Origin of the sequence: Parabacteroides faecis (assembly GCF_014647375.1) — a bacterium.
Classification (GTDB): domain Bacteria; phylum Bacteroidota; class Bacteroidia; order Bacteroidales; family Tannerellaceae; genus Parabacteroides; species Parabacteroides faecis.
Genome location: NZ_BMPB01000011.1, coordinates 1 through 57671 on the forward strand (window position 1 = coordinate 1; position 57671 = coordinate 57671).

45 protein-coding genes, 1 rRNA gene and 1 pseudogene (1 of these 47 running past the window's edge) are annotated in these 57671 nt (G+C 38.0%); 26 read left to right on the forward strand and 21 right to left on the reverse strand.

Annotation, left to right across the window (positions count from 1 at the left end; genetic code table 11):
• The first annotated feature begins 105 nt into the window (after positions 1–105).
• Positions 106–216, forward strand: a 5S ribosomal RNA gene (rrf, locus tag IEY67_RS16225).
• A 131-nt stretch (positions 217–347) separates the two neighbouring features.
• A complete protein-coding gene (locus IEY67_RS16230) occupies positions 348–1271 on the forward strand; it encodes an AraC family transcriptional regulator (RefSeq protein WP_122356665.1) in 924 nt (307 codons plus the stop codon).
• A 66-nt stretch (positions 1272–1337) separates the two neighbouring features.
• On the opposite strand, the gene IEY67_RS16235 is transcribed toward IEY67_RS16230, so the two are convergent.
• Complete coding sequence (locus IEY67_RS16235) at positions 1338–3506, reverse strand: tetratricopeptide repeat protein (RefSeq protein ID WP_183671883.1); 2169 nt, start codon at positions 3504–3506, stop codon at positions 1338–1340.
• An 84-nt stretch (positions 3507–3590) separates the two neighbouring features.
• Between IEY67_RS16235 and lepA the strand changes: the two genes are divergently transcribed.
• On the forward strand, positions 3591–5378 hold the full coding sequence (gene lepA / locus IEY67_RS16240) for a translation elongation factor 4 (RefSeq protein WP_122376035.1): 1788 nt from the start codon (positions 3591–3593) through the stop codon (positions 5376–5378).
• 382 nt (positions 5379–5760) lie between these two features.
• On the opposite strand, the gene IEY67_RS16245 is transcribed toward lepA, so the two are convergent.
• The gene (locus IEY67_RS16245) at positions 5761–6615 is read right to left on the reverse strand and encodes a CvfB family protein (RefSeq protein ID WP_183671882.1); all 855 of its coding nucleotides are present in this window, start codon (positions 6613–6615) and stop codon (positions 5761–5763) included.
• Between the two features lie 200 nt (positions 6616–6815).
• Between IEY67_RS16245 and IEY67_RS16250 the strand changes: the two genes are divergently transcribed.
• Genes IEY67_RS16250 through IEY67_RS16280 form a run of 7 tightly spaced genes read left to right on the forward strand, consistent with a single transcriptional unit; the run spans position 6816 to position 14174 of the window.
• Positions 6816–7658: a polysaccharide biosynthesis/export family protein gene (locus tag IEY67_RS16250; protein ID WP_122376033.1), complete on the forward strand. Its 843-nt coding sequence runs from the start codon at positions 6816–6818 to the stop codon at positions 7656–7658.
• Positions 7659–7672: 14 nt separating this feature from the next.
• Complete coding sequence (locus tag IEY67_RS16255) at positions 7673–9262, forward strand: GumC family protein (protein WP_122376032.1); 1590 nt, start codon at positions 7673–7675, stop codon at positions 9260–9262.
• A 22-nt stretch (positions 9263–9284) separates the two neighbouring features.
• On the forward strand, positions 9285–10538 hold the full coding sequence (locus IEY67_RS16260) for a hypothetical protein (RefSeq protein WP_183671881.1): 1254 nt from the start codon (positions 9285–9287) through the stop codon (positions 10536–10538).
• Positions 10535–11287: a glycosyltransferase family 2 protein gene (locus tag IEY67_RS16265; protein ID WP_122376030.1), complete on the forward strand. Its 753-nt coding sequence runs from the start codon at positions 10535–10537 to the stop codon at positions 11285–11287. Before IEY67_RS16260 ends, IEY67_RS16265 begins: the two co-directional genes overlap by 4 nt.
• 1 nt (position 11288) lies before the next feature.
• Positions 11289–11984 carry an acyltransferase gene (locus IEY67_RS16270; protein ID WP_183671880.1) on the forward strand — a complete coding sequence of 232 codons (696 nt, stop codon included), beginning with the start codon at positions 11289–11291 and terminating at the stop codon, positions 11982–11984.
• Between the two features lie 8 nt (positions 11985–11992).
• A complete protein-coding gene (locus IEY67_RS16275; RefSeq protein WP_122376028.1) occupies positions 11993–13060 on the forward strand; it encodes a glycosyltransferase family 4 protein in 1068 nt (355 codons plus the stop codon).
• Between the two features lies 1 nt (position 13061).
• The gene (locus IEY67_RS16280; RefSeq protein WP_122376027.1) at positions 13062–14174 is read left to right on the forward strand and encodes a DUF1972 domain-containing protein; all 1113 of its coding nucleotides are present in this window, start codon (positions 13062–13064) and stop codon (positions 14172–14174) included.
• Here the strand turns inward: IEY67_RS16280 and IEY67_RS16285 are convergent.
• The 9 genes from IEY67_RS16285 to feoB form a co-directional block, all read right to left on the reverse strand.
• Positions 14171–15298 carry a hypothetical protein gene (locus tag IEY67_RS16285; RefSeq protein WP_122376026.1) on the reverse strand — a complete coding sequence of 376 codons (1128 nt, stop codon included), beginning with the start codon at positions 15296–15298 and terminating at the stop codon, positions 14171–14173. The genes IEY67_RS16280 and IEY67_RS16285 overlap by 4 nt on opposite strands.
• 1 nt (position 15299) lies before the next feature.
• Positions 15300–16568 carry a lipopolysaccharide biosynthesis protein gene (locus IEY67_RS25445; RefSeq protein WP_122376025.1) on the reverse strand — a complete coding sequence of 423 codons (1269 nt, stop codon included), beginning with the start codon at positions 16566–16568 and terminating at the stop codon, positions 15300–15302.
• 21 nt (positions 16569–16589) lie between these two features.
• Positions 16590–17654 (reverse strand): sialidase family protein, encoded by a 1065-nt coding sequence (locus tag IEY67_RS16295; protein WP_122376024.1) that lies wholly within the window; start codon positions 17652–17654, stop codon positions 16590–16592.
• A 13-nt stretch (positions 17655–17667) separates the two neighbouring features.
• Positions 17668–18168, reverse strand: a complete 501-nt coding sequence (locus IEY67_RS16300; protein ID WP_122376023.1) for a 3-deoxy-D-glycero-D-galacto-nonulopyranosonate 9-phosphatase — start codon at positions 18166–18168, stop codon at positions 17668–17670.
• The gene (locus IEY67_RS16305) at positions 18165–19217 is read right to left on the reverse strand and encodes an N-acetylneuraminate synthase family protein (protein ID WP_122376022.1); all 1053 of its coding nucleotides are present in this window, start codon (positions 19215–19217) and stop codon (positions 18165–18167) included. Before IEY67_RS16305 ends, IEY67_RS16300 begins: the two co-directional genes overlap by 4 nt.
• Positions 19217–19960, reverse strand: a complete 744-nt coding sequence (locus IEY67_RS16310; protein WP_122376021.1) for a cytidylyltransferase domain-containing protein — start codon at positions 19958–19960, stop codon at positions 19217–19219. The genes IEY67_RS16305 and IEY67_RS16310 overlap by 1 nt, the downstream gene beginning before the upstream one ends.
• Positions 19961–20028: 68 nt before the next feature.
• A complete protein-coding gene (locus IEY67_RS16315) occupies positions 20029–21174 on the reverse strand; it encodes a glycosyltransferase family 4 protein (RefSeq protein WP_183671879.1) in 1146 nt (381 codons plus the stop codon).
• Positions 21175–21353: 179 nt separating this feature from the next.
• Entirely contained in the window at positions 21354–21539 is a 186-nt protein-coding gene (locus tag IEY67_RS16320; protein WP_183671878.1) for a FeoB-associated Cys-rich membrane protein, read from the reverse strand.
• A 13-nt stretch (positions 21540–21552) separates the two neighbouring features.
• On the reverse strand, positions 21553–24036 hold the full coding sequence (gene feoB / locus IEY67_RS16325; protein WP_183671877.1) for a ferrous iron transport protein B: 2484 nt from the start codon (positions 24034–24036) through the stop codon (positions 21553–21555).
• Positions 24037–24141: 105 nt separating this feature from the next.
• On the opposite strand from feoB, the gene IEY67_RS16330 reads away from it, so the two are divergent.
• Together IEY67_RS16330 and IEY67_RS16335 are read left to right on the forward strand one after the other, a co-directional pair.
• Positions 24142–24546 (forward strand): 2-amino-4-hydroxy-6-hydroxymethyldihydropteridine diphosphokinase, encoded by a 405-nt coding sequence (locus tag IEY67_RS16330; RefSeq protein WP_183671876.1) that lies wholly within the window; start codon positions 24142–24144, stop codon positions 24544–24546.
• A gap of 13 nt (positions 24547–24559) precedes the next feature.
• On the forward strand, positions 24560–25945 hold the full coding sequence (locus IEY67_RS16335) for an ArnT family glycosyltransferase (RefSeq protein WP_122356633.1): 1386 nt from the start codon (positions 24560–24562) through the stop codon (positions 25943–25945).
• Positions 25946–25981: 36 nt separating this feature from the next.
• On the opposite strand, the gene IEY67_RS16340 is transcribed toward IEY67_RS16335, so the two are convergent.
• The 8 genes and pseudogenes from IEY67_RS16340 to IEY67_RS16375 all read right to left on the reverse strand — a co-directional run bounded on the left by IEY67_RS16340 (position 25982) and on the right by IEY67_RS16375 (position 34282).
• Positions 25982–26869, reverse strand: a complete 888-nt coding sequence (locus IEY67_RS16340; protein WP_183671875.1) for a glycosyltransferase family 2 protein — start codon at positions 26867–26869, stop codon at positions 25982–25984.
• 1 nt (position 26870) lies between these two features.
• Positions 26871–28115: a glycosyltransferase gene (locus IEY67_RS16345; protein WP_183671874.1), complete on the reverse strand. Its 1245-nt coding sequence runs from the start codon at positions 28113–28115 to the stop codon at positions 26871–26873.
• The gene (wecB, locus tag IEY67_RS16350) at positions 28112–29197 is read right to left on the reverse strand and encodes a non-hydrolyzing UDP-N-acetylglucosamine 2-epimerase (protein WP_183671873.1); all 1086 of its coding nucleotides are present in this window, start codon (positions 29195–29197) and stop codon (positions 28112–28114) included. Before wecB ends, IEY67_RS16345 begins: the two co-directional genes overlap by 4 nt.
• Entirely contained in the window at positions 29194–30495 is a 1302-nt protein-coding gene (vimE, locus tag IEY67_RS16355) for a UDP-2,3-diacetamido-2,3-dideoxy-alpha-D-glucuronate deacetylase VimE (protein ID WP_122376013.1), read from the reverse strand. The genes wecB and vimE overlap by 4 nt, the downstream gene beginning before the upstream one ends.
• Positions 30492–31445, reverse strand: coding sequence for a GNAT family N-acetyltransferase (locus tag IEY67_RS16360; RefSeq protein WP_183671872.1), 954 nt, complete (start codon positions 31443–31445; stop codon positions 30492–30494). The genes vimE and IEY67_RS16360 overlap by 4 nt, the downstream gene beginning before the upstream one ends.
• A 169-nt stretch (positions 31446–31614) precedes the next feature.
• Positions 31615–32623 (reverse strand): annotated as a pseudogene (gene recA, locus IEY67_RS16365) (recombinase RecA).
• A 5-nt stretch (positions 32624–32628) separates the two neighbouring features.
• Complete coding sequence (gene bcp / locus IEY67_RS16370) at positions 32629–33087, reverse strand: thioredoxin-dependent thiol peroxidase (protein ID WP_122356619.1); 459 nt, start codon at positions 33085–33087, stop codon at positions 32629–32631.
• A 1-nt stretch (position 33088) separates the two neighbouring features.
• Entirely contained in the window at positions 33089–34282 is a 1194-nt protein-coding gene (locus IEY67_RS16375; RefSeq protein WP_183671871.1) for a saccharopine dehydrogenase family protein, read from the reverse strand.
• Between the two features lie 699 nt (positions 34283–34981).
• On the opposite strand from IEY67_RS16375, the gene IEY67_RS16380 reads away from it, so the two are divergent.
• The 13 genes from IEY67_RS16380 (at position 34982) to IEY67_RS16440 (ending at position 54795) form a co-directional block, all read left to right on the forward strand.
• Positions 34982–36361, forward strand: coding sequence for a hypothetical protein (locus IEY67_RS16380; protein ID WP_183671870.1), 1380 nt, complete (start codon positions 34982–34984; stop codon positions 36359–36361).
• Positions 36362–36443: 82 nt separating this feature from the next.
• A complete protein-coding gene (locus IEY67_RS16385; RefSeq protein ID WP_183671869.1) occupies positions 36444–38078 on the forward strand; it encodes an OmpP1/FadL family transporter in 1635 nt (544 codons plus the stop codon).
• 202 nt (positions 38079–38280) lie between these two features.
• On the forward strand, positions 38281–38874 hold the full coding sequence (locus tag IEY67_RS16390; protein WP_122356611.1) for an RNA polymerase sigma factor: 594 nt from the start codon (positions 38281–38283) through the stop codon (positions 38872–38874).
• 117 nt (positions 38875–38991) lie between these two features.
• Entirely contained in the window at positions 38992–39168 is a 177-nt protein-coding gene (locus IEY67_RS16395; protein ID WP_183671868.1) for a hypothetical protein, read from the forward strand.
• 75 nt (positions 39169–39243) lie between these two features.
• On the forward strand, positions 39244–39894 hold the full coding sequence (gene rpe, locus IEY67_RS16400; protein ID WP_122356609.1) for a ribulose-phosphate 3-epimerase: 651 nt from the start codon (positions 39244–39246) through the stop codon (positions 39892–39894).
• A 40-nt stretch (positions 39895–39934) separates the two neighbouring features.
• Entirely contained in the window at positions 39935–41209 is a 1275-nt protein-coding gene (locus tag IEY67_RS16405) for a ComEC/Rec2 family competence protein (RefSeq protein ID WP_183671898.1), read from the forward strand.
• Positions 41210–41253: 44 nt separating this feature from the next.
• On the forward strand, positions 41254–42303 hold the full coding sequence (locus tag IEY67_RS16410) for a DHH family phosphoesterase (RefSeq protein ID WP_183671867.1): 1050 nt from the start codon (positions 41254–41256) through the stop codon (positions 42301–42303).
• A gap of 55 nt (positions 42304–42358) precedes the next feature.
• Complete coding sequence (bamK, locus tag IEY67_RS16415) at positions 42359–42943, forward strand: BamK family beta-barrel-assembly machinery protein (protein WP_122376040.1); 585 nt, start codon at positions 42359–42361, stop codon at positions 42941–42943.
• Between the two features lie 12 nt (positions 42944–42955).
• Positions 42956–44344 (forward strand): phosphoglucosamine mutase, encoded by a 1389-nt coding sequence (glmM, locus tag IEY67_RS16420; protein WP_183671866.1) that lies wholly within the window; start codon positions 42956–42958, stop codon positions 44342–44344.
• A gap of 199 nt (positions 44345–44543) precedes the next feature.
• On the forward strand, positions 44544–46592 hold the full coding sequence (locus IEY67_RS16425) for a tetratricopeptide repeat-containing sensor histidine kinase (RefSeq protein ID WP_183671865.1): 2049 nt from the start codon (positions 44544–44546) through the stop codon (positions 46590–46592).
• The gene (locus IEY67_RS16430; protein ID WP_122376004.1) at positions 46589–47359 is read left to right on the forward strand and encodes a LytR/AlgR family response regulator transcription factor; all 771 of its coding nucleotides are present in this window, start codon (positions 46589–46591) and stop codon (positions 47357–47359) included. The genes IEY67_RS16425 and IEY67_RS16430 overlap by 4 nt, the downstream gene beginning before the upstream one ends.
• A 184-nt stretch (positions 47360–47543) precedes the next feature.
• Positions 47544–52124 (forward strand): hypothetical protein, encoded by a 4581-nt coding sequence (locus tag IEY67_RS16435; protein WP_183671864.1) that lies wholly within the window; start codon positions 47544–47546, stop codon positions 52122–52124.
• A gap of 193 nt (positions 52125–52317) precedes the next feature.
• Complete coding sequence (locus tag IEY67_RS16440; protein ID WP_183671863.1) at positions 52318–54795, forward strand: C10 family peptidase; 2478 nt, start codon at positions 52318–52320, stop codon at positions 54793–54795.
• Positions 54796–54907: 112 nt separating this feature from the next.
• On the opposite strand, the gene IEY67_RS16445 is transcribed toward IEY67_RS16440, so the two are convergent.
• Entirely contained in the window at positions 54908–55399 is a 492-nt protein-coding gene (locus IEY67_RS16445) for an NUDIX hydrolase (protein WP_183671862.1), read from the reverse strand.
• A gap of 13 nt (positions 55400–55412) precedes the next feature.
• Positions 55413–57476, reverse strand: coding sequence for a DNA topoisomerase 3 (locus tag IEY67_RS16450; RefSeq protein ID WP_122376000.1), 2064 nt, complete (start codon positions 57474–57476; stop codon positions 55413–55415).
• A 156-nt stretch (positions 57477–57632) separates the two neighbouring features.
• Here IEY67_RS16450 and IEY67_RS16455 point away from each other — a divergent pair, with 156 nt between their 5' ends.
• A protein-coding gene (locus tag IEY67_RS16455) for an RNA polymerase sigma-70 factor (RefSeq protein ID WP_122375999.1) crosses the window boundary here: on the forward strand, positions 57633–57671 show its 5' end (the start). The gene runs 558 nt beyond the window's last position; 39 of the gene's 597 nt are visible here — the first part of the coding sequence; the start codon lies at positions 57633–57635; its stop codon lies off the right edge, out of view.

A 57671-nucleotide genomic window follows, 5' to 3' on the forward strand; every position in this document is an offset into this window, starting at 1 on the left:
GGTTGATATATCAGCAGGTGGTGGGTAGTAATACCTGTCATAAGCTCAAAGAAAATGAGTTACATTAAAGTAACGTTGTCCAAAGTCAAACATCTTAAAAGGTATTAAGGTGGTTATAGCGTTGGGGATCCACCTCTTCCCATTCCGAACAGAGAAGTTAAGCCCAACCACGTCGATGGTACTGCGTAAAAGTGGGAGAGTAGATAGCCGCCGTTTTAGTAAGCGAGAGCTGAAAGGTAGAAGGAGTTCATTCGAAAGAGTGGACTCCTTTTTTGTTTATATGAATCCTTAATATGTAAATGCGTATTCTTATATTTGTATTTAATCTAATTAAACAGGAGACAAACGTGGCGAATACAATAGAACAGGACCATACCAAACAGATCAATCGGGTTATTGATTATATAAACTCTAATTTGAACAGACAGATTTCAATAGAAGAACTTTCATCTCTTATTGATATTTCTACTTACCATTTTCATCGGATATTTACATCTTCTATGAGTGAACCGGTCGGAAAGTATATCCTTCGGAGAAGATTGGAGCGTGCTGCTAATGTATTGCTGAGCGATCCTGTAGCTATCAAAGATGTAGCTTATGATTGGGGATTTTCTTCCGCATCTTCTTTTTGTCGTAGTTTCAAGCGTCATTTCGGTGTATCGGCTGAAGAGTACCGTCGCAAAAATGGACAGCAGAATAGCAAGAAATGTCAATTCAAAAGCATAAACGAGCAACATACCTCACTTTATTCACGGTATTTTTGTCGTGATAAAACAATTAAAGTAAATGGTATGAATATGAATTGCACTTTTGAAATTAAACAGATGCCAGAGAGAATCGTTATTTATTGTCGCCATCAAGGAGCTTTGGATCAGATGCAGGAGGCTTTTGCTAATCTTATGAAATGGGCTTTACCCAGGGGATTTATCTCTCAACCGGATATGCGATTATTGTCTGTCTATCATGATGATCCCCGTGTAACTCCGGTCGATAAATTAACGGCTGATGCAGCTATGTTTGTATCTGAAGAGGTGAAACCGGAGGGTATGATCGGCTGTTATAGATTATCAGGTGGTTTATATGCGGTTGGACGTTTTGAATTATCGATGTCTGAGTTTCCCTCTGCCTGGAATGCGATGTTCGATCTGTTAGAAGAGAATGGTTGTAAATGTGGTTATGGATATCATTATGAGATTTATCAAAACAATCATGATGAGCATCCGGAAAAGAAGTTTATTGTGGATATTTGTATACCGGTTGAACCCGTGTAAACTGTATTTAATAGAAAAGCCCTATTCATTAGAGCTTGAATAGGGCTTTTCTAAATATGATTGATTTTATAAAGAATCACTTAATACATATCTTAACTGATCCATCATCAGGGATATTTCAGTATCTTCTATTCCGGCCACGATCAAATCCGGGATATCCTGATTGAACTCTTCCTGAAATTTATAGAAATCTCTGTTTTCTTTCTCTACAGCTTGCCTATAGAACTCTATGGCTCCTTTTATGTTTTGTAATGCCCATTCCGTATGGCCTGCGTTTAGCAGATCCTGTGTATTAGGTTGATTGGATAGTATCTTTTTATAGTAGTTTCGTGCCTGGTCATATTTACCGGTCAGGAATGAACACCATGCTATTGGGCGCCATGCCTTATTGTTACCATCCAGGTAATCGACTTTATAGAAACATTTTAAGGCTTCACTGTAGTTCCTGAGTTCCAGATAACAATGTCCTATACTAATTGTAATTGACAAATTGTCGGGATTCAGTTTCTCGTATCTGCGATAATACTTTAATGCTTCTTCCGGTTCTTTCAACGAACGGTAACAGCCTGCTATGCGGCGGATAACCCATTTGCTTCCCGGATTTAAAAGATCCGCCCGCAGATAAGCATCCAAAGCTCCCTGTAAATCGTCATTCATTTGTTTACAGTAACCTATTTTCTGGAAAAGAATATCACTGTCCTGATTTGTTTCGGCAAGCTGGTTGAATATGGTCAGCGCATCACTGAAGTAATTTTTACGCAGATAAAATTCAGCAATGCTACTTAGACTTTCTTCATCAGAAATATAAGGACGCAGAATGCTCAAATTATGGAAGTCAAGCGGCATAGTAAAAATGTCGTTGAAATCCAGATGTCCCGGATATATTTTAAAGAAGCGGTATAAATCTTGTATATATTGTCCTGTGATAGCTTCCAGTTTTCCCCGTTTGCTGATCAATTCTTCTTTATTCTGTTGGATCATCTCTGTAGCCTGGCTATCGAATTGATTCATCATCATTTTCTTGGCCTCTTCTGGTAATTGCATCATACTGAAGTATAACGAATATTTATCGGAATTGCACATAAATGCAGCAAGCGTCATGGAGTCCAACATCAGCTTTTCACCGTTGTTCTGATTGAAACGATCGCCGAATGATGAATGTTCGGTTGTGAACGGCAATAGCCAGTTACTCAATTCGCGGAAAAAGGGGAAACTTTTCAAATGAACGAATGTAGAATGCATCACATCGGCCCCTTCCTGTTGTAATTCGCTGAATTCTTCCATTTTTTTGCCTAAAGAGCTGTCTGCAAATATATTTTCCCATTCCGGATTCATTTCTTCTCCCAACTGTTCCGGCGTAATATCCTTCAGATTGATTTTATTGCTGATCTTCGGGCTTAATTTCATCATCTCGGGGATAATCTCATTTTGTAGTTTCCGGGTGATCTTCTCTGTTTCACGAGCCAGGATAAAACGTAATGTGATAGTCCGTATCGCTTTAGTGAAGCCCGGAGTCTCGGAAAGAGCATCCAGCCTGTTTGTTATTTGCGGATAAAGAGCTGTTCTTTTTCTGTAAACATATAATGTCAGCAGGATTGAAATCAATGCACGCACTTTTATCTCTTCATTTTCATGATTGGCTGCATCAAACAGTAGCATTAGTTTTTCCGGATCGAAAGCAGCTTGTAGTCCTAGCATCAGTGCTGAAACAATCTGGCAACCGGCGGTGAACGGCAGTTCGTTATCGAAAAGTATATTTTTGATTACTACAGCCTCTTCAATAGTAAAAGGATCGGACACCCATATCTTATTGAACAGGACGATCAGCATAGCGTCGTATTCAGCTCTGTTGCCTGTAGCATAATGCTTGCTTAACTGAAGGTGCAGATTCTCAAACGTCACATTCGGCTGAACCTGCAAACTTCTGCGTCGGCTATAGAAAGCCAGTGGCGACTCGATCGCCAACGCCTTGTTTCTGATACGGTCCGCCAGTTCGTATGAAGACGTCTGTATCCTGTTGTATATCTGTTCCTGCATCGGGTCTTTTGCCCCTTCGATGCGGTAGCGTAACATATATTTATATGTGTCCTGCAGCTCATTCAACTTATCCTGAAACGATATTTCACGACTTCCGGATATGAGCGACTGGATAGAATCAAAGGCATTCTTTAATTCTTTACTGTCCAATGAACCGATTATGCGGTTATATGCTTTATTTATTTCTTGTAGTGTCATATAATATTAACAACAAATGGTATGCCAAAAGTATAGTTTTTGACCTAAAATTCCTATCTTTGCACACCTAAAATAAATTAGCACATGAAGAATATCCGCAATTTCTGTATTATTGCTCATATTGACCATGGTAAGAGTACTTTGGCTGACCGTTTGCTTGAATATACCAAGACAGTCGAAGGCAAAGACTTACAAGCGCAGGTCCTCGATGATATGGATCTGGAACGTGAACGAGGCATTACGATCAAGAGTCATGCCATCCAGATGAAATATAATTATAAAGGTGAAGAATATATCCTGAATTTGATCGATACTCCGGGACACGTAGACTTTTCATATGAAGTTTCCCGCTCTATTGCAGCATGTGAAGGTGCTCTCCTCATTATCGATGCCGCTCAGGGAATCCAGGCGCAGACTATATCCAATCTGTATATGGCGATCGAGAACGATCTGGAGATTATACCGGTAATGAATAAGATCGACCTTCCCAGCGCCATGCCGGATGAAGTGGAAGATCAGATCGTCGAACTGCTGGGCTGCCCTCGTGAAGATATTATCCGGGCAAGCGGTAAGACGGGTGAAGGAGTTTTTGAAATACTTGATGCAATCATTGAAAAGGTCCCTGCTCCGAAGGGAGATCCTGAGGCACCGCTTCAGTGCCTTATCTTTGACTCTGTATTTAATTCGTTCCGTGGTATCATTGCCTATTTTAAAGTAGTGAACGGTGTGATCCGCAAAGGAGACCATGTGAAATTCATTGCGACAGGAAAAGAATATGATGCAGATGAAGTCGGTATATTAAAACTGGATATGTCTCCACGTAGTGAGATCCGCACCGGCGATGTCGGTTATATCATTTCCGGGATCAAGACTTCCCGTGAAGTTCGGGTAGGGGATACGATCACTCATGTAGCTCGTCCGGCAAAAGAAGCTATCGCTGGTTTTGAAGAGGTGAAACCGATGGTATTTGCCGGTGTTTATCCAATAGACAGTGAAGATTTTGAGAATTTGCGTGCTTCGTTGGAGAAGCTGCAGTTGAACGATGCTTCCCTGACATTCCAGCCGGAAAGTTCGGCCGCTTTGGGATTTGGTTTCCGTTGTGGTTTCCTTGGTTTGTTGCATATGGAGATCGTGCAGGAACGTTTGGATCGTGAATTCAATATGGATGTGATCACGACGGTGCCTAACGTATCGTATAAAGTATATGATAAAAAGGGAAATTGCATGGAAGTGCACAATCCGAGCGGTTTGCCGGAACCAACCTTGATCGATCATATTGACGAACCGTATATCCGTGCATCTGTCATAACCAATACGACTTTTATTGGTCCGATCATGACACTTTGTCTGGGTAAGCGTGGTATTTTGCTGAAACAGGAATATATTTCAGGTGATCGTGTAGAGATCCATTACGATATGCCTTTAGGTGAGATTGTGATCGACTTTTATGATAAATTGAAAAGTATCTCTAAAGGATATGCTTCTTTCGATTATCATATCCATGATTTCCGTCCGAGTAAACTGGTGAAGCTGGATATCCTGTTGAACGGTGAGCCTGTGGATGCTTTGTCGACTTTGACACATGTGGATAACAGTGTGACATTCGGCCGTCGTATGTGCGAGAAACTGAAAGAACTAATACCGCGTCAGCAATTTGATATTGCTATTCAGGCAGCTATCGGTGCGAAGATCATTGCCCGTGAAACAATCAAGGCTGTGCGTAAGGATGTAACGGCTAAATGTTATGGTGGTGATATTTCACGTAAGCGTAAATTGCTGGAAAAACAGAAGGAAGGTAAGAAACGAATGAAACAGATCGGAACAGTGGAAGTTCCTCAGAAAGCTTTCCTGGCCGTATTAAAGTTAGACTAAATATTCCTTCATAAGCGGTTTGCATAAACGAAGCGATTAATAATCAAAGTATACAAGGTGATGTCGTCTGTTTAGGACGGCATCACCTTTTTATATGATATGACTCTCTTACCTTTTAGAGGAAACACTGCATATTTTAACTTGTCAGATTATATGTAATTAATGATAAGGCTTGTACAATCTGACTGTTCGACCTGGGTGAAGCGTAAAGTCGACCTGGGTCGAACTTGTATTTGACCTTGGTTGAATATGAGTTTCACCAAGGTCAAACGTTTAAAATATTATGACTGATGATATAAGAGGTAGTGTCTTTTTACATAAGAAACTACATATAACAAACTAAATATCTTTAGGCGGAGATATCTTTTTATAGAATGTTGTACTATTCAGGTAACTGCTCCTGATTTTTTACCAGGCTTATACCACCATCTTCCAATGTGATAAGATGTTGTTTGTATAGAGCACCGACGGCCTGTTTAAAACTCTTTTTACTACATTGAAAAAGTGACTGAATGACTTCCGGATCACTTTTGTCATGGACAGCAATAAACCCTCCCTGACTTTTTAAGGATTCGAGAATGGTTCCTGCCAACCCTTCTATTTTCTGATATCCCTGCGGCGTGAGGCTTACATCGATCTTTTCATCTTCCCTGACTTCTTTGATATAGCCTTTGATTTCTTCGCCTTTTTCCAGACGGCGGAAGACTTCATTATAATATAGCAATCCCCAGTGTAGGTTGTTTATAATGACTTTGTAACCGATCTCTGTTTCATCGGCCACTAACAGATCGACTTCCTGATTGGGTGTATATTCGGGCATGACATTGTCCAGGTACTTGTCGATACGCGCAGAAGCAACGATCCGTCCTGTGATATGATCGAGATGGACATACACCAGATACCACTTACCTTCGCGCATCGGCATTTTTTGTTCCTTGAAAGGAACCAGCAGATCTTTCATTAATCCCCATTCCAGAAATGCTCCCGTGTTATTTACCGATTTGACTTCCATAAACTTAAACTCACCGACAATAGCCAACGGATGAGCTGTAGTAGCTATGAGCCTGCCTTCATTATCATGATAAATAAAAACTTCCACCTCATCTCCCGGTTTCACATTTTTAGGAACATATCGGGCTGGAAGAAGTATCTCTTTCCCATTGCCCCCATCCAGGTAAACCCCGAAATCCAGGTCTTTTACTATTTTAAGTGTGTTGTATTTTCCTACTTCTAACATAACATTTTTGTTTTGAGACAAAAGTACATGATAATTCAAGATAGAGGGATAAAATCTCTTATATTTTTACTTTATCATGCAGCAATATATTAATAAATGCATCGTTATAAATGTAACTTGGACTAGAAGAACACATTTATGTGGTTTGGGGTTGAACTAAAAGTCGTATATTTGCAACTTATTTGAAGAAAAACAAAATTATGAGATTGAAATTAGCTTCGGCAGTGTTGTTTATTATCTTAATGGGAGCTTGTTCTGTTCCTAAAGATATTACTTATTTTCAAAAGGGGAATGATATAACAGTGGACGATATAACTCGTATGAAGAATTATATCGACCCAATGATTAAAGTAGGTGATGTTTTAACGATTGCAGTGTCATCGACAGATCCTTTAGCTGTTGCCCCCTTTAATTTGCCTTTGGTTTCTTTTGTGAAGGAAGGGGGAATTGTATCTAGTTCATCTAATGGAAGTAATTCTGCAGGAACAAAGGATATTGGAGCATCGCAAGCAATGCAAACATATACAGTTAATGCTTTAGGATATATAAATTTTCCGGTATTAGGCGAATTAAAAATATCGGAAATGCGTAAACAGGAAGTAATTCAGTTAATACAAGACAGAATACGTAAGTATGTGAAAGATCCGATTGTTAATTTGAATATTATAAACTATAAGGTAACGGTATTAGGAGAGGTCACCAGACCGGGTAGTTATTCCGTTGGAACTGATCGTGTATCTATTTTGGATGCATTAGGATTTGCTGGTGATTTGACAATTTTTGGTGATCGTAAGAATGTAAAGGTGATTCGGGATATAAATGGTGTTAAACAGATTATAGTATTTGATTTAACAGAAAGTGATTTTTTGATGGATCCTGATTTCTATTTACAACAAAATGATGTTGTGTATGTTGAACCTAATGATAAGAGGAAGAAGAACTCTCGATATAGCCAAACAGAACAATTTACTCTTTCAGTAGTGACCGCTATTGTTAGTGTTTGTTCTACTGTAACTAGTATTATCCTTGCAATAACTAAATAAAAACGAATCGATCTATGGAAAAAGCAGAAATGAAAGAGGCTCCATTGAGTTTGTTTAGAGGGTTGAAAGAAATTATGCAGTATTGGAAATGGTTTCTGATATCTGTAGTAGTTTGTTTATTTTTGTCAGTTTTATATGTTTATATGACTCAACCGGTTTATCAAGTCGATGCAAATGTGTTGATAAAAAATGAATCGGATAAAGGGGGAGGCGCTGGAATGGCTATGTCTTCAATGTTGCAAGGCTTTTCTTTCGGTAGTTCGTTGACTATGGGAGGTGGTTCTGTTGATGATGAGTTATTGCTAATTAATTCTTATACCTTGATTCGTAAATCTGTTGCTGATTTAAATTTGAATACGATTTATACTTCAGGTAGTTTTTTCTCAAAAAAAGATTATTTTGGAGATTCTCCGTTTTTAATAATGCCAAAGGATAGTCTTTTGCCTGAAACATTCTCCAGCGCTTTAGTTTTTAAATTGAATGTAGAACGTGATGGAACAGTGAAAGTTAAAGCAAAAGAAGGTTGGTCATCTGTCGGTGAAGTGTCAGGTAAAACTTTTCCTTTGACTTTATCCGTTGAAGATTATGGAGATTTCCTTATAACAAAGACGCCTTACTTTGAGAAAAATCCTGTGGAATCAATGAAAATAGTTTTTCTGGGATATAATTTGACAACTGAGTCGATTATGAAAAACTTAGTTGTTTCTATAAAGGAGAAAAAGGCTAATGGTATAAATTTGACGGTAGAAGAAACAAATATAAATAGAGGAAAAGCTCTTTTAAATACTATTATCAGAAAGTATAATGAAGAGGGTTTGCAAGATAAAAATACATCGGCATTACGCTCAGTTGATTTTTTTGATCAGCGTATAGCTCTTAATGAAAGAGAGTTAGAACAAATCGAGAAACGTTTGGAAGCTTTTAAGAAAGATAATAATTTGACAGATCTGGAAACAGAAGCTGAAATTATGTTGACAAAAAATGGTGATTTTAAAGAAAAATTGATTGATTCGGAAATTCAATATGCAACAGTAAGTTTAATAGAGGACTTTTTGAAGGATCCGGAAAATAAATTTGCTTTGGCTCCATTTAATTTGGGCATTACCGAAAAGACTGCTGCGGAAGGATTGCAACAATATAATGATTTTTTATTAGCTCGTAAAAGATTATTGAATACGACAACGGAAGATAATCCCAATGTTCAATTGTTAACTGAACAAATAGAGATTATGCGTAATAATGTATTGGAAACATTTAAGAGCATTAAGGCTGGTTTTAATTTTGCACGGCAGGATTTGACGAAACAGGAGCAGGATTTTATTTCCCGCATTAAGAAAATGCCTACCCAAGAAAGAGAATTCCTTGATATAAAACGTCAACAAATGATTAAGTCGGAGTTATATTTGTATTTGTTGCAGCAAAAAGAAGAAGCAGGTATGAAATTAGCAACTTCAATGGAAAAGGCTAAGGTTATAGATTCGGCTTATAGTCTTAGTAAGCCACTTAAACCCAATAAATTATTTGTTTTCTCGATAGCTTTGATTATGGCAATATTTGTTCCGACTGTTATATTGATAATGAAAAGTCTTATGAAAGATATTTAATTGTTTCAGAAGGAGTAGAGTGATGAATAATGAGAAAATACTTTTCTTACTTGGAAAAATCGATTATTTGATTCTTGTTTTGGGGTTATTTTTGATAGTCGTATTAGGATATAGGAATCAATTAATTTCATTCGGAGTTCCATTAGTAGTGTCTGCATACTTTATAGGAAAAAACTTATTAGTTTTGAAGGATTTAAAAGTCCTTATTCCTCTTAGTTTACTATTGGTAATAGGAACGCGAATAGGAAAAGGTTATTTTCTGATCAATATATTGCGTGATTATGCTTATTTTTTATCTCCAATTACAGCTTTTATTATGGGGTATTTCATGCAAAAATATATGTCTTTAAGTAAATTCATGTTATTGATTGTTTTTTTTGGAACATTATATTCCTTGATTTACTTTTTGCAAATTACATTTATTTTTGATACTCTGTTTGTCGCGGATGCTGAGGATACTAGATATTCAGTCGGTACAGGGCTTCCTGCTCCTATTTTGGCTTTGGTTTTTATTGTTTTGGGTAAAAAGTATTTGAAAGAATTTAAAATAAGTTCATTGTATTGGTTTCTTTTTGTTTTAGTCAATCTATTAGCTTTTTACTATTTTGCTTCACGTGTTTATTATTTGACATTGTTATTATATTTTATCCCGCTACTTTATAATTGGCTTATCCGAAAATATAAAAAGATTGGTGTTTATATGTTTGGAATGGTCATAATGATTATAGTCACAGTTATAGTAATATTGTTGAGTGGGGATAATTTCCTGGCTGAAAAAATGCGTAATTCTTTGACAGAAATGTTTATCCAGTCATTTGATGATTACGATTCTGTGATTCATAATTGGCGTGCATATGAACTGTTTGAAGCTATTAAAGCTTTTATGAATGGAGGTTTATTGGATAAGTTTTTGGGTTATGGTTTTGGTAAAACCATTTATTTGGAATTTGAACTGATTATGCCGTTATTAACGATAAGTGAAATCCCTATTTTTCATAATGGATTTGCTTATCTACTTATCAAAACAGGGCTATTGGGACTCGTATTAGAATTATTTTTTAGCGCGTTTTTATTTTATAAGGGATATATCTATTCAAAAGGTAGAGATGATCTGAAATTTCAATTTTATATCTTAGTTTCTTCTATATTATCTTTTAATTTTTCATTATTAGTAGTGAATGGCTTTTTCTCTGGAGAATCTTGTTGTTTATTGATATTGAGTGGCTTTATTTATTCTTTGTTAAAAGATGAAAATCAGAAGGAGATGTTGCTATGAAAAAAATCAGTATAATTATAGCTACTTTTAATGCAGCAGAGACCCTGAGTGATTGTCTTGATGGTATACGTGTACAAAAGAAACATGATATCGAATTGTTGATTATAGATGGAGGATCGTCCGATTCAACAGGAGAAATAGTATCTCGAAATAAGGATATTGTGGATTTTTATATTAGTGAACCTGATAAAGGACTTTACCACGCATGGAATAAAGGTATTTGTAAAGCACGTGGTGAATGGATTTTGTTCTTAGGTGCAGATGATTTTTTGTTGCCTTCTACGTTAGATAGATATAGATCTTTCCTTGATGAAAATGTATTTATATGTGAATATATATCAGCCCGAGCTTATTATGTGGATGAGAATGACAAGCTTATTAAAATAATAGGAGAAAAATGGAATTGGAATGCTTTTAAGAACCGCATGACAGTTTCTCATGTAGCTTCTTTACATAAAAGATCTTTATTTGATGAAATAGGACTTTTTAATCTGGATTTTAAAATATGTGCAGATTATGAATTTTTAATGAGAAAAGAAGATCAGTTGAAAGCTCTTTTTATAGATGAAGTTGTAGTTAAAATGAAATCAGGAGGGGTTAGTTTAAGTAAAAAAGCAGTGAGGGAGACTTGTATAATAGTAAATATGCATACTAAAAAGAAATACTTGAATAGATGTATTTTTGCTTTGGAAAAGTATATAAGTTATTATCTGTTTTTGTTAAGAATAAAAGTAAAAAGGTTTATTTGATATGCAGATTATTAGTTGGTTTGAGAAATTAATGAGAATGCGAAATCCTCATTTTTCGTTATCTAAGAACATAACGAACTATACGTTGATGCTGTTTATCTTGCATTTATTTTTCTGCAAAGTCAGAGGTTCTATTATCTCATTATTAGGAGGTAAGATAGTATGGAGTCTGTTTTTGGAAAAAAATGTTTCTTTATATTATTTGAGAAATATGAAAATCGGAAAAATGGTATTAATAGAAAAAGGTTCAATAATATCTGCAATGCATCCTGGTTCTCTTTGTATTGGTGACAGTGTTAAAATATCAGCTTATTCAACCATTCATGTGTCTAAAAATTTGCAGGATATTACAGGCCATATCAAAATTGGAAATGAAGTGGGGATTGGTGAATTTGCTAATTTAGGTGGAGCAGGAGGTTTGGAAATAGGTCATAATTGTATTATTGGAGCTTATTTCTCTTGTCATCCAGAGAATCATAACTTTGAAAATCATGATAAGTTGATTAAACATCAAGGTGTTTCGCGTAAAGGTATTGTAATTGGTGATAATTGTTGGATAGGTGCAAAAGTAACGATACTGGATGGTGTTAGAATTGGTAATTCTTGTGTAATAGCAGCTGGTGCTGTGGTAAAAGGTGAGTTTCCGGATCATTGTGTCATTGCTGGGGTTCCTGCTAGAGTAATTCGTAAATATTGAGTTGGAAAATGAAAAAAATAGTATGTTTCCATTTATATAATGACTATAGTGGTAGTCCTAAAGTTTTTTCTATGATCATTCGTGGACTACTTTCGAAAGGATATCAGATAGAACTTTATACCTCTAGGACAGAAGGCTTTCTTACCGATATAGACGGCGTTACTTACCATACTTTTAGTTATAAATGGACAAAAAGTAAGGTTATGACTCTCTTTAGAATGTTTTATGCTCAGTTGTATATTTTTATATCGTCGCTGAAATATAAACAGAAAAAAGATACATTGTTTTATATTAATACAATATGTCCTGTAGGAGCGGCATTTTCTGCTCTATTAAACCATATACCGGTCTTATACCATGTTCATGAAAAGTATGTTAATCCAAACGCTTTACATCTTTTTTATGAAAAGACTTGGAAGATATGTGCAACGAGAACAATTTTCGTATCTAAATATCTTCAAAAACAGTACGATAAAAAAAATATGGAGTCTGTGGTTGTGTATAACACTTTGTCAGAAGAATTTTTGAGTCATATAGAAATAAAAAATAAAAGGAGCAGACCCTATAATATTCTGATGATTTCTTCATTGAAAATATATAAAGGGGTGGATGTTTTAGTGGAATTAGCCAAGCGGTTACCGCAATATAATTTTTCTTTAGTTTTAAATAGTTCACAAAGCGAAATCACATCTTTTTTTTCTGGTATCTCCTCAAATTTGAAAATATACCCAGCGCAACCAACTGTATATAAATTTTTGCATGAAGCTGATTTGGTTTTAAATTTATCCAATCCTTCATTATGGGTTGAAACTTTCGGTTTAACGTTATTAGAAGCAATGGCTTACCAACTTCCGGTTATTTGTCCACCTGTTGGAGGACCTATTGAACTTGTAAAGAATGACGAAAATGGTTTTTGTATCGATTCTAGAAATATGGATGAATTGATAGAGAAAATTATTTATATTTTGGAATCAGGGAATTATGAAAGATTATCTAAAAACGCAAAAGCCCAATCCTTATTATTTGATTATGGGAATATGATTGATGAAATAGAAAATCAAATTAAAAGAGTCTAACATGAAAATTGCTATTTTAGGGACAAGAGGAATACCTAATAATTATGGAGGGTTTGAACAATTCGCGGAATATCTTTCTGTTTTATTAGTAAAAAAGAATCATAAAGTAACAGTCTATAGTCCTCATTTTCATCCGTATAAGAAAAAAGAATATAAGAGTGTGCATATTAAATATATCTATAGTCCTGAAAAGTATATAGGAGCATCTGCAAATTTTGTGTATGATTTCTTATGTCTGCGTGATGCTCTAAAAGAAGATTATGATATTATTCTGGAATGTGGATATCATAGTAATGCTCCTTCTTATTATTTAATGCGGGGAAGAAAAAGACCTGTTTTGATAACTAATATGGATGGTTTAGAATGGAAAAGGAGCAAATGGAATATTATCACTCGATGGCTAATAAAAAAATTAGAAAAATTAGCGGTCAAGAAATCACATTATTTAATATCTGATAATACTGGTATTCAACAGTACTATTTGAATGAATTTGGTGTTAATTCTTATTATATTGCTTATGGAGCGAATCCGGTTTATGCTTTTAACGAAAATATTTTATTGTCTTATTCTCTATCAAAAGAGAATTATTATGTACTGATAGCCCGTTTGGAACCGGAAAATAATATTGAAATGATATTGGATGGTTTTATATTGTCAAAATCAAGTTTACCTTTTGTCGTCATAGGAAATCATTTAACAAAATATGGTGTCTATCTTAAAAAGAAATATCAAGGATTTAATATTCATTTTATTGGGGGGATTTATAATAAAGATATTTTGGATAGTTTACGATATTATTCTAAAGCATATTTTCATGGGCATTCTGTAGGTGGGACTAATCCTTCCTTGTTAGAGGCTATGGCAAGCCAAGCATTGATTGTTGCTCATTCGAATGATTTTAACCGGGCTGTACTGAAAAATAATGCTTTTTTCTTTTCTTTAGATCGTGATGTGGCTCATGTTATTAATAGTTTAGATAATATGATGAATGATGAGATTGCTATGAAGAAAAAAAATAATTGCGAATTAATAATAAAGGAGTATTCATGGTCTGTAATAACAAATCAGTATGAAAAATTATTTGAAAACATTTTAAAAGATTCTTTATTCTAAGAGATTGATTGATAAAAAGATAATAGAATATCTATATTTCTTTTTTCTTCAGTTTCCTTGGATGTTAAGTAACTATATATATATTTATTCCTGTAGTTATTGTCTATTTTTGATATTTCGATTGATTGAAAATTGCAGGAATCAATATTATACACTTTTTTGCCAAGTATATTGGCTAATACTTTTATCCGTTTTGCTAAAATTGGGGCTGAATTATAGTCGTCAGTAGTGATAAATACCGGCGACTTGTCCCCTAAGACAACATATGAAATTGCATTGCTGGCATGAAGAATTACAATTTGTGATAAGTATATGAGTTCATTTGTCTTATATTTAATGATTGTTCTTCCATTAAATTCATCTCCTTTATATTCGGATTTTGGATGGGCTGCTATTACAACAGGAATCTGATATTTTTCTTCCAAGAATGAGAAGAATTTATTTATGCTTTTATGATATTCCTTGCCATCGTTTTCTTTTATTTTATAGACATGTTTTAGATCAGGATGATAAGGGAAATATGTATCAACGAATACTATATATTGTTTTTTTTGAATATCATTAGTGTTGTTTTTTTCTAGATTCTTGAAATCTTCATAATCTGGATGATTTATTTTGTCTGTGTGAGAAATGATTTCAGAAGATGTGAAAAGTCTCTGAAAAGATTGTATATTGTAATACTTCTTATATATTCTATAAAGAATCCTGTTAGTAAAATTAGATATGGATGTAAAGAAATTTTTAGTGAATAGTTTTCGTATTTTTTCTTGTAAAGGAATAGGTAAAACACTATTACCGTACATGTCTATACATATAGTGTAACAGTTATATCTGTTTAATAACCGGAAAAATTGTCTATTTTTCCAATATTCGTTGACTTCAATAATAAATATATATTGTGAGACATCAATACTTTTCAATTGATTCTCTATCATTTTCAATGTGTTAAATTTTTTAATATAAATCTCTTGTATTTCATCATTTAAATGCATGCCTGGATAAAATACTTGTGAAGCATCCCAGTATGAAGTTGATAATCCTTTTTCAAGATACTTGTCTATAAAAAAATTAGATTTATTTTTTTTTGTCAAAGGCTCATGTCCAATAATAATAATATTCTTCATATTATAATTTTATTTCTGAGTTAGATTTGTTTATTATTTTGCGACTACAAATGTATACAAAAAAAGTGGTACAAATAGAAATAAATAAAGATATATATGCAGTCCATATCATACCGTACCTTGTTAAACATAAAGACAATATACCCTGTATAAAAGACAGAGAAAATGTGATGTACATCAACAAACGAGTCTTCTTATAAAAGAATAAGTAATTTACGTACAATAAATAGATACATTGAAAAAAAGCAGATAAGCATAGGGGAGGTAATAAATAGATTGCATCTTTATATTTAGGTAAAAAAATCGGGATGAAAAGGCTTACAGTAATGAACGTAACAATGGATAGGCCCAGGAAGAATAAAAACATAAGATGTTCTTGTTTACGAAGCGTTATTTGAACTTTTTCATTATTGTTTGATAGCTGCTTATATATAAAAACAGAGTTTGTTGCATTGAAAGCATTTCCTACAATACTTATTATGTTGGCAAAGTTCATGGCGAAACTAAAGATCCCAACTTCTGTGGCTGTAAAAAAGTAATTGATAATGTTCCTGTCTAATCCCTGTCTAAACCAAAAGGATATATTGTGAGGAATGAGTGGGATGCCGAATTTTAAAGTGTCAATAATGATCTTTTTTTCAGGTATTTTGATAGTCAAATATCCTCTTTTAATCATTATAATAATACTTAGAATGAAAAAAATAGATACTACTAACATTTGTGCATAAACTCTACCTAACCATCCCTGGTGAAATATAATTATTAATAATAAAGATAATCCAAAGTTTAAAATAACAGATGACAGACTATAAAAACCATAAGCTATTGTTTTTTCTTCAATTCTCCAAATTTCCAGATTAATTGATGTATATAACTGCATATAGCATATAAGTAGTGCAATAAATTGATATTGGGTAGATATTCCAACCCATTTTTCTACAGATTGATTAAATATGAGTAATATGAAACTGATAAGGACTAATGTGGAAGTTGAGGTAAACAATACAGTATTAATAACCTGTCTAAATTCTTTTTGCGTTTTTTTAAAAAAAGAGACAGGGATATATCCTATTGTACTGAGTGAAATAAAAATACTCAGTAATGATATTAATATGTTAAATAAATTTAATTGGCCATATTCGTTAGGAGTGATATAGTTTGCAAGGATGATTAGTAATAAAAAACTTATTCCATTATTGGCAAAAGAGAATATCGTAAATAAAGTTCCTCTTTTTAATGACGAATTATGTAATAATGATTGAATGTTCATTCTTTCTGATTTATATTTAGATTATTTTTTGAAAAGAGAATAATTTAGTCGGTAAAGATTGATGGAGGTTCCTTCCTTGTAATAAGAAACAATAAAGTTTTGATCATCAAGATTTACTATATCTCCATAACCGATATCGAAACATTCGCTTTTGTCTATAATAATGGGAGCACTTGCTATTTTTCCATCTTTTAAAAGGATTATTCGAAATGAATAATAGTTGTTGTTTTTATTAATTTCAATATCCCGATAACTCATAACTAGATAATTATTATGTGCTATAAGGGAAGGAGCGTGGCCCTTTATAGGTAACTCTTGCCAGTTTTTCCATGTCTTACCAAAATCATGACTTTCTGCTATTAGTAAGTTAAGAGGTTCAAATATATCTCTTCTGCAAACTAAATACATTTTATTTTTGTGATAGCATAAAGATGTTTCATTCATCTGGATGTTTTTAATATTATCATTGTCCACTTGTTCATTCAATGCGCAAACGAAATCCCAGGTATATCCCATATCTGTGGACTTTATTAACCAAGTCTCGTTATTAATATTGTATAAGACAGAGTAAATTGTATTATTTATTAAGACCATATTCCCTTGAGTTGCTGTATATGATTCTGTATCTCCGGCATAGGTCATTGGAATCATCTGGGTATAAGAATCTCCGTTATTGTTGGATCTGATTAAATAAACAGAACTGGTATTATCTAATCTTCTTTCAAAAAAACGACATATCAAATCTCCATTGGGTAGATAAAGATATTGAGGATCACGAGCATCTTTACCTTCTGAAGGTTGATAAATGGTTTGGGGAGCCGTCCAAGTCTTCCCTCGATCTTCACTTATCATTTGCATGATTTTTCCATCATAACTTGCGTGATCTGTTCCTTGTCTAAATGCCAATAGTATTCTTTTAGAATTATTAGTTGTAGTAAGTGAAGTAAAAGCAATATGCCATCCGTTATAAATTATACTTTTGGGGCTTATTTCATCCTCTTCTTCTTTTTGGCAGCCAACCAGTATTGATAGCAAAAAAAGAAGACTTAATGTTTTGTGAAATATTATAAATGGATGCATTTTCATAATATTTTGTAGTTTATTGATGAAGACTGCTTAATATTTCTAATCCATAAACCTCTAATATTATGTGTTCTACAAATTCACGAAATACTCCTTCACCTCCCTTTTTAGAAAGAACTATTTGTGCCTGTTCTTGAATATAAATTGGTGCACTGGCTGGTGCTGCAGATATTCCTACTGCATTTAATGTCGGAATATCATTTATGTCATCTCCAATATAAGCAATATCTTTTAAATCAATATTTATTGATTTACATAGATCCGATATGACCTGTAATTTATTTTGTACTCCTTGATAAAGATAATCTATTTTAAGTTTTTTAGCTCTTCGAGCAACTATTTCAGTGCTTTCGCCAGTAATGATTCCAACAGGAATTTTTAATTTGTGACAAAATAAAACACCTGCGCTATCGTATGTATGGAATTTTTTCCATTCATTTCCTGTCTGATCGTAGTACATTCCACCATCCGTCCATACGCCATCAATATCCGTTAAAATTAATTTGGGAAGAATCATATTTTTTTAATATAATTTGGATAAATAATTTCATTTGCTGATATTTCTTTTAGAACCATTTTTCCTACGACTTCATTTTTTTGTGACCATTTGAATCCATCACCGGGACTAAGCAAGTGTATGTCTCTTTCCTCTATAATATCTCCTGGGTATAATGTCTTTTTCGTGGCAATGGAACGTTCAAGTTTTATTTTTGCAGCTTGTACATTTGGTTCAATATATAAGTCTTCTGTTCCTAACCATCGTTCAGCGATGCGGATGTCTCTAACCATTCGGTTTACGCCATCTGGACCTAAAGAGCCTATTTGATCTGTACCTTTCATGTGTCGATCTATAGTGATGTGTTTTTCTATAATTTCTGCTCCCATACCGATTGCAACAATAGGTGCAGATATGCCAATTGTATGATCTGAAAACCCAATCTTATATTGCCCATAATGTTTTTTCAGATAGGTAATACTTCGCAGATTTAGATTATCCGGATGGGTTGGATATTGTGAGACGCAATGCAATATAGATATATTCGAATGATATTTTGTAATCACATTTAATGCAATATCTAGTTCTTCTTTTCCTGCCATACCGGTAGATAAGATTATTGGTAATTTTGTTTCAGCCATGACCTCCAATAAAGGTAAATTAGTTAAGTCCCTACTGGCAACTTTAAGTATGTCTGGTGTAAAAAGTTTTAAGAGTGATAAACATCCTATGGAACATAATGTTTCAACAAATTCCAGTCCAAGACTTTTTGCATATTTATAGATTTCGAAATGATCTTCATCACTTAGTTCAAGAAATGCCCTATGCTCTCCATATGTTTTCCCAAAAGAATTGGGATTATTATATGGCTTGTTCATTTGGGATTGGGTTAGTTCTTCATTAAGATCTCTCTTTGTAAGTTTCACGGCATTGACTGTTTTGAGGTCAATATTGAAGACATCTTCATGTACGGGTCTGGAAACTAGTTCGATGATCAATTTTGCTATATCAACAGAACCATTATGATTCTGTCCTATTTCTCCTATTATGTATGTCTCTTTTGTATTCATTATTTTTCATTTTTTATGATTTCATTTTGCATGGAAAGAAGCCAGTCCGGATGTTTTTCTAAAAAAAATGCTATTTCCGAAATTGTAATATTAGCAGGATCTGTAAGACTTGTATAAATTTTTTGTATAGTTCTGAAATCTTTTTCAGTATCTATGGTCAATCTAATATCTGTTCTTCCGTTTAATTCATCAGGTCCTTGTAGCCATTTTATATTAAAATTTTCAGGATGAGTATATATGTAATTAGTAACATGTTCGTGATATAATGACTCATTTGTCATTGCTTGTATTTGTAATAAAGCTTTTAGTGTGACAAACTCTGTCCAAAATCCAAAATGTGTTTTAATAGAAGGTTTTCCGTTGATATTAAAGCTTATATAATCGGCATTTGTTCGTTTGGCTTCTTGAACTAACAAATTGATGGAGTTTTTTTCTAAAAAAGGATTATCAGAGCATATTCTGATAATTTTGTCTACACCGTAATATTGAGCAGCCTGAACAAACCTATCTAATACATCATTTTCGCATCCTCTGAAAATATGTGTATTTTTATCTTTGAGTACTGTTTCTAATACATCGTTTTCTGAATTAGCCGGTGCTGCTATAATAATAGGTATTCCAGAAAATGAAGACAATTTCTCTACCAGTAATTCTAAGATAGATTTTTCTTTATAAAATGGTAACAATATTTTATTCGGTAATCGAGTAGAACCAACTCGTGCTTGAATTATAAATGCAATCATAATAATCTGTATTTTATTGTTCTATCAGTGATAAAACGAAATATATATGTTTTTGTTGTAGTAAAAACTTATATTTTGTTTAAAAAAGTTTTCTCAAAAATTAAACGCCAGTGTTCCCAGTTTAATTTGTTGTTGTACAGGTGATTACATCCATCTTTCAGTGAGGGGAGTTTATTTTGTTCTACTACCGTTTTTATTTTTTGCGCAAAATCCTCACCAGTACATGATAGAGGTAATCTGTATCCATTAATTCCGTTTTCTACGTAATTGGGTATTCCTCCAGTATCATAAGTGAATATGGGAAGTTGGTATGCGGATGCTTCGCAAAAAGCAATACCTGCACATTCTGCTTTAGTGGGAAGTAATAATATGTCGCATTGTTTTATTATTTTAATAAATTGACAATATTCATTTTCCTTGTTTTTATTTAGAAATCCGATTGATTCTATAAATGATTCATTTTTGTGGTGAATAGGAACATCTGTACCGACTATATATAATTTTGTGGGTATTCTCATCTCATTCAGGCGTTTCACACAGTCTATGGCAATTTCCCCTCCTTTACGTTTCCATTCGACAGCTAAAAAAAGGATATTTAACATGCTGTTTGATTCTTTTTTAGGGGTAACAATATTGTTTTTAATATCTTTTTCATCGACATTCGCTCCAAATTCAATTACATAAACTTTATTTGGATTGATCCCATAATCATTTTCAATAGAAGCCTTACACCAATCGGAACTAGCTATGATTTTTGATGCTTTGTTCAAGGCTGTTAGTTCTATCAGGTTTCCCTGTTTGACATTGAATGGAAGAAAATTACTTACTCTATCATAGTAATTATATAATAATGTAAATGTCGCATCAGCTAAATAAATAATAGGTTTTGTTGTTTCTAGTTTATATAAGTATTGAGATCCGGATACGGCAAATATCAAATCGACAGATTCCAAAAGTGACTTATCAATGGATCTGGATAGTTGTTTGGCAACGAAAGTAGTGTGTATTATCGAATATCTTTTTTTTAAAAGTCTGGTAATTAGAAATAAACATATTTTATATATATGTGTGAGAAAATTGAATTTAACTGGAATCCAGATAACTTCAACATTACATTTACTAATTTGTTCATAGATTTTAGATTTTGTACCAGACCATGTTCTTTTATCCCATGGCATATTGTCTGATATGAAACCTATCTTCTTTTTTTTCATAAATAATTCCTATAACTCTTTGTGATAAACTTATAGTACAAAGGTAATAATAAATTTGTTCATTAGTGTTCATAGAAAAATTAAGTTTTAATTGTATGTTATTTTAACAACAGGAGTACATATAGTTTTGTTTTTCTTTGTTGTATAGCGTTGGTTAACAGTAGATTAAGTTATTGTTTTTAGTGATATAAGGATGATTTGTTGTATTTGGCTTGATGTGTTTTTTTGCTTTTTAAACTACATCCTTTACAGGAACAACCGCAATCCTTTCCTTTTTTATATTGGAAAAAAATATTATAATATTTTTTTCCAATATAAAAAAGGACTACTATGCCAATTAGCCATATTGTCATTTCCTGCCACATAATCAAAGATTTTTTAATTCAATAAATTAATAAACAAACTCCCTGTCTGATAAACCACGAACGAGACGATCCATGCTAAAACACATGTATATACAATCACAAATATTCCCCATTTCCACGATCCCGACTCATTGACGATGGCTGAGATCGTTGCAATACATGGGAAATAGATAAGGACAAATAACATCAGACTCAAAGCGATAAGAGGCGTAAAGACCGGATTTCCTTCTTCATCCAGATCCTGTTTTATGCGCTCGGATAAGGCTTGGGCGTCTTCTTCTTCACCAGTGTATAGCACACTCAAAGTACTGACAACAACCTCTTTGGCTGCCATGCCAGTTAACAGGCTGACGCTCATTTTCCAGTCGAATCCTAACGGACTAAGAACCGGCTGAATGGTCTGTCCTATTGTACCGATATATGAGTTTCTTTGATGCTCCATATTCTTTAACCGTTCTAACTCTGCAATTGTTTCCGTTTTTTCTTTGGAATCCAGTTCTGCATTTTCTACTTCTGCGATTTGCTGGTCAAATGCGTCTCCCATCTCGCTGTGACGGGGGAAATATCCTAAGAACCAGATAATGATGGAAGCCACTAAAATGACGCCCCCCATTTTGTGCAAATACTGCTTGGCTTTCTCCCACATATGGATCATGATCGACTTTCCTGTCGGCATACGGTAGGGAGGGAGTTCCATAACAAAAGGAACATCTTCTTCATTAAATAGAAAACGCTTGAATAGCCGTGCCATAATAACAGCCAGTAAAATTCCGCAAACATATAATGACAAGAGTATAAAACTTGCATTATTCGGGAAGAATGCCCCGGCAAGCAGGACATAAACCGGTAAACGTGCACTGCAACTCATTAACGGATTGATCAGCATAGTGATCATCCGGCTATTGCGGCTTTCGATTGTACGGGATGCCATAATAGCTGGAACATTACAACCGAATCCCATTACCAGAGGTATGAAAGATTTACCATGAAGCCCCATTTTATGCATAATCTTATCCATGATAAAAGCGGCACGTGCCATATATCCGGAGTCTTCCATGAATGAAATGAACAAGTACAATATCAAGATGTTAGGAAGGAAGACAATAACACCGCCGACTCCACCTATAATACCATCGACAAGCAAATCCTTTAGCGGGCCTTCGCTCATAGTACCCCGTACAAAATTTCCGATCCAGCCAACCAGGTCTTCAATCCATTCCATAGGGTATGCACCCAAACGGAATGTCGCTTCGAACATGATCCACATAAAAAGGATGAATATTGGAAATCCCAACACTTTATGGGTGACGAATAAATCGATGATCTGCGTACTGGTCGCTTCTTTTATTTTATTTTGTTCGTAGGTCTCTCTCAATGCACCGGAGATAAACCCATAACGGGCATTTGTGAATGCTGTTTCGGAATCCTCCAGTAATAATTCTTCTATTTGGACAACATTCCTGTCCCGTTCTTCCAGGATTGTATCGGAACCAGGTAATGTTTGGATGAATTTTTCTATTTCCGGGTCTCCCTCCAGTAACTTGATGGACAAATAACGTTTGGAAAGGCTTTTTGCTACATTCCCATTTTGTTTTATCGCATTTCTGACATTTTTAATTCCTTTTTCCAGAACTTCTCCATAATTTATATGGATATGACGGATTACAGGATCTTCTTCCTCGTATACTTTTATGACCCGTTTAAACAGTTCTTCAATACCGAAACCGGTTCTACTGATAGTCGGAACAATAGGGGTTCCGATCATCTGGGATAGAGAGTTATGGTCGAATTTATTACCTGATCGCTCCAATTCGTCGTACATATTCAATGCGATGACAGACCGGATATCCATGTCAATGAGTTGGCAAGTCAGATACAGATTTCTTTCCAGGTTGGATGCGTCGATAACATTGATCACCACATCCGGTTGCTCTTCACTGAGATGTTTGCGGACATACAACTCTTCCGGTGTATAAGTGGATAAAGAATAAGTTCCGGGTAAATCTACAATACGGAATGTATAACCGTCTTGCTGAAAAGTACCCTCTTTGGCATCGACGGTTACTCCGCTGTAGTTGCCCACATGTTCATGTGCTCCGGAAGCGAAGTTGAAGAGGGATGTTTTGCCACAATTAGGATTTCCTACCAAAGCGACGTTGATCGTTTTTCCCTGATGTATAGCGATTGCCTGTAAATCTTCAGTAGAGGGTAATGTATAAGAGTCTGCGGAACGGGTTTCATTTTGCTGGGATATCTGAGCCTTGGCAAACTCTGCAGAACTGACCACTTCGATCATTGCAGCATCGTTCCGCCGTAAAGAGACGTCATATCCCATTACACGATAATGAATAGGGTCTTTGAGCGGAGCATTTTGTATAACATCCACTTCTTTCCCTCTTATGAATCCCATTTCAATAATGCGCTTACGGAAAGCTCCGCGCCCCATTACTTTTACAATAACACCCTTCTCGCCAGTGTGAAGCTCCGATAATCTCATTTTTCTTAAATTCTTGTGCAAAGTTATAGTGAAATACTTAGATGACCAATACCTATTAATTGGTATTTTTTTTAGTTTTGTATTCAGTAAGGAATGAAAATTAGTATGACAAATAGAATTATATTAAGTTTGGGGTCAAATACGGACCAGGAAAGGAATATTGCAGATGCGGGCCATCTGCTGGATAGTAGTTTTGTTTCCATCAGTTTTTCTGTTCCGGTTTACACAGTTCCTATAAACATATCCTGTTCCGGTCATTTTCTGAATCAGGTTGCAATTGCATTTACGGAAGAAGGGCCGGATGAGGTTAATTATCGTTTGAAACAAATAGAGCGGCAGTTACGACGTACGCCTGAGGGGAATGCAACCGGAGTTATCCCTATCGATATCGATTTGCTTCAATGGAACGATCTTATTCTGAAGCCGGAGGATCTGCAAAGAGATTATGTAAAAGCCGGGATTCGTTTCCTGCAAGAGATAGAATCCGGTGGTCATCAAAAGATAAACTGAATAAATAAATCGTATGGTTAAATACATTGTACTTGTCGTTTTTCTGGTACTGAAGTTCTTTACATTGGATAATTGTTTTTTCTGGGATAATATAGCCGGTTATTCCAAGCCGGCCAGTTACTTGTTGGAATATGGCTTTCTTTCTTTTGTTTATCCGCCTGACTATGTATCGGAACCTCCTTTGGCTCATATGTATTTGGCCGCATTATGGTCCCTGTTTGGCAAAAATCTGTTGATTGCCCATTTGTCTGTAACCTTATTTTCATTGGGTGTCATCTGGCAGGTTTATCGTTTGTGTGAAAAATTGAATACGAAATATACTCCCTATATCTTCTTGCTGGTATTATTGGAGCCTACGCTTTCTACCCAACTGATACTTATTTCGCCTGATGTTATTATGTGTTTTTTTGCATTGTTAAGCATCAATCTGCTTCTGGAGAATAAGAGAGGCTGGCTGGCGTTGTCTGCTTTTTGCCTGGGAATGGTTAGTATCCGGGGACTTGTTGTTTGTGCCGGGTTAGGACTGGGTTATTTAGTCATCTCGAAAGTAATCGATAAAAAATCTTTCAAAGATGCGTTTTTCTATGTTTTCCCATCTTTTATTCCGGTTTTGCTGGCTTTGGGTGCATGGTTTCTTTACAGAAAACTGGAAACCGGGTATTTTCTGTATCAGCCGGGTTTTGAATATCAGGAGCATCGTGAATTGGCAAGCCTGAATCATATAATTAAGAATATAGCGAGTTTGGCAATACGAATGCTCGATTCGGGCAGGATCGTTGTCTGGATACTTTTGTTTGTGGCTGTAATCAAGATGGGTATAAAGAATTTTATCTCATTTGTCATTCATTCCCGCTTGAGTATTATTTACCTGAGTGTGCTGTTCACCATGTCTCTGGTGACAATACCCGTGACGAATCCTTTTGGTGACCGCTACTTTATCGTATTATATATTTTGTTAGCGTTGATTACCGGCCAGCTTTTGTCGAAAATTTATGAGACAAAGAAAATTAGGGTTATTTTTATCAGTATGATACTGGTACTGGTCAGTGGAAACTTTTGGGTTTATTCCGAAAGAATGTCTAAAGCATGGGATAGTGTTCTTTGTCATCTTCCGTACTATTCGTTACGGCAGGAAATGATTGCATATATAGAAGAACAGGGGATAGACGTGAATGATGTCTCCGCTTCGTTCCCTCTGGATTCTTTCTTTTCAGATACGGAAGCAAATACGGATAACCGTTCTTTTTCATCTTTGAACCTGGATAAGAGCCAGTACATAATATATACAAATATTTATAATTGGAATGACGAATCTATCAAGACTCTTCATGCTGATTGGAAATTACAGAAAGAGTTTAAGCGGGGATTGATTTTCATTCAATTATATGTCCCTAAATGATATGATATTACCTCCGAACGAAAGTTTAGAAATGACTTATTCGGATATACTGTTTCTTCTGATCCGGCATAAATACCCCAGTTTATAAAAGGCGAACAGTTTGAGCGAGGGCTTTTCCCCTGTCAGATTTTTCTCGATAGCAGATTGGGTGATCTGGAAAATCCGGGCCACAAATCCGGTTAGCCCGTATCGCTCTAGTTTGGTATACCATTGAAGAAGGCGTACATGGGTTCGTTGTTTCTCTATATTCCGGGAAAGGATGTCGATTGCATTACGTATTTTTCTCAGGTATTCCCTGGAAGGCTCTTTACTGAGGTGATATACCGGATTATCGATGTGGTGAAGAGGTATATGTTTTTGTTCCAGCAGTATGCCGAAGTAAGTATCTTCATATCCGATGTGCATGGCTTCATCAAAGCGGACCTGTTTGAATACACTACGATCGGCCAGGAAACTCATCGATATAAATTGTGCATAAGGATGACGGTTTCTTTCTGCTGCTGTTTTTTCTTCGACATGAATACCGTAATAATAGCGTAAGGCATGTTGTGCTGACGGTTTCCCACGCTGGTAGCAGAAGCCGCCGCAAACGACACCTCCTTGTATTGCCTCCTGTAAATAATCTGCGAGAAAAGTCGGGTGAACAGGCAAAACATCCGTATCTAAAAATAAAATGTATTGATATTTAGCTTGGTCTGCCAGCCTGTTCCGAAGGCGTGCCGGTCCGATGTTTTCTGTTGCCGGAAAATAACAACAGTTACTCAGTGTTGCTATATGCCGGTTTATTTCATCTATTTCAGATCGGGAACCATCGTCGGCTACCAAAATTTCGAAAGGAATATCTAACCTGGTTGCTTCCGCATGTATTCGAGCGACCAATTCTGTGCATATCGCATTATATGTTGGAATTAATATGGATAACATTTTATCGGATGATTACGGTTTCAAAAATTTCAGAAAACTGTCCAGCCTGTTCTTTACGGGAATAATTTCTCAATACTTTTTTATCGGTCTGCGAAGTCGTATATCCTTTTTCTTTCCACTCCGTAAAGCAATCTTCCAGAAAGCGACAGGCTTCTTCTACATGACGTGCTGCTATACCGGCTTTTGACTCTTGGAGAGCCGATTCCAGATAACTTTCGTCACTGCGGACACAAAGAATTGGTTTTTCAACCGCAAGCGACTCAAAGAATTTTGTTGTCATAATTCCTTTCGGGCCTTTCTCTTTCGAACGGTTGGCAAGCAAAAGTAAGACGGAACTATTATTAAGTACAGATGGTATTTCCGTAGCTTGTACATATCCTTTAAAATCCATGAAAGACGATACACCGGCTTTATCAGCTTCAGCAGTAATTAGTTTTTGCGAAGCCGAATCGACATACCAGTAAACACGGCATATCTGGTCGTTGATGATATTTTTATCCGATAGTATTTTTAATGCCTCCAATAATAATCCCGGATCGCGCATGGCTGTACTCATCAACCTGCCGGTATATGTAATGATGAATTTGTCTGTCTTTTTTTGTTCCGGATAAAATAATTCAGGATCGAATCCATTATAAATGAGTCCGACATTCGGATTATATTGCTTTAGCGTTTCCACATGCCAGGGCGAGACTGTCGTGACAAAATCAGCCATTTTCAAGGCCTGGTTTCGTTCGCGAAGACTTTTCGTTTTGAAGATCGAAATGTACAATTTATTTAATCCGAAGATATCCGGTAAACGATGTGACATAAATTCATCTCCGGTAAATTGTTCGATGATATCCCTTAAATCGACGACTAGAGGTAATTTATATGTATGGGCGATACGTTGTGCTGCAGGTAAAGGAAAACTTCTGAAACTACTGCATAATACCAGTTCGAATTTATTCTTCCTGATTAATTTTTGAGCTTCCCGATACATCCGTACATCTTTATATCCCCAAAGAAGATCGAAAAGAAGTATACAGGCCCATTGTAGTTTTCTGATGATTTTGTTTTTGGCCGTATAGAAATTGATATGGGTGACCTCGCATTTATTAGCCAGGAATGTAAATGTGTTTTGTTCAACGTGTTCAGCCAGAACAACAGGCTCCCACCCGTAATTCCGTAGGTATTTGCATAAATATCCCATACGCGGACCAAAAGCAGGTGGGAAAAGGTCGCAAATAATCAGTATTTTCTTCATAACAAATCAATGATATTTTTAGAAGCATTTCCGGTTCCGTATTCCTGAATTTCTTTTCTTTCCGGTTGATTGCCGAGGCAATACAGGATATTTTCTTTTTTATATCCGGCAATCTGATTCCAACCAGCTTCGACAGTCTCTACCCATTCTGTCTCATCCCGCAGTGTTATGCAAGGGGTATGATGGAAGTAGGCTTCTTTCTGTACGCCTCCCGAATCTGTCAGGATTGTGGCAGCATGTTTTTCCAGCATGACCATATCGAGAAAACTTATCGGAGGAATGATCAGTATTCCTTCCTGACTTTCGAGTGATTCGAACAGTCCGAATTTTTCCAGGCAGTTTCGTGTACGGGGATGGAGAGGTAGAACAGTCGGGCAGGAATGAGAAGATATTTCCTTTATCGCATTGACAATTCCGGATATCCGTTCCGGGATGTCTGTGTTTTCAGCCCTGTGTACCGTACAAAGCCTGAACTGTTTGCTGGTCAGGTCCAGGCGGTCGAGTATGTCTGATGTACTGTCTGCCAATTTGCCGAAGGTTAATGCCGCATCGTACATCACATCCCCGACATGGTGGACTCCCTGCTGTATTCCTTCGCTGGCCAAATGTCTGACGGCAGCAAAAGTCGGACAGCACAATAACGTTGCCATATGGTCGGTCAGTATACGGTTGATCTCTTCCGGCATCTGTTTATTGAAACTACGGAGGCCGGCTTCCACATGAACTACCGGTATATGCAGTTTGGATGCCGCTAATGCACCAGCCAGTGTTGAGTTTGTATCGCCGTAGACCAATACATAATCGGGTAGCGTGTCCTGTAATATTTTTTCTATTTCAATGAGCATACGACCGGTCATCTCTCCGTGTGTCCCGTTTCCGCATTGCAATTGCCAGACAGGTTGAGGGATTCCCATGCTTTTGAAAAAAATGTCGCTCATGTTTGTATCGTAATGCTGTCCCGTATGGAGAAGCAGTTCTTCATACCGTGTATCATTATTTTTGTTGTATTCAAGGATTGCCCGGCTCACCATGGCTGCTTTAACAAACTGAGGCCTAGCTCCGACAATAGTAACAATTTTCATTTTTTTGCGAGTTCGTTTAATAAATGGCTATAAAGTTTACGTAAATAACTACCGGAGTTTTCCATGGCACTGGTGTTATGCCATAGAAGAGTCAGTTCTCCACCTACGTTTTTTACTTGTTCAATAAGATTCAGGCTATATGCCTGTGCCTCTTCATAACTTAATCCCATATATTTTTTTTCTTCTAAAGAACAATCCATGATAGTGAGCGGATGCTGTAAAATGGAAGAGAGACGCCGGGTAACCGGATTTATCCAGCGTACCGGATAACTGGTGCCTAACCTGAATCCGGCCACATCTGCATACCCCATTGTAAAATCATCCGTTATACCGGCAGCTTCCAAATGTGTCATGTCTTCCGGTTCACGGCTGGAAAGAAAATGGTGGCGGTTCAGACGGATACTTTTGCCCGTATTCTCTTCAAGTATTGTCTTTTCTTTTTTTATCAGAGAAGGAGATTTACCGGCTTGATAACTACTGTGCAGGCCGATTTTCATATCATTGGACAAGACAGACTCTATCAGTTGAGATATATCTTTACTGTGCAGGCTATAATGGGGTTTATCTTGTTTGCATTTGCCCCCGCTGCGGATGAAAAGAATCGCCTGGCAGATCTCTTTGCCTGTTTGTTCCCGTAATAAATTATTTTGCTCGAATATCCACGGGAATGTGTAATACGGATCATTTTCCACGGGACCCAACTTCCCTTGTATGGATGAAATAAGCCCTCTTTTATCCCGTATCGAACGGATAAGTCCTTTCCATGTGCGGTAAAGAGTGGGAGCGTCCAGGTCGTGTGTCAACCAGATATGTTGTATCTCTTTCTTTACTTCCGGTAGGCAGAGCCCGTATTGCTGCAACCATTTGCGTAAGAGCAGACGATATTCATCCACGATCGGGCGGTGTAGAAATCCTGCCCGGTAGGGTAGAGACATCTTTCCTGGAAAACGTCCGTGTTCATCTCTTATATTGCGTTGTATAATTTCCTCATAACGGGTTATAAGAAAGTAGGTGCTGGCAATAATGTCTGCATGAATGACCAGTGTGCCGCCTACTTGTTCGACAAGGGGAGAACCGAATAGGAGAGGAGTACCTTCGATCTCCTGTAACGGCAATTCCGGAAGAGAAGAAGTCGTCCCGTATGTATGGTTGGTGAAAAAGCCGGACGGTATGATTACGATACTGTAACGTTCAAAATGTTTGCTGTTATTCGTATATCCGATAGCAGCTACAATTTCTTCGGAAATATCTTCTCCGAGAAGGAAACGTATTATGTAATGTATAGCATGATTGTTCATATCCGTTCTTTTATCTTTAGCCAAACTCTATATAATAAACTGAGATTTCCTTTGGTTATTGTAAAGAAAGGGGTTTGAATTGCTCCGAATTCACGAAAGAAGCGTTCTACTCCGGGGATCATCGAACCTTCGAAGTCGAACAATACCGTGTGACGAGAAGTATAACGGATACAATCCCAAAGAAGCAGGCTATGTGCTCCGGAAGCTCTTAAGGCCGGATCGCCACCTCCTGCCAGGTAATAAGCGGAACTTTCCTGCCAGGCAATGAAAGCTACTGCATGCAAATTCCCTTTATCGTCATACGCTCCCCATAAATCACCCTGGTTCCGTTGGCGGCAGGCTGAGATGAGTCGTATCAGGGTATCCTTTTTTTTAGGAGGAGAGAGGTGCTGGCGTTCGAAAGTCAATGATTGTATCTTTAGAAAATCATCTACGGATATTCCTTTCCGGGTTGTGATGAGAAACTTCTCTTTTGCTTTTGTTATGTTCCGCCGGATATTGGGACTCATATTTTCCCAAAGAAGGTTTTCATCCTGTATATTATTCAACAGGTAAGTATACCGTGTCGTTTGTTTATATCCCTCCCAGTAAAAAGGCAACCAATCTGTTATTCTGTAATTGAAGTTTTGCAGGAAATGGGGATACGCCTTTAGGATGTCGATAAATTCTTTGCATATCGCCTGGCGTTGTCCCAATGTCCGGGTATATTTGGCATCTTTGGGTTCCGGAGTAAACCAGGGGCCCATTGTTTGCGTATAAACAGGCATCGATACGACTCCCTCATGGGGAATGTAAAGAGGCATGGCGGCACGTATCTTCCCTTTCTCTTCTGCCAGCAAGACATCCCATTTTGTTTCGCCACAAGCTGCATTCAACCACCAGTCCCGTGAAAAAAGCGGCAGGCTGCTTTCATTACTGCACAGGAGGCGATATTTGTCTTTGTTTGTCATGATAGGAAGATAATTAAATAAAGACTGTGTCAAAAGTTGATATTAGGGAACGCAGAATACGCAGACGAAGCGCAGAATCTCGCAGACTTGTTAAAAAAATAAATCTGCGAAAGTCTGCGTTTTCTGCGTAATCTGCGTCCGGTAATAGCTTTCTGATAATCTGCGTAGCTTATCCTTTCAGTGCTTCAAATATCAATCCGGATAACTCTTCAGCCAGTTCAGGATTATCATTGACGCATTGTTTTGCAGCATCGCGTCCCTGTCCCAGTTTTGTATCGTTGTAACTGTACCACGAACCACTCTTCTTGATGATGTTCAGATCTGCTCCCAGGTCGATGATCTCTCCGGCCTTGGAAATACCTTCGCCAAACATGATATCGAATTCAGCTTTACGGAAAGGAGGTGCCACTTTATTCTTCACCACTTTCACGCGAACCTGATTACCTTTCACTTCGTCGCCATCCTTCAATGTTCCGATCTTACGGATATCCAGACGTACGGAAGCATAGAACTTCAGTGCAAACGCCGATCTTATCACGCAACTGGTTGATAAAGACACAAGTCGTGTTTGTCTTATTGATTGCACCGGTCAGTTTACGCAGTGCCTGTGACATTAAACGAGCCTGCAATCCCATCTTGCTGTCGCCCATATCGCCTTCGATTTCTGCTTTCGGTGTCAATGCCGCAACAGAGTCGATAACGATAATATCTACGGCAGACGAACGGATCAGCTGTTCGGCAATTTCCAAAGCCTGTTCGCCGTTGTCCGGCTGCGAGATCCATAAGTTTTCCACATCGACACCCAGTTTTTCAGCATAGAAACGGTCGAATGCATGCTCTGCATCGATAAATGCTGCGATACCACCCGCTTTTTGTGCTTCGGCAATTGCGTGGATTGCCAGGGTTGTCTTACCGGAAGATTCCGGTCCGTATATTTCGATAACGCGTCCTTTCGGATAACCGCCGACGCCTAAAGCGGCGTTCAGTGCGATGGAACCGGTCGGAACCACTTCGATTGCTTCTATACTTTCGTCACCCAACTTCATGATAGAACCTTTTCCGTAGTTCTTCTCAATCTTGTCCATTGCAGCGCGCAATGCTTTTAACTTGTCGGCATTCACAGCCGGTTTACCTTCCGGGGTTTTTCCCTCTTCGAATAAATTGTCTTCTTTTGCCATCCCTTTTATGAATTAAGGATTTGATTAGCATGGTCTTTCGTCTTCACCTCTTTCGGACCGATTATCTTTTCGATGACACCGTCTTCGTTGATAATAAAGGTGGTACGGAGAGTCCCCATGTATGAACGTCCGTACAGTTTTTTTTCTGCCCATACGCCAAAGGCTTGTTGCAGGGCTGTGTCCGTATCAGCAATCAGGTTGAAAGGCAGATTCTGTTTCGCAATAAATCCCTGATGGGATTTTGCACTGTCTTTACTTACCCCGACCACTTCATAACCGGCTGCCTGTAGTTCCTGGTAACCGTCACGCAGGCTGCAGGCCTCTGCCGTACAACCGCTGGTGTTATCTTTCGGGTAAAAGTAAAGAGCTAACTTCTTTCCTTTGAAATCGCTGAGTTTTATTTCATTTCCGTTCTGATCAATCCCCAGTACTTCGGGGGCTTTGTCTCCTACTTGTAATGCCATATTATAATTCCAGATCTACATTAAACATTTCGTGCCAGGGTAAGCCCTGCTCGTTCAGTTCCTTCATGAACGGATCGGGGTTAAATTCTTCCACGTTCCATACACCCGGCTTTTTCCATATTCCCTGCATAAAGAGTTTGGCGCCGATCATGGCGGGAACGCCTGTCGTATAACTTACACCCTGGGCACCTGTCTCTTTGTAGGCTGCTTCGTGGCTGCAGTTGTTGTAGACATAGTAGGTCTGTTCTTTTCCATCCTTGATACCACGGATACGGCAACCGATCGAAGTCTCACCCGTATAGTTTTCACCCAGATCGCCCGGGTTAGGCAGTACAGCTTTCAGGAACTGGATCGGGACGATCTCCTGTCCATTGTACATGATCGGGTCGATGCGTGACATGCCGATATTCTGTATTACACGTAAATGAGTCAGATATTCCTGTCCGAACGTCATCCAGAAACGGGCGCGTTTGAGGGTCGGGAAGTTCTTTGTCAGACTCTCCAGTTCTTCGTGATACATCAGGTATGATTCGCGCGGACCTACATTCGGATAGTTCAGCGGCTTGTGTACCGACAGCGGATCTGTATCTTTCCATTCTCCGTCTTCAAAATATTTACCACGCTGGGTAATTTCACGAATGTTGATTTCCGGATTGAAGTTCGTAGCGAATGCTTTGTGATGATCGCCTGCGTTGCAGTCGACGATGTCCAGATACTGGATTTCGTCGAAATGATGTTTCGCTGCATAAGCTGTATATACCCCTGTTACGCCCGGATCGAATCCGCATCCCAGAATCGCTGTCAGCCCTGCTTTTTCAAAACGGTCTTTATAGGCCCATTGCCAGCTATATTCATATTTCGCTTCGTCCAGCGGTTCGTAGTTGGCGGTGTCGAGGTAGCTGACACCGTAAGCCAGACAGGCGTCCATGATGGAGAGGTCCTGATAAGGTAAAGCCAGGTTGACAACCAACTCAGGCTTGAAGTCATTAAATAATGCAACGAGCTCGTCCACGTTGTCCGCATTGACCTGTGCTGTCTTCACCTTCACGTTCTTGATATCGGCAGCAATCTGGTCGCACTTGCTTTTCGTGCGGCTGGCTACCATGATATCGGTAAAAACATCAGCGTTCATCGCGATCTTTTTAACAGCAACGGTACTTACGCCCCCTGCACCAATAACTAATACTCTTCCCATTTACAAATAGAATTAATCTTGTTAATATACAGTTTACAAGGTTTTAAACCAAAGGACAAATATACGATTTATCTTTGGAAAAAAATCAAACAGTTGCCTAAAAACAATCAACCTGCTAATAGCCTGTTCTCTCCGTATCGGCAAGGGGAGAACAGGTCATGGGTTTTGAAAATAGAAGTAGGGACTTTTGATGATGAAATAAGGGACTTTTGAAAACAAAAGTCATAAGCTTTAAGTACGAAAGGGGGAGTTGGGTGATAAAAAAAAATAAAAAAATCAGATGTCTTATATATCTTTATATATAGTTCTTTCTATATTAAAGAGGAAATTTCTAACCTTCTTACAAAGTAATTTCATGATGTCGTTTAATGTGTTTATTCTTAGTCGTTTAGGCAGAAGGGTTTGGTTTCATTTTCAATTTCACTGAATCGAATGAATTTGTGGAGGTTAGTAATGTAAACGTTTCCTGAAGATGCAGCGTTTGTAGACCAAACGGCATCTTACCTAATGAGAACCCAATGTTAGGATAAATATTAAAGTTAAAGTATATATAAATGCTTGGTTCTTATTGGGAACGCGTTATATTTGTATATAGAATGCGAGATTTTTAGAGTTATTAAGAGTGCGCATTTAAACCCTGGCGATGGAAACAGAGTCTAAACAGTAGAATAAATATATTAATGTAGAGGAGAAACGAATATGAAACCCATGAAATTAACATCTTTAGTGGTGATGCTTCTGGTCGGCTTCAGTGCCGCAGCCCAGGAGGAGTTCTTTGATGATGTGTATTTCTCTTCAAGTAAAGAAAAAAAGAAAGAAAAGACAGAAGAGAAGGTTATACAATCCAAAAAAGAAGATGCAAAGGATTCTTCATCTGCAATCGTATTGGCTTCGGCATCGGATTCACAACCGACGCTCGTTAAAGATAGGGATGTGGATGAATACAATAGACGATATACATCTGTCGACGTTGAGGAACCTTATAACGAGGATCTGGATGATGAGGACGGTACTTATATCGAAGAGTTACCGGATAACAATCAGAAGGTAACGAAGAAATCGGAACGTCGTTCGGATACCGAATATACCGAACGTATCGTACGTTATCATTCTCCGAGTAAGATCACGATTGCCGGTGCAGACCAGGTGGATCTGTATCTGAGCGACGGTTATTACAGCTATGGTTATGATACGGATTACTCCGACGGTAATACGAATGTAAATGTAAATATCAACATGGGTAATAGCTGGGGAGGCTGGTATGGCTGGAACTCTCCGTGGTATTATAACTGGTATGATCCGTGGTATAGTTATAGCCCCTGGTGGACTTACTCATCCTGGTATGGCCCTCGTTGGGGATTCGGCTGGGGCTGGGGTGGCTTCTATGCAGGTTGGAGCAGTCCTTGGTACGGCGGTTATTGGGGCGGTGGTTATTACGGCGGCGGCTACTATGGTGGCGGCTATTGGGGACACCATCACCATCATAATTACTATAATCCCTATAGTTATAGGTCATCCGGACGTTCGACGTCAAGCCGTTATACTTCAGGAAGAAGCTCTTCAAGCAGGTATAATAATAATGGGGTAAGCAGTAACCGGTATTCATCTAACAGAAATTCGTCGACTCGCGCGACATCATTGAGAAGCGAAAGTAATCGTTCGTCCAGTGCCAGAAGTTCTGATCGTTATTCAACGCGTTCCTCTTCTTCGTCTTCAGTAAGAGGGGAATCAACGACAAGAAGTAGTAGTTTGCGTTCTAGCGGAGGTACTTCTTCCGGTCGTGTACAGTCGGATGCAACCGTACGTACCCGTCCAAGTACAACTACCCGCAGAAGTGAATACAGCGGTTCAAGCACTCGTTCTTCATCAGGATCTTACTCAGCTCCTGCCAGAAGTAGCAGTAGTTCTTCCCGCTCAAGTTACAGCACTTCTCCTTCCAGAAGCCAGAGTACCTATTCTGCTCCTGCCAGAAGTAGCAGCAGCAGTAGCCGTAGTTCCGGATTCAGTAGCGGAGGTAGCAGTAGCAGCCGTTCAAGCGGTGGCGGAGGAGGCGGTGGCCGTTCTGGTGGTCGCAGATAATAGAAAAAGAGAATTGGTATAATGTAAGGGCTGGTATTTACTTGCCCTTATATATTTTAATGTATAAGAAATAACAGAAACGATGAAAAGAATAACGTGCTTATTTATATCGGCGTTTTTTTTAGCCGGAGGTATTGCATATGCACAAGGTGAGATGGATGCGTACAAAATGTCACGAAATGAATTGAACGGGACGGCCCGTTACTTGGGAATGAGTGGTGCTTTTGGTGCATTAGGTGGGGATATATCGTCTATGTCTACCAATCCTGCCGGATTGGGGATATATCGTAGTTCTGAAGTTGTTACTACGATAAGTCTATCGTCTGCGAAAACGAATTCCGATTGGAACGGCACAAGCGTAGATAAAAGTAAGACAAGGTTTAACTTTGACAATATTGCTTATGTCGGTTACTTTCCGACAGGAAATGATGAAGGAATTGTCGGTTGGAATATCGGACTTTCTTATAACCGGGTAAAGGATTTTAACCGTTCTTACCGGATGAATGGTGCCCAGGCTTATTCAGTCGCTGATTATGTGGCTGATTTATTGTATGGCACAGATAAAAATGATCTTAGATATGGTGATAAAAATTATGATCCTTATTTTGACAGCAGTATCTCATGGCTGGGAATTTTAGGTTTTGACGCCGGTTTCGTAGATAATTATGCTGGAAACAATAAGGAATACCATTCTGCATTCGGGCATGAAAAAGATGGAGAATGGCTTAATTATAGTCCTCAGAACGTTAATCTGCTAGTGAATGAAAAAGGTTCAATAGGGCAATATAACATTTCTTTTGCAACCAATATCTCCGATCGCTTTTTCTTGGGAGCAACGGTTGCGATAACAGATTTGGATTATACTCTTAGTACGGAATATACGGAAGACTTTACTCAAAACAGCCAGTTACGGTTGGATAATGGATTGTCTACTGATGGTACGGGCTATGCATTCAATATTGGGGCGATCGTTCGTCCGGTAGATTTTCTGCGTGTGGGTGTGGCATATAATTCTCCGACATGGTATAAAATGACGGATTATTTTCACGGAACAGCTGGGACAACCATTAATAATCAAGACTGGAATACACAAAATACGCCTGATTATCAGTCTGGTGATTATCGTCTTCGTACTCCGGATCGTTGGATCTTTAGTATTGCTGGTGTCGGACAGAATTTCCTGATTAGTGCCGATTATGAATTGACGAATTACAAGAGGATGGTGTTGAATGACGTGGATGGTTATGAGTTACGCACTACTGAAGATGTTAAAAAAGATTTTGGAATGTCCGGAACTTTGAAGGTCGGCGCTGAATATAAGATTACTCCCCAGTTTTCTGTTCGTGCCGGTACCTTATGGAAAACATCTCCGATGAAGCAGCATGTAAAAGATGGAATTCCGCCGAAGAATGAGAAGGGGGAATTTGAAGTCGATGCTATAGGTATCGTGGGTACTATTCCTAGCTATACAGTTGATAAAGGTACAAATTCCTATTCTGTTGGTCTGGGATATCGTTTTACTCCAAATTTCTATATGGATTTGGCTTGCGTTTATCGTGTATATAAAGAAGACGGGTATGCTTTTCCCAGTACATATCAGGCAGGAATAAGTGATATTGATAAGTTGCTGGATGAGGGTATTGTCGTTAAATCCGATCCCGCCTCATTAAAGACTAAAACAACACAGGTCGCTTTAACTTTGGGTTATAAGTTCTAAATATATAGTTTGTTAGCAAATGTCCCCTGTTTGTACATAAAATGTACAGGCAGGGGACATTTTTGTATAAAAATAACAGAAATATTTGTCTGTTTAAAATACTTTTTGTTCTTTTGTTTTCGAAAACAAAATTGTCTAACATTTAAAACCTCGTTGCCTATAGCATAAACATTACTCAAAGAAACTATAAAACATAGAAGTAATGAAGACTTTAAAATCGATGACCGACGAAGAACTGGTTGTCCTTTATGCGCAAGGTAATAATGCTGCATTTGATGTGTTGTTGAACCGTCATAAAAGTAGTATCCATTCCTATATTTACTTTATAGTCCGCAATAAAGAGTTGACAGAAGATATCTTTCAAGAGACTTTTGTCAAAGTGATTATGACTATTAAACAAGGTCGTTATACAGAAAACGGCAAGTTTAAGGCATGGATTACACGTATTGCACACAACCTGATCATTGACAACTTCCGTCAGGAACGCAGTGAAAATACTGTGTCCAATGATGAAGTGGAAGTTGATCTATTCAATAACATCAAACTTTGCGACGGAACGATTGAAGACAATATCGTACGCCATCAGGTATTGTCGGATGTGAAGAAACTGGTAAAACATTTGCCCGACAGTCAGCGTGAGGTGCTGGAAATGCGTTATTATCAGGATCTGAGCTTTAAAGAAATTGCCGATATTACGGGTGTAAGCATCAATACTGCCTTGGGGCGTATGCGTTATGCGATCCTGAACATGCGTCGTATGGCAGATGAAAACCGTATAGAATTATCTATGGCCTAATCGGTTTGCGTAGCGAGCCTATTAGGATTTTTATCATCCGCAAAAATATTCTCCGGTTCATATAATAAGTAGAAAAATATCCCGTTTTATTATCAAACGATTAAAAAGGGGATGCCTATGAAGAGATTTTCTACACAATGTATGGATGGATTGAAGGATAAAACTAAAAAGAACCGGAACGAGAAGAAAAGTACACCAAGCAGACAAACGCTTGATTTCCTATCTCAGTTTGCAAGGAGCTACCACGTAGAACCTGCATTGCAACCGGAGTTTTGTGGTTATGTGATGAACTAAGAAATTGAAGGAAAGAGGACACTAACGTAGTGTTCTCTTTCTTTTTTTGTACCTTTGCCAAAAAGACATGAAATTATGAAACATAAGATTGCTCCTTCTTTGCTGGCTGCCGATTTCCTTCACTTGCAAAAAGAGGTGGAAATGATCAATAATAGTGAGGCAGACTGGTTGCACATGGATATTATGGACGGTGTTTTCGTCCCGAATATATCTTTCGGTTTTCCGGTGCTGGATGCTGTCAAGCCTATCCTGAAGAAACCGATGGATGTACATCTGATGATTGTCGAACCCCAGAAATTTGTCAAGGAAGTAGCTGCGGCAGGTGCTTATATGATGAATGTGCATTATGAAGCCTGTACGCATCTGCATCGGACTATCGGTGCGATAAAAGAGGCTGGTATGAAGGCGGCTGTTACTTTAAATCCGCATTCTCCGATTAGTTTGCTGGAAGATATTATCCAGGATTTGGATATGGTTTTGCTGATGTCCGTTAATCCGGGTTTCGGCGGACAACGTTTTATCGAGCATTCGGTGAATAAAACGGCCCGTTTGAAAGAAATGATCCGTGAGAGAGGGTTGGATACGTTGATAGAAGTAGATGGCGGTGTCAATCTGGAAACCGGAAAGCGATTGCTGGAAGCCGGAGCCGATGTGCTGGTAGCCGGTAGTTTTGTTTTCAGTTCCCCAGATCCGATACAAACGATAAAAGAATTGAAAGAGATGTAGATAGTAGCATAACAAACCAACCAAAACCAACCTTTGTATGATAATAAAAGAAATACAAAAGCGGCCATTTGTCAGGCCGCTTTTTATATGGATAACCGGAATCTTGCTGCAATCCATATTTAATTGCAGTATTATCTCATTCTTATTGATCGTTATTCCGACGGTATTTATTGCGTTTGCCTGGCTGGCTCCTGGCATAGATGTAGCAGGCTGTAATTATGAATTACGCTGGATATGGGGTGTAGTCTTCCTTTCATTATTGCTTAGTTTTTCTATTCAGCGGACTGCCTATTGGCAGGGCCGGAGGGGAGAGTCAGACACTTCGTTCTTAATGGAATTTGCCGGAGGAAAGCAGGAATATTTATTGAAACCTTTCGATCGGTTGAACTTGTCTAAAGAAGAAAAGTCGGTACTGGCAACTATTACGCTTGGGTATCGTAAAGATATGAGTCGTGATGTGAGAAAACGATTTTCCTTAACAGGTGTTGCCCATCTGTTGGCGGTAAGCGGCTTTCATGTGGCGGTTGTTTGCGGATTTCTTTCTTTGTTGTTTTCTTTTTTACCGAAGAGTCCTTTTTATCGCTGGTTGAAATATCTGTTGACCCTTTGCCTTCTCTGGTGCTTTGTCGTTATTACCGGATTAGCACCGTCGGCTGTCCGTGCCGGTTTGATGCTGACGCTTTATCTTACCGGGCGAGTGCTCAGGCGTACTACTGACGGCTATAATACATTGGCTGCAGCAGCTTTCTGTATGCTGGCGTTTAATCCTTTATATTTATTTGATGTCGGTTTTCAATTGAGTTATCTGGCTGTCTTGTCTATCTTGTTTCTGCAACCTCGTTTACAGGATCTCATTATGGTGCGAAACCCGATCGTGGCAATGCCATGGGGTTGGATTACTGTTACGTTGGCAGCTCAGGCGGGGACAACCCTGCTCTGTCTGTATTATTTCGGACAGTTCTCGTTGGTTTTTCTCTGTACTAATCTGCCGTTGACCTTTTTGGCGACCTTTCTTATTCCGGCAGGACTTATCTGGATGTTGCTCCCAGCAGGTATTCCCGGATACGGATTGTTACAGTTGTTTGTGGAAAAGATGACACATACATTGTTTTGGATCGTAGATTCTTTTAGCCGTGTGACACAGGTCGCTTTTTATACCCGGATCGGTTTATTGGTTACTGTGCTGGGGTATGGTTCTATACTCTGTTTTTTGTTGTATCTCAAAACCAGGCGTCCGGGAATGCTTTTGGCTGGTTTGCTTCTATTGTTATTTATATTCTTTGATTTGCTTATTGAACGTTTTTTTACTGTGTAGAACGCAAAAAAATACTACCTTTGTCCATGTAAATAAGATTATATATGATTACAAAAATCATTCACGAAGAGAAAATTCAGAAAGCTAAGAAATACGTCGAAAAAGGCGAAAGTTTTGTTATTGTAACCCATGTCACTCCTGATGGTGATGCTATCGGTTCTTCTTTGGGGTTGTACCATTTCCTTACTACTTATGGTAAAGATAATGTAACCGTTGTTGTCCCTAATGAGTTCCCGTCGTTTTATAGATGGATGCCTGGGGCGAAAGATATCGTGATACATGAAAAGTATCCTGATTTCGCAGAACAGTTGATTCATGATGCAGATGTTATTTTTTGTCTGGATTTTAATGAACCTAAACGTATAGAGAAGCTGGCTCCTGCCGTGATTGCTTCGGAAGGACGTAAGGTAATGATCGATCATCACCTGAATCCTGCAGATTTTTGCAGGGTAACGATATCATATCCGGAAATGTCATCGACAAGTGAGATGATTTTCCGTTTTATCTGCCGTATGGGAATGTTCGACCTGATGACGAAGGAGGCCGCTGCATGTATTTATACTGGCATGATGACGGATACCGGTTCTTTTACTTATAATTCCAATAAGCCGGAAATTTATACGATCGTCAGTGAACTGATAAAGAAGGGGATCGATAAGGACTTGATATATCGCAAGGTTTTCCAGGTATATTCTGAATCCCGTTTACGGATGCAAGGGTATGTATTATACGAAAAGATGAAGATTTATCCGGAGCATCATGCTGCTTTGATAACTCTTTCGAAGGAAGAGCTGGATCGTTTCCATTATGTGACAGGAGACACGGAAGGTTTTGTCAATATGCCGTTAAGCATCGAAGGGGTAACATTTAGTGTATTCATCCGTGAAGATAGGGATTACATTAAAGTTTCACTTCGTTCGGTAGGTGATTTTCCTTGTAATCTGTTTGCTTGCCAGTATTTTAATGGAGGCGGTCATAAGAATGCTTCCGGCGGAGAGTTTTTTGGCTCTTTGGAAGATGCCATAGCTACGTTTGAAAAGGGATTGAAGGAATTTAATCCTAATAAAACAGAAGAAATAGAGAAACTTGCCTGAGATATGGCAGATATTATATACATTTGTCGCTCATTTATACATTAAAGAATTACAGATGAAGAGAGGTTTTTATATCCTGATGATTTTGTGTGCTGCCTTGATGGTGGTGTCATGCGATAAAACAAAGTCGTACACCGAGCACTTGAAGGATGAGAGGAAAGCGATTGAGAGGTTGATTGATCGTGAAGGATTTAAAGTACTTAAAAACTATCCGTCAGATGGTGTTTTTAAGGAAAATGAATTTGTGAAGTTGGAAAATGATGTGTATCTGAATGTGATAGATTCCGGTAATGGGAATCGGGCAGTATTGGGACAAACAAAGGTCTTTTGCCGATTCGAAGCGTATGGAATATTGGATTCGGATACCGCCTATTTAATGGCAAATAACCTGACTTACGGGCCTTCATATATCTATGGATATCCAACTGAATTTATTTTTGGCCCCAATTCTTATTCAGGAGATTACGTAGGCTATTTTCCTGATAAATTTGTAGGTGAAGGGTTAGCTACGCCTTTATATCATGTGGGAGAAGGGGCTATCGTTCGATTGATAGTGCCGTTTAAGCGAATGGGGTATGATTTTCAAAGTGAATATTTCCCGGTTTATTTTAAAAAAGTAAAATATACATTCGAAAAATAATCTAACATACTTATGACTCTAATTAAATCTATTTCCGGTATTCGCGGTACAATAGGCGGAGCACTGGAAGACGGATTAAATCCGTTGGCCATTGTGAAGTTTGTAGCAGCTTATGCTACCTTCATCAGAAAAAACACAACAGTTACAACAAACAAAATCGTAGTAGGACGTGATGCACGTATCTCCGGGCCGATGGTGAAACAGGTAGTTCTGGGTACACTTACCGGTATGGGGTTTGATGTGGTCGATATCGATCTGGCTACAACACCGACAACCGAGTTAGCCGTAGCAATGGAAGGTGCTTGCGGTGGTATCATTTTGACTGCCAGCCATAATCCGAAACAATGGAATGCCTTGAAGTTATTGAACGAAAAAGGTGAATTTCTGAATGCAGCCGAAGGTGCTGAAGTGTTGGATATTGCTGCTTCTGAAAGTTTTGAATTTGCAGATGTCGATCATCTGGGAAAAGTGATCGTCGACAATACATATAAACAGAAACATATTGAGAGTGTACTCAATCTTGATTTGGTGGACGTAGAAGCTATAAAGGCTGCTAATTTCCGGATAGCTATCGATGCAGTAAACTCCGTAGGTGGTATCGTATTGCCGGATTTACTTTATGCATTGGGTGTAAAGGAGATTTTTAAGTTGCATTGTGCTCCTCACGGAAACTTCTCTCATAATCCGGAACCTATCCCTGAGAACTTGACGGAGATTTCAGAATTGATGAAACATGCGAAAGCAGATGTCGGTTTTGTTGTGGATCCGGACGTAGACCGTTTGGCTATTATCTGCGAAGACGGTGAAATGTTTGGTGAAGAATATACATTGGTTGCCGTAGCGGATTATATATTGAGTCATACTCCGGGTAATACGGTTAGCAATTTGAGTTCAAGCCGTGCATTGCGTGATGTGACTCGTGCTCATGGTTGCGAATATAATGCAGCTGCCGTAGGTGAAGTAAATGTTGTTACTAAGATGAAAGCAACAAATGCTGTGATTGGCGGTGAAGGTAACGGTGGGGTGATCTATCCGGCCAGCCATTACGGTCGTGATGCTTTGGTGGGTATCGCTTTGTTCCTTACTCATCTGGCAAAGAAGAAAATGAAAACAAGTGAACTGCGTGCCAGCTATCCTCCGTATTTTATCTCTAAACAGAAAGTACAGCTTACTCCGGAGATTGATGTGGATGCCATCCTGGCCAAGGTAAAGGAAAAATTCGCTCAATACGATATCACTGATATCGACGGTGTAAAGATCGACTTCCCGGATAAATGGGTTCACCTTCGTAAGAGTAATACCGAACCGATCATTCGTATCTATTCGGAAGCTCACACAATGGAAGAAGCCGAAGAGATTGGCGGCGAGCTGATCGCGGTTATCAATGAGATGTGTAAGTAAAATTTAATACATATAATAAATAGGAGAGGATATTCGAAAGAGTATCCTCTTTTTGTATATATATGCTTTACGGATTTGGCGTTTGTCTGTTTAAATGTAGCGTTTAATCATGATAATTAAAGTTTATACGTTAAAATGGGATTAACCGATTGTAAATGTCATAATATTTTATGTTCTTTGTTAGAAAGGGAAGGCAAGTATGGAAAAACAACAGTTAACGCCATATGGGGTATTCGTTATCCTGTTTAGTCTATTATTGGGTTGTTCGTTTCAAAAATCATCTGTAAAGGAGGCTGAAACGAGCAGGGTCGATTCTTTGCTTTCTTTTTATAGGGACTCTTTGGCTGTAAGGCCGTTAGCTGTTATTTCTAAATTAAGGACTGATCAGGAAAATGTATCGGATAGCATAAACTATTATAATCTGAATCAAACGATCTCCCGTTGTTATTATTTCAGCAATCAGGTTGATTCTGCATTCTTATTGAATGATCGGGTCTTACATTTTGTTGAAAAACAACCGGAAAAAGATGGTCGTCTGCTGAAATTATCGGCAGATGCCTATAATAGCCGGGGTGTTTTCTTTCAGGATATGAATCAATGGGACTCTGCCATTGTGTGTTTGCATAATGCTTCAGAAGCATTATCGCAGGTAAACGATTTTGAACGTTTACCTGCGATAAATGTCTATATTAATCTGGCTGATTGTTATCAGCATCAGGGTGATTATGGCTGGGCCGGTTATCATTACCGTAAAGCATTGTTTCTTTCTGATTCTTTAGGTGTTGGTGATAAGATGAATTATCCTATTTATTCCGGATTGGCAAAATTGTATCAGGAACTGGAGAACTATTCGTTATCTGATTCTTATTTTCGGAAGGCAGAACAATATTGGGATAAAGGAAGCGATTATGAAAAGTACTATTTTGCTAATTCCAGAGGTAACTATTATTATGTAACCAAAGAATATGATAATGCATTAGTTTGGTTCCAGCGGGCAAATGTGATTGTAGCAAACTTTCCTCAACCTATTTATCGGGGTATAGTAGAAGGGAATATCGGTGAAATATATTTGTTGAAGGAGCAGCCGGATTCCGCCCGCTATTATCTGGAACGTTCTGTTGCCTTTTTCGGGGAATCCGCATTGCAGCAACCCGGCATAAAGTTTTATATGGATGGATTGTTTGCATCTTTAGCTTTGCAGGAAAATGATTTGCAGGAAGCTGCGCGGCGATTGAATCAACCTTATGATACGCTTCATACGGATCTCCAGTACCAATATTATCATAACAAGCGGTTGGAAGAGTTATACCGTAAAAAGAAAGATTTTGTCCAAGCGTATTATTATAGGAATCAGGCGAACCTTTGTGGCGATTCTTTGCGGAATATGAAGATTGAGAATAGTATTCGTGAGACCGAATTTCGTTATCGGCAGGATACGACTCTTTTGAAGAAAGATATCATGATTACGCAAACTGAAGCTAAGGCACAGCAATGGATGTGGCTTGCATGGATTGCCGGACTAGGATTAATTATTGTTGTTTTATTAATGGTATGTGCGCTGCTTTATATCCGTCGGAAGAAAGAGCTTCGTTATAAACAGCAAATAGCTACTATCACCCAATTGCGTATGGCGGTTGTCAGAAATCGTATTGCTCCTCATTACATATTTAATGTACTGAACTCGGTTATGCCTATCTTCCGCCGTTATGAAGAACTTTCCGAACCGGTAAATTTGCTGATCGATGTATTGAGAGGCGACTTGCTTTCTTCTGAACAACTGGCGGTTCCATTAGAAAAAGAAGTAAGTTTTGTAAAGAACTATCTGAAGCTGAAAATGCTAGGGGATCCGGAACGTATCCGGGTGGAGTGGAGCATCTCCTCCGGCGTATCTATGGATACGTTAGTCCCTTCAATGTCTATCCAGATACCGGTTGAGAATGCAGTGAAATATGCTTTTAATACAGAATCTTTGAATCCGTGCATCATGATATCTATCTCTGTTGAAAATGAGGAACTTCATGTATCGATAGAAGACAACGGCATTGGTTACCATCCCGGTGCACATGCCAGGGATGAGAGAAGTACCGGCCAAGGGTTAAAAATCTTGTATCGTACGATTGATTTATTGAATACTCGTAATATCCGTAAAATGCAATTTTCAATTCGAAATCTGCATTCAGTTTCTGAAAAAGGGCACGGAACCTGTGTCTTGTTAATTGTTCCACTAAATTACAACTTTATTTTATGAATACGAATGAAATTATTACTATCATTGTTGACGATGAACAGTCTTGTCTTAAATCTTTGGAAAGTGATTTATCACGTTTCCCGGAGATACGTGTTGTAGCAACATGTACATCTCCTGATAATGCAGCCCGCGAAATAGTTCGTTTACAACCGGACCTGCTTTTTATTGATGTCGAAATGCCTGGAATGTCCGGCCTTGAACTATTAAGCCGGATACAATCTGATATCCATTCGGATATGCGTATTGTTTTTTATACAGCTTATGATAAATATCTTTTGGATGCCATTCGCGCTTCTGCTTTTGATTATTTGTTGAAACCGTATAAATTGAATGAACTGGATGCTTTGATAGCCCGGTATCGTTTTCATATTGCCCAAAGCGATAAAGTGAATATTGAGCAGTCTTTGCGTAGAATGTTATTATGTAATACCAAGTTAGCTGTCCAGACAATTTCTGGATTAGTTCTGGTAAAATGTGAAGATATTCTTCTTTTCCTATACCTGAAAGAACAACGATGTTGGCAAATGATGCTTGTTCCCGACCGTAAACTTTATAAACTCCGCATGAGTACTACTGCAAAAGATCTGTTAGGTATTAATTCTTCATTCGTACAGATCAATCAGGATTGTATCGTAAATCTTAATTATTTGTGTACGATAGAGAATGTAACACTGAAGTGCGGATTATATCCACCGTTTACCGATATTGATTTGACTGTGTCGCAGAGGTATTACAGAAGACTAAGAGAGGTGCTGGATATACTGTGAATTTATTAAAATGAGTGTATTTATGAATGAAATGGTATCGCTTATCACAGTGATCTGTTAGATAATCGTTGTTAGCATATTTCCGAAATTTGAGTGTCTCTTTATTAAATACATTTGTCTGTAAACTATGCATAAAATGCATCTGATTGTATGGGGCAGATAATTTACTAAAATTACATGGAATATGAAAAAAAGGTACACTCGTAAACTAGCTGTTATGATGTGGTTAAGTTTAATCGGTCTTTTACCGATGATGGCCCAAATAACAAAACCCATAGAGATTAAATCTATGGAACAATTACAGAAAGTATTATCATCACCTCGATTAAGAAGTGATGCAGTAACAGATTTACCTATTACTGCAAATGGAATACTCGTTGATAAAAATGTACTAGTGAATGCTGGTTCATTTAGAATGCATGGCGGCCCCTTAATTCGGGCCGAAGGTTATACTGGTATTCTTCTAACAGTAAAAGCCGGTGGAAATATTGCGATTGAAAACACGATTGATGGAGCAAATATTGATGCTCAAAATATGCCATTGATCCAAATCGAGAAAGAGGGGATATTGTCTCTAGAGAAAGATGGAGTTTTCAAAAATAATAAAGGAATAGAGCATGCATTATGTCTCCTAAATTATGGACTTTTTAATTTAAATGGAGGAACAATAACTGGAAATTCGGGTAGTGGAAATCATGTAATAGCTAATTTTGGCATAGCGAATTTGAACAGTGGACAAATAGTAAAGAATGAAGCTTCCGGTTCTGTTTATGTAGGCAGTCCTGGTTCTGTTTCTCTGAATTCATCAAATGTTACTCTTAATGGAACAGATGCAACTCTATTTGTAGATCAGAGTTCTCCTCTGAAATTAACATCTTCTCTAAAATATGAAATTACAATTGAAACCATAATGGACGAAGGCGACATTGTAGCTGTCGGATCAGGTAATTATCGCTTGACAGAAAATGATCTTACAAAGATGATTCATAAAAGTACTCAACACCCGGACTTGGTTTTTAAATTGGAAAACAATCAGGTTATATTATCTAAACCATCTTCGGGAACGGGGGAAATAACTACACAGGAAGAACTACAGGATGCGATTAATAAAGCGTCAGGCACAGCAAATAATCCCACAGTAATAGAAATTAAAGGTGATATAACATTGACCAAAACTATTGAAATAACTAATAAATATGTTATTCTGACAGGTGGTACTATTTCAAATGGCATTACAACAGATCCGGCTACTTTGTTTAAAATCTATTCCGGTCAATTAATTTTTCAGAAAATTATTGTTGATGGAGGGAATACAGGTCCTGCTATGCCATATCATATGTCTTGTCTCGTTAATGTGCAAGGTGGAACAGTAATTATGAATGAAGGGGCTATATTTACTGGAGCAGGTCTAACTGGTGATGTTTCTGCTGTTTGGATATTTAAAGGAGAATTTATTATGAACGGCGGACAAATTACTAAGAACTACTTCTATGGTGGTTTATCTATGGCCAGTGTTGTTAGTATTTATGACGGAAGTTTCATAATGAATGGTGGTGAGATATTCAATAATGTAGGAAGTGATTATTATATTGTAGGATTGTTCGGTTATTCCAGCAAAGTGAATTTTGTGTTTAATGGGGGAATGATTTATCAAAACACAGGAGGAAATCTTCGTTTTGCTACAGGTGACTTTGTTATAGATAAAAACACTCCGGATCAGTTTATTAGTGATGCTATTCAAATTCAGAATGAGAGTGTAATTTACATAAAACGAAGATTACTTTTTACTCTTACCATACAATTTAATGCAAATTGGACTATCCCAGATAATTTTGTATTAGCCAGAGGATATTCCGGCTATCAGATCACTGAAGATGATTTAAAGAAAATCAAGTTACCGGACGGTTATATTTTGGTTTTATCGGATAATACTATAATAATTAAGAAATCCGGTAGTAGTGGTGAAATTACGGATGTAGACGGACTTCAGGCTGCTATTGATGCAGCTTCGGTTGGATCTATTGATAATCCTACATTAATAACAATCAATAAGTCGTTTGCTATTACAAAAACAATTTTAATTAAAAAGAAACATATTAAGCTGACTGGAGAAACTTTGACTGCGGGAGCTACTACCGGGAATTACTGTCGTATGTTTGATGTGACAGATGGGGGATCTTTGATATTAGAAAAAATCACCTTAGATGGTAAGTTTGGAAGTTTTTGTTCGTTTGCTCGAGTTGATGTTTCTTCTTCATTTATTATGCATCATCAGGCTATTCTGCAAAGTGCACAAAGCGGTACGGATTGGCTTACATTAGAAATAGCAGGCAGTTTTGTTATGGATGGAGGTACTATTCGTAACAATACAGGTAATAAGTGTCCTGTAATTTATTTGGCCCCAACAAGTAAGTGGACTTATACCGGTGGAAATATTATAGATAATAAATCGACAATAGATAACGCTGTGTACTCAATTGTTTCATCTTTGGGGCAGGCTACACTGAAAACATGTGAGATTATTGGTAATTCAGGTATTGCTATTCTATGTGGTGGAACAATAAATATTGATGATGTGAGTTTCTCTCAAAATACTTGTGCTTTAGGGTTATCCAGTAAAGGGACTGTCTATATAAAGAATAATAGGACATTAAGTGATCAGGTTTATTATTTATCGGAATCTGGTACTAACTATTTGGCTATTCAATCATCTCTTGTTGCAGATGTAAATATCAATGTGGTCTCAACGTTTGTGAAGGAAGGATTTGTTTTGGCTAAAGGCTCCGGTTATACTCTTACTGAGTCTGATTTGAAGAGATTTGTTTTAACTTCAGCTTTAGCAAAGAACTGGATTGTGAAATTAGTTGATAATACGGTTGTTTTAGTAAAGAAAGAGTCATCTTCTGATATTGATACCCAAGAAAAACTTCAGGCTGCTATCGATGCATCCAAAGGAACTGTAGATGCTCCGACAACAATTACTATAGCCAAAGAAATATTGATTTATCGCTCTATTTTAATCAGGAATAAATATGTGAAGCTGACAGGGGGAACCTTAAAGAATACTGCTAGTGCTGATTTACGTATGTTCGATGTTGGTTCAGGTTATCTTGGATTAACCAAAATCACATTAGACGGTAATAAGAAAAATACAACAGGTTATTGCACCTTGATCGAAATGAATGGCGGAAGTTGTGAGTTATTGGAAGGAGCAACTTTAACAAATGCACTGGCTAGGGGAGGTAGTGATGCTGTTGTTTCCATAGCTCATGGTTCTTTAACATTTAAAGCAGGTTCTATCTCCGGTAATACAAGTGATGGTGGGGATATCATTTGGGTGAGCGGAGCAGGAAATTTCTCTATGATAGGAGGTTCAGTTACTGGAAATAATAATAGTGGACGATATATTATGGCCGCTATAGAAATGACTTACGGTTCGATGAACTTATCTGGCGGCTCCATTGGTAATAATAGCGGTAACCGGTATGGTTTGTATGTAACTAAACCTTTTACATTAGGGGGAGATGCTAAGATAGAGGAAGTTATTATATTAAACGGCGAAGGTAAGATTTTGGTTTCATCTGTTCTGAAGAATAAAATTACGATTGGTTATATGAAAACTAACATGCCTTCAGGAACGATCGTAGCAAGCGGAACCGGTAATTATAAATTGACTGAAGCCGATGTAAAACAGTTTACATATCGATATGCTAACACCTATAGTTTCTCTTTAAGTGGGAATAATATAGTATTGACTAATCTGGATGCTGTAAATAAGCTGTTTAATGTTAAAGTTGAAAAGTATAAAGATGGAATATTGTCTGTTGATAAAACGACGGCCAAAGAAAATGAGTTAGTGACGGTGACGGTGAAACCTATCTCTGGTAAGAAGCTTTATACAGAAATGTTACGTTATAATGAAATAAATAAACTGACCTCAACAAATGAAGAGAACGTTTATACCTTTAAAATGCCACCAGCTAATGTACTGATTACTGCTTCATTTATTCCAAAATCGGTAAACGTGACTCCTATTGATACCATAGGTTCAGGCTTTATTCCAGGTAAAGATCCGGTTCCTGATGGAGGTATCAGCGATTTGGACTCTCTCATTGATCGTTTAGGCGGAGGAAATCCCCCAATGGATATGAAACCGAAAGCTAACCCGGTTCCGGAAAATAATTTACCGGATCCATTAAGCGGTGCTGTTGATAAGGCCAAAGGAAACGGAGATGATGTTATCGGTTCATTAGAAGAGTTAATTACTATCGTAACTAAAAATGCAAGTGGAGCTGCCTTGACAACGAAAGTTCTTTATTCATTACCAACTAAGGTTACTTTACGGGTTTATTTGCCTAATCGGTTGATTGTGAGTGAACAGTTGAGAGCTTTGGGCACATCTAATTATTACATTCTGAATGAATGTGAAGGTAATGTGACCCGAATTATACCAACATATGATCAAAATGAGAATACATTGACATTTAGTACTGATAAATTGGGCACGTTTGTCGTACTTAATGAAAATAATCCGACTGCAAACGAAAGTATAACTAATGATGATGTACAAATTTCTATTGTAGATGGGGGAATTGTAGTAAAAGGTCTGCAGTATGGCACACATTACACTATCTATGATTTTTCCGGAAGGGTATTGAAACATGCTGTTTATAACGGTGAAACTGTGCTTTATCATCCGGAGGTTAGTGGCAGTTACATTATTGATTATTTCAGTGGTAGCCAGAAAGTGTTTTTTAGTAAATAAGCATAAGTAAATACGTATTTGTATACGATTTGGCTAGTGAATCGTTCACCTTGAGATTACCTATTTAAACAGAAAAAACAGTATGTTTAATAAGTAGAGGTGAATGGTTCCTGGTCTTTATTAAATGTCTGTATAGAAACAATGTATCAAATAAATCTGATTGTGTAGAGCAGATAAATTAAATTATTGAGTTATGAAAAAATGGTTTTTATTAATTTTATGTTTTATATCCGTAAGATGGGGATATGCAGAAAATGTGTCAGTCAATCAGGCGATGCGAGTGGCAGAGAATTTCTCGCAGCAGATATCCGGTAATCAGTTACGAAGTGTCCAAACCTTACAGTTGGTTTATACGGAGCGTCCAAACTTGCGCTCGGGAGGAGTAGAAGCTTATTATTATGTATTCAATAATGGAAGTAATGATGGGTATATAATAGTATCTGGTGATGATCGTGTTTATCCAATACTCGGTTATTCTGCTTCCGGTAATTTTTCTTATGAGACTATCCCGGATAACATGAAAGGGTGGCTTCAGGGATATGCAGATCAAATTCGCTATGCTTGTACAAATGATATAGAGCAGGATATTGAAATAAAGGAACAATGGCACAACTTGATTCAGGGTACAAAACTTCCGATTTTACGCAGTCAGACATTGTTGAATACGGCCAAATGGAATCAGGATATGCCGTTCAATAGTAAATGTCCTCTAATTCAAGGAAAAAATGCATTAACCGGATGTGTTGCGACCTCTATGGGGATAGTAATGAAGTATCATAAACATCCATCTCAGGGAGTGGGAAGTGCTTCTACCACTCAAGGTTCTTATAAAGCTGATTTTGGAATTACCTATTTATGGGATAAGATGTTGGACGACTATAGCACAGACTATACGAATGATAATGTGGATGCCATGGCAACTCTTCTTTATCATTGCGGCGTTAGTTGTGATATGAAGTATGGTGTAAGTGCTAGTTCTGCTCAGACTGCGCGTATCATCGATGCATTAACCCAATATTTTAGATATGATAAAACAATTTCATGTATAGAAAAAGATGATTATGATGCTTCTGAATGGCAAAAAATGTTGACAGATGAGTTGGTTACTAATCGACGGCCGGTCATTTACCATGGCTCGGGTACAGATGGGCATACATTTATAATAGATGGTTTTGATGGGAGTATGTATCATATAAATTGGGGATGGGGAGGTTATTCTGACAACTGGTTCTCCTTGACGGCACTAAAACCGGATAATCATGATTATACGTATGACCAAGGTATGATTATTAACATTAAGCCAGATGAAGGCGGACAAAGTTTGAACGAGCTTCGAATTTCAAATGCAAATGGATATACAGGTGGTTTGAAAGTAAATACTACGCCGGCACAGGGAGGTCTGTTTACACTTACAATCTCAGGGATAAGATGTTTCTCTCCAAGTTTTACAGCATCTTTATCCGTCGGACATTATGATAAAAATGAGAATCTGAAAGAAGTGGTTGCAACTCCACGGAATTTTTCTTTTAATCCTTATAAATATTATTATAATGTATCATTTTCGTGTAAAATAACAGAGCCTATAGAAGAAGGAGACCGGTTATTTCTGATTTCTCAGGTGGGTAATGGGGATTATAAAATTGTGGAAGGTGGTCCGAATGTTGCAGATGTGATTAATCTGACAGCCGGGGCTCATGTTAATACGTATCAAATAACCTGGAACGAACTGCCTGGTGTAACTGTCGCTCCAGAGAAGGGCTATAATGCTGATTCTGTTACTGAAGGAGGTGATTTTAAGTTTAAAATTAAGAATACAAACACCAATATTATTGTTGTTAAAAATGGTGAAACAGAGCTCAGCCCTGATGCTAATGGCATATATACCCTGTCAAATATTCGGAAAGATATTTATTTGACCTTTTTTCTTGAGGAACCGCCAATTTCAATCTATACAGTTACTTTACCTTCAGTTGTTGGATTCGATATTAAACCGGCTTCCGGTTATGATCCGCTTTCGATACCTAAGGGAGAAGATTTTGAATTTACAGTTATTCCCCAAACCGGTTATGAGGAATATAGTATAGTGGTACGAGTAAATGGTTCAGTAATATATCCAAATAGTAATGGGTATTATATTATCCATGATATCCATGCTAATCAAACGGTAGAAGTAGTTGGAACGGCACCGGACCCGGCAGTAGTCTATCATATTGTGACATTACCGAAAGTAGAAGGAGTAACTACTGATCCGGAACCGGGGGATTATAAGGTGGAAAATAAGAAAGATTTCACTTTTTCTCTTGTTCTCGATAAAGAATACAACCAGTCTGTTCCTGTTGTCACAATAGACCGGGGAGATATTATTACTCCGAACGGGAATGGCTTATATCTTATTGAAAATATCTGTGAGCCGATAGTAATCAAGATTGACGGAATTAAAGAAAACACGGATGTTGCCAGTGAAAAAATTGAAGCCAGTAAAATTAAGGTTACGGCCTCTGATGGTACTGTTTGTATTTTTACACCACAGCCAATGAAAGTCTATGTAGCTACATTTAATGGTAGTATATATAAAAATCTGGGTGTTGTAAGCGGAGATACACGTGTACAGTTACCAAACGGGCGATATGTAGTGATTGTTGGCGAAAATTCATTTAAGGTTATTTTGTAAATATCTTGAATATACCGTTCACCGTCTACTCCCATTTAATATGGCATACTGGTTTGTTTTTGTTAAAGTGAGTGGTTTTCGGGTGAACGGTTTTATTCCATTTTTTTATATGTTATAAGAATAACCGCCGGAACTCCTGTTCAAAATTCGGAGTAAAGACGTTTTTCCCCAGGTTGGTTTTTATATCTTCCATCAACCAGAAACGTCCGCCGTCCAGTTCTTCAGTATCTGGTTGGATTTCTCCGTTATAGACGGTACGGAATGTATTGACCAGTTCTTTTTCGATAGTCGATTCGAATATATAACGAGTCATGAATTGTGGGGTAAATTCGGTGATACCCAGTTCCTCACGAACTTCCCGGCGAAGAGCTTCTTCCACCGTTTCACCATAATCGATATGTCCGCCTACAGCCGTATCCCATTTACCAGGTTGGATATCTTTGTTCATCGAACGCTTTTGCAGGTACAATTCTCCTACCTCATTAAAAATATGCAGATGGATGACCGGATGTAATTGTTTACTACCGCTATGACATTCCCGGCGTGTAGCCTTACCTATTGTTTCTCCCTCTTCATTCACCAGAGGGAACCATTCTTCTTCCATTTTATATAGATATTTAAAGCTGACTGATCACAGAAATCAATTCTTTATCCGATAACCCTTCTCCATAAGTCGCATAATCCAGGCGGAACGTACAACCATTCTTATATTCGGAACAGCCGTATGCCGTTTTTCCCCGTAGGATATTTCCTTTCTTACAGATCGGACAAACAGGTTTTTCTATTTCTTTCGGTTTCTCTTCCTTTTTAGCACGCGGCTTTCGGGGTTTCTTTTCTTTTTTCTCCTCTTTAGTCCCTTTTTCTGCTTTCGGTGCTTCTTTGACTGCCTCCTCTATGGTGATGGTGCGGGTCGACTGGTCGGAAAGAACGTTGATGACTACCTGGTTGACCATTTGTTTCAGTTCTTCCAGGAATGTCCGGGCTTCGTATGTACCCCGCTCTATCTGACGCAGTTTCTTTTCCCATAAACCGGTGAGTTCTGCACTTTTGAGCAACTCTTCATGTATCGTTCCTATCAGTTCCTTTCCCGTTGCAGTAGGGAACAGGTTCTTGCGTTCCTTCCGGATATAATTCCGTTTGAACAGTGTTTCGATAATGGCAGCACGAGTAGAAGGACGCCCGATGCCGTTTTCTTTCAAGGCATCGCGCAAATCCTCATTCTCTACCAGCTTACCGGCAGTTTCCATGGCACGGAGCAATGTCGCTTCCGTATATGGTTTGGGGGGAGTCGTCCAGGTTTCTTTCAGTAACGGCTTGTGAGGTCCGGACTCTCCTTTGGTAAAGTCAGGCAAAACACCTTCTTCTTCGGTTGGTTCTGCATCGGGATCTTTTTGCTCGGCACCGAATACGACACGCCATCCCGGTTTTAATATCTGTTTTCCGGTTACTTTAAAATCGACTTTACCGACTTTTCCAAGTACAGTGGTGGTCGATATTTCGCAATCCGGATAAAAGGCTGCGATAAAGCGGCGGGCAACCAGGTCGTATACCTTTCGTTCATTCTCTGTCAGGTTACGGGCCGGAACGCCGGTCGGGATGATTGCATGGTGATCGGTTACCTTCGAGTTGTCGAATACTTTTTTACTTTTAGGGATCTTGGCGTTCAACAGAGAAGCGGTCAGCTCGGTATAATCTACCAATCCTTTCAGCGTATTCGGGACCTTTGGATAAATATCCTCACTCAGGAAAGTGGTATCTACACGCGGGTAGGTCGTCACTTTCTTTTCATATAAAGATTGTATCAGTTTCAATGTCTCATCCGCTGTGAAGGCAAATTTCTTATTACATTCCACCTGTAACGAGGTCAGGTCGAAAAGACGGGGAGCATATTCTTTTCCTTTCTTTTCGGATATATCAGTAACGGTAAAATCTTCCTGTTGGACGATTTCGAGGAACGCTTCCCCTTCCTCTTTCTTGGTGAATTTACCTTTGGTGGCAGAAAATGTCGTATTCCGGTAGACCGTTTTCAATTCCCAGTAAGGCTCGGGCTTGAAGTTATCTATTTCTGCCTGGCGGTTTACGATCAGTGCCAGTGTTGGTGTCTGAACGCGGCCGATGGAAAGTACCTGGCGGTTTTGTCCGTAGCGGATCGTGTATAAACGGGTTGCGTTCATACCCAACAGCCAGTCGCCGATGGCCCGTGACAGTCCGGCTTCGTATAATGTCTTGAATTCTGTCTGTTCTTTCAGATGCTGGAAGCCTTCACGGATCGCCTCTTCTGTCAAAGAAGATATCCATAACCGGTACACCGGGCAGGTGCAACCGGCTTTCTGCATGACCCAACGTTGTATCAATTCCCCTTCCTGGCCGGCATCACCGCAGTTAATCACCATTTCGGCGTTCTGCATCAGTCCTTCGATTATTTTGAACTGCTGCTCGTAAGTCGGGTTGCTGATCAGTTTGATTCCGAAGCGGGGCGGGATCATGGGAAGAGCGCTCAGGCTCCACCGTTTCCACTCGTCGGCATAGTCATGCGGTTCCTTCAGTGTACACAGATGTCCGAATGTCCAGGTAACCTGATATCCGTTTCCTTCAATATACCCGTTCATCTTTTTTGTAGCCCCCAGTACTTCGGCAATCTCACGTGCCACACTCGGTTTTTCAGCAATACATACTTTCATCTGCAATTTAATCCTTTCGTAAAAATCACACAAATGTACGGTTTCCTGCTGACTTAATAAAATAGTGAATGGAGTTTGTGAGGTATATAGAATATCTCTATATTTGACAAGTCTTAGGATTGAGAGGGAATAGATATATGCCTTTAGCAATTATTTATGTATAATAATTCAGAACAGGAGAAAAAACTAATTGCA

What these genes read in the sequence shown, in the direction of transcription:
- IEY67_RS16235 (WP_183671883.1), bottom strand. Translation starts at nt 3,506, where the DNA reads ATGACACTACAAGAAATAAATAAAGCATATAACCGCATAATCGGTTCA.
- lepA (WP_122376035.1), top strand. Translation starts at nt 3,591, where the DNA reads ATGAAGAATATCCGCAATTTCTGTATTATTGCTCATATTGACCATGGT.
- IEY67_RS16245 (WP_183671882.1), bottom strand. Translation starts at nt 6,615, where the DNA reads ATGTTAGAAGTAGGAAAATACAACACACTTAAAATAGTAAAAGACCTG.
- IEY67_RS16250 (WP_122376033.1), top strand. Translation starts at nt 6,816, where the DNA reads ATGAGATTGAAATTAGCTTCGGCAGTGTTGTTTATTATCTTAATGGGA.
- IEY67_RS16255 (WP_122376032.1), top strand. Translation starts at nt 7,673, where the DNA reads ATGGAAAAAGCAGAAATGAAAGAGGCTCCATTGAGTTTGTTTAGAGGG.
- IEY67_RS16260 (WP_183671881.1), top strand. Translation starts at nt 9,285, where the DNA reads ATGAATAATGAGAAAATACTTTTCTTACTTGGAAAAATCGATTATTTG.
- IEY67_RS16265 (WP_122376030.1), top strand. Translation starts at nt 10,535, where the DNA reads ATGAAAAAAATCAGTATAATTATAGCTACTTTTAATGCAGCAGAGACC.
- IEY67_RS16270 (WP_183671880.1), top strand. Translation starts at nt 11,289, where the DNA reads ATGCAGATTATTAGTTGGTTTGAGAAATTAATGAGAATGCGAAATCCT.
- IEY67_RS16275 (WP_122376028.1), top strand. Translation starts at nt 11,993, where the DNA reads ATGAAAAAAATAGTATGTTTCCATTTATATAATGACTATAGTGGTAGT.
- IEY67_RS16280 (WP_122376027.1), top strand. Translation starts at nt 13,062, where the DNA reads ATGAAAATTGCTATTTTAGGGACAAGAGGAATACCTAATAATTATGGA.
- IEY67_RS16285 (WP_122376026.1), bottom strand. Translation starts at nt 15,298, where the DNA reads ATGAAGAATATTATTATTATTGGACATGAGCCTTTGACAAAAAAAAAT.
- IEY67_RS25445 (WP_122376025.1), bottom strand. Translation starts at nt 16,568, where the DNA reads ATGAACATTCAATCATTATTACATAATTCGTCATTAAAAAGAGGAACT.
- IEY67_RS16295 (WP_122376024.1), bottom strand. Translation starts at nt 17,654, where the DNA reads ATGAAAATGCATCCATTTATAATATTTCACAAAACATTAAGTCTTCTT.
- IEY67_RS16300 (WP_122376023.1), bottom strand. Translation starts at nt 18,168, where the DNA reads ATGATTCTTCCCAAATTAATTTTAACGGATATTGATGGCGTATGGACG.
- IEY67_RS16305 (WP_122376022.1), bottom strand. Translation starts at nt 19,217, where the DNA reads ATGAATACAAAAGAGACATACATAATAGGAGAAATAGGACAGAATCAT.
- IEY67_RS16310 (WP_122376021.1), bottom strand. Translation starts at nt 19,960, where the DNA reads ATGATTGCATTTATAATTCAAGCACGAGTTGGTTCTACTCGATTACCG.
- IEY67_RS16315 (WP_183671879.1), bottom strand. Translation starts at nt 21,174, where the DNA reads ATGAAAAAAAAGAAGATAGGTTTCATATCAGACAATATGCCATGGGAT.
- IEY67_RS16320 (WP_183671878.1), bottom strand. Translation starts at nt 21,539, where the DNA reads ATGTGGCAGGAAATGACAATATGGCTAATTGGCATAGTAGTCCTTTTT.
- feoB (WP_183671877.1), bottom strand. Translation starts at nt 24,036, where the DNA reads ATGAGATTATCGGAGCTTCACACTGGCGAGAAGGGTGTTATTGTAAAA.
- IEY67_RS16330 (WP_183671876.1), top strand. Translation starts at nt 24,142, where the DNA reads ATGACAAATAGAATTATATTAAGTTTGGGGTCAAATACGGACCAGGAA.
- IEY67_RS16335 (WP_122356633.1), top strand. Translation starts at nt 24,560, where the DNA reads ATGGTTAAATACATTGTACTTGTCGTTTTTCTGGTACTGAAGTTCTTT.
- IEY67_RS16340 (WP_183671875.1), bottom strand. Translation starts at nt 26,869, where the DNA reads ATGTTATCCATATTAATTCCAACATATAATGCGATATGCACAGAATTG.
- IEY67_RS16345 (WP_183671874.1), bottom strand. Translation starts at nt 28,115, where the DNA reads ATGAAGAAAATACTGATTATTTGCGACCTTTTCCCACCTGCTTTTGGT.
- wecB (WP_183671873.1), bottom strand. Translation starts at nt 29,197, where the DNA reads ATGAAAATTGTTACTATTGTCGGAGCTAGGCCTCAGTTTGTTAAAGCA.
- vimE (WP_122376013.1), bottom strand. Translation starts at nt 30,495, where the DNA reads ATGAACAATCATGCTATACATTACATAATACGTTTCCTTCTCGGAGAA.
- IEY67_RS16360 (WP_183671872.1), bottom strand. Translation starts at nt 31,445, where the DNA reads ATGACAAACAAAGACAAATATCGCCTCCTGTGCAGTAATGAAAGCAGC.
- bcp (WP_122356619.1), bottom strand. Translation starts at nt 33,087, where the DNA reads ATGGCATTACAAGTAGGAGACAAAGCCCCCGAAGTACTGGGGATTGAT.
- IEY67_RS16375 (WP_183671871.1), bottom strand. Translation starts at nt 34,282, where the DNA reads ATGGGAAGAGTATTAGTTATTGGTGCAGGGGGCGTAAGTACCGTTGCT.
- IEY67_RS16380 (WP_183671870.1), top strand. Translation starts at nt 34,982, where the DNA reads ATGAAACCCATGAAATTAACATCTTTAGTGGTGATGCTTCTGGTCGGC.
- IEY67_RS16385 (WP_183671869.1), top strand. Translation starts at nt 36,444, where the DNA reads ATGAAAAGAATAACGTGCTTATTTATATCGGCGTTTTTTTTAGCCGGA.
- IEY67_RS16390 (WP_122356611.1), top strand. Translation starts at nt 38,281, where the DNA reads ATGAAGACTTTAAAATCGATGACCGACGAAGAACTGGTTGTCCTTTAT.
- IEY67_RS16395 (WP_183671868.1), top strand. Translation starts at nt 38,992, where the DNA reads ATGAAGAGATTTTCTACACAATGTATGGATGGATTGAAGGATAAAACT.
- rpe (WP_122356609.1), top strand. Translation starts at nt 39,244, where the DNA reads ATGAAACATAAGATTGCTCCTTCTTTGCTGGCTGCCGATTTCCTTCAC.
- IEY67_RS16410 (WP_183671867.1), top strand. Translation starts at nt 41,254, where the DNA reads ATGATTACAAAAATCATTCACGAAGAGAAAATTCAGAAAGCTAAGAAA.
- bamK (WP_122376040.1), top strand. Translation starts at nt 42,359, where the DNA reads ATGAAGAGAGGTTTTTATATCCTGATGATTTTGTGTGCTGCCTTGATG.
- glmM (WP_183671866.1), top strand. Translation starts at nt 42,956, where the DNA reads ATGACTCTAATTAAATCTATTTCCGGTATTCGCGGTACAATAGGCGGA.
- IEY67_RS16425 (WP_183671865.1), top strand. Translation starts at nt 44,544, where the DNA reads ATGGAAAAACAACAGTTAACGCCATATGGGGTATTCGTTATCCTGTTT.
- IEY67_RS16430 (WP_122376004.1), top strand. Translation starts at nt 46,589, where the DNA reads ATGAATACGAATGAAATTATTACTATCATTGTTGACGATGAACAGTCT.
- IEY67_RS16435 (WP_183671864.1), top strand. Translation starts at nt 47,544, where the DNA reads ATGAAAAAAAGGTACACTCGTAAACTAGCTGTTATGATGTGGTTAAGT.
- IEY67_RS16440 (WP_183671863.1), top strand. Translation starts at nt 52,318, where the DNA reads ATGAAAAAATGGTTTTTATTAATTTTATGTTTTATATCCGTAAGATGG.
- IEY67_RS16445 (WP_183671862.1), bottom strand. Translation starts at nt 55,399, where the DNA reads ATGGAAGAAGAATGGTTCCCTCTGGTGAATGAAGAGGGAGAAACAATA.
- IEY67_RS16450 (WP_122376000.1), bottom strand. Translation starts at nt 57,476, where the DNA reads ATGAAAGTATGTATTGCTGAAAAACCGAGTGTGGCACGTGAGATTGCC.